Genomic DNA, 57,671 nt, shown 5'->3' with positions numbered 1-57,671 from the left:
GACGAATACCTGCAATACCATATACAGGGTTAGTCATATTGGTGATCCACGCTTTCAGTGCGTAGGGGTATCCCATCAAGGCAGATGCTAACTGCTCTGTTAATTGACCTTTAGCAAACGGGTACCAAGGGGCTTTTGCTGGGTATGGGTTTTCACCCGCTGCCTGACGTGCTTTGAACTCATCTGATTTTTCATACACTTCATTACTGCGCGACAGCACCACACCTTTAGGTTTCACTTTGCCTTTATAGCTGGCAATTTTATAACGCGGCCCATCGTTTTCCCCATTGAATTTACCACCACCAACAGAGACTCCGCCTTTCAAGTTCAAGTTACCGATCAATGCGTTAAGCATGATAACTGACCATGCAGTGTAGAAACCATTACCGCCCATCATACCGCCATGAGAGATGACAGCGGCTTTTCTATCATAAGAAGTTAATGCTTTACCCAGCGATTCAATCGTTTTCACTGGAACATGGCAACGCTGACTGTATTCTTCCAAAGTCATACGATTTGCCGCTTCTTTTAAACACTGGAAGCTAGATTTAACGGTCACTTCACTGCCATCGTGCAAGGTGACTTGGCGTGTCACAAAGAGCTCGGCTGTAGGCGTTTCATCAGCCAGTTTTAATTCACCCGCAGCATCTTGCACTAAATAAGCTTTCTCATTGTCACCTTCTCCTGTGATATAAGAAGAAATTAACAATTTACCTGCTAATGGGTGATTATCATCCGTGATCACTAAATGTGTTGAGTTAGTCCAGCTTTTCTCCCCCACGGCTTCCATGGATTTCTCACTTGGCACACTGAGGTATTTTGCGTTGTAACGGTTATTTTCAATGATCCAGCGGATCATCCCCATCACCAATGCCGCATCCGTACCCGGTTGCACAGGAACCCAATGACCGTGGTCATTCGCTAAAGTGGTTGTTAATGGTAATGCAGGTGATACCACCACATAGTTAAATGAATCACGTAAACGCGCTGTGGCTAACTGGCGGCCTTGGCGCTTAAATGGGTTACCTGATTGTGCAGGTGATGTCCCTAGGAATAGCGCGAAACGGACATTATCCCAATCGGGTTTAACGTGGGCATTTTTGTCCAAATCATCCATTAATGCACCGGAACCCGCACGGTAAGCCAGTCCACAATAAGAACCGTGAGCACCGAAGTTTTTACTGCCAAAAGCATTTTGTGCAAAGCGACGGATAAAGCCATCACGGCCGTCATCACCTGCGTTGGTCACTAATAATTGGTTAGCTTTTGGCCCCAGTTTAGGTTGAGATGGGTCTAAAGGCGTTTCTAAGTCACGGATCGCCCGTAAGCCATCCACATGCCCCTCACCAAATAAATCGCCCCCTTCAACCACTTCTTTAATCAGTTGTTCAAAACTGATGCGCTCCCATTTACCTTCGCCGCGTTTACCCACACGTTTCATCGGCTCAAGGATACGCAATGGGCTCGTTAAACCTTCCATTAACGTCGCACCACGAGCACAAGCAGTCGAACGGTGTTCAAGGCCTGATTCTCCACTCATTTTATTAAATGCCGTTTTCAGTGGCATGCCATAAGGAAAGTGCTCTTCATGGGAAAGTGGATGATAAGGGTTCCCCGCGATACGCAATACTTCATTTTTTGCTGTATCGACGCGAGCACGAATACCACACTGGGTCCAACAACCAAAACACTGGGTCATCGCAACCACTTGTTCTGGGTTTTCTTGCCAGCCTTTCAGTGCCTGCCCTTCAGGGCGTAAAGAGTTACCATTAAGCCTATCAAGAGTGACTTTACCTGACGTACCATTAACCAGACCATCGACTGCACGTTTGGCAACATCACGGTAGCTTGCACCAAATAATGCGATACCACCGACAACCAAACCACCTTTAATCCATTGACGTCTTGAGAATTTAGCCATGTTGCACTCTCCTCGCAAACCAGCGAACACCTTCACGAACAATAATTGTTAACGCAATCCATAAACCGAATGTACCGACGATAGCCAATAATCCATCTGTTCCCAGTGGGAAATGGTATGGGTTCGCGATAATGTTATATTTTGGAACCGCTTGAACTTCCATCAGGAAAATCCAACGTAATGACCAAGCAAAAGCCATTGAAATTAAAGCTAGAACAGTAATGTATGGAACGGAACGAGTCGCTTTTAAATTACTGACGGACATTGCGAAAGTGATTAACCACAGTGCACAAACCCCCATTAGCATCCACCAGCCTGCGCTTGCCGTATCTAACTGTTGGCGTACTGCGATACCTGAAGTGGTGTCACCTGATAACCACAACGCAAAGCACACCGCAAACAATAATAATGTCACAACTTGAAAACGCGCTAAGCGATTTTGATATTGAGGTTCACGGCGAGCGCCTAAACCAACCAGTGCTGGTAATGCTTGCAGAGCACTAAGGAACATCAATACCGGTATCCACCAGCTAAACCAAATTGGACGCGCGTTTAACACTGAGGCTTCACGGCCGGTATATAACAATAAACCGATGGCTGAAAATGCAGCTAACAAGGCAACCCAACGCGTTGCTTTGAATTCTTTTTTCCAAATCAGTTTCACCACTAATGCAACAAAATATAAACCAATAAATGTGGTGAATAATGGTAGTAATACAGAGCCCCACCACATCCAAGACCATATTGTTGGATGAGCGTAAAAATGCCATACCCTTGCGGTTTGGTGTAAATCTGCGGTTAGTGCTAACGGCGCGGTGATCCCCATCGTGATAGCAATAAATACAGCGATCATTTCTAAGCGGCTGTTTTCAGGTTTGTTTCTCCAATGAAGATAGCACGCGTACAGAACCGCACAAGACGCAATCCCAATGAAGAAGAAATATTGTACCGCCCAAGGTAGCCAAAAGAATTCTTGTGGCTGAGCCATTATTTCTGAAATATAAGTCACTTGGCCATTCATCAGAACACCTCCTGCCATAATGCGGGCTGCCCTTTGCCTTGCAGCGGTTGCACGAATGCGTCATCTAAACCTATATAGAAAACTTGTGGTAATGTGCCACTTTCCGGTTTGAGTACTTTTATTTCAGCCTCGTGCTCTGTCAGCATTTTACGAATAGTACTGTTCGGGTCTTTTAAATCCCCAATAATGCGCGCACCACCGACACAGGATTCAACACAAGCAGGTAATAAACCCACTTCTAAGCGATGAGCACAGAATGTGCATTTATCTGCAGTTTGCGTAGAGTGGTTGATAAAGCGAGCATCATATGGGCAGGCTTGCACACAATACGCACACCCAACACAGCGTTCGTTATCAACGACAACAATGCCGTCTTCACGTTGGAAAGTCGCTTGAACTGGACATACAGGTACACAAGGAGGGTTATCACAGTGGTTACATAAACGGGGTAACAGTACGTTGGTAAACCCTTCTTCACCTTTCACTGCGACTTGATATTGATTCACTGTCGTTCTAAATTGACCTTGTGGGGTTTGGTTTTCAACCGAACAGCTTACCGTGCAAGATTGACAACCGATACAACGGCGCAAATCAATCAACATTCCATAGCGTTTTTCTGGATTGCCTTCTCGACGTGTCGGGGAAAAATTGAGCCCTGCTTCTGCAATGGGAATCAACGATGCCCCCGCAGTTACGGCTCCAATTTGTTGTAGAAATTTTCGTTTACTCAGATCCATAATTGGCTCCAGTATTGACATTGCTAATGCGAAAATAAAAGTTATTAATCAATATGTTATTTGTATTACATGCGTTATTGACAATGGGTACAGTCTCGTTAAGATAACCACTGAAATTGTTATTTCTCTTTAAACCCGATGGGTTATCTTGATAAAGCTTGTAGTGCCATTGTAAGAAGAGTGGAGCCACTGCCCTATTGTGGTTTACCACATACCCGTAGCTAAATTGATCTAACGCAACGAATAACTCAAATATGTTAAAAAAATCGTCTAGACCGTTGTATCACATACTGTTAATCATGCTACTGACGTGGTCTTTGCCAGCAATTTCGGCCCAGTGGACTATCGGGGTATTGGCCTTACGTGGCCCCAGTTCAACCCAATCTCATTGGCAGCCTTTGATTGATACACTCAATGAGTCGATTCCTGGGGAGCGTTTTACGTTACAACCTCTCAATTTAGATGAGATGAAAGAGGCGATTTCCAATCGCAAGATTGATTTTTTGTTGACGAATCCTGCCCAGTTTATTCAGTTAGATAACCGCTATCATTTACGTTGGTTGCTCTCCCTTCGCTCAGACGTGGAGCCCAACAGCACAACGCGTAATGTTATTGGCAGCTTGATATTAGTTCGAAAAGACAGTGATATTTCAGAAGTTAAAAACCTAATAGGCAAGAAAGTCGGAGCAATTTCACCAGATGCTTTTGGTGGCTATTTGTTAGGTTACAAAGTGTTGAGGGATATGGGCTACGACGCTGCCAAAGACTTTAAGATGCAATTTTTAGGTTTCCCTGCAGATGCATTATTATACGCACTGCGTGATGATTCATTATCCGCAGCTATAGTTCCTGTCTGTTTATTAGAAAACATGCATAGCGAAGGGTTGATTGATAAAACACAATTTCGCCCATTAATTCAACATCCAAGCTCTCTCTCTTGTTTAACTAGCACAGAACTGTATCCAAATTGGTCTTTTGCCGCCTTAAGTGAAGTGCCGGACAATTTAGTCGACAAAGTCACCAAGACATTATTATCAACAGATAAAGCCGCTATGCGTTGGGGAGCTCCCGCGTCGGTGACTCAAGTCGAAACCTTACTCAGAGACGTTAACCAACATCCGCAACAGCGTCAAATCTGGCAGGATATCGTCAGTTGGACCATTCAAAACCAAATCACTATCAGCCTTGTCGCTTTATTTTTTGTGTTACTTGGAATAAATCATGTTTGGATTGCCTTTTTGGTGAGACGTCGCAGCCGCCAATTAGAAGAAGCGCATAATCGCTTGCGAGAGCAAGAAGCCAATTTACAAAAGGCACAACGGTTAAATATTTTGGGGGAAATGGCATCTGGGTTTGCCCATGAATTGAACCAACCGCTGTCTGCAATCCGCCATTATGCCCAAGGGTGTATTCTACGCCTGACTAAAGAGTCTGAAAGCCACCCATTAATTAGCGCATTAACTAAAATCGACGACCAAGCTCAACGTGGAGCCGATATCATTCGCAATTTGCGTCTCTGGGCGGGTAAACCAAGCCATGACCCCGCAATCACATTGAGCCAGCAATCGGTTAAACAGGCTATTAATCATATTTGGCAATTATTGCGTGCAGACCAGCACTATCCCAATTCGAGGTTAATTTTACCTGAAACCCCTGACGTCTCCCTGATGTTGCCAGACACGTTACTAGAACAATTACTTTCTAATTTAATCAGTAACAGTTTGCAAGCAGGGGCAACCCTACTGCGTTTCGAGTTTCATTTTTCGCAGCAACATTTTTTACTTGTTTTACAGGACAATGCTGGAGGGATGCCTGCGGGTCAATTAGAGCAAGGTATCACGCCATTTGCGACAACTAAAAAAGAAGGTTTAGGGTTAGGTTTAGTGATCTGCCAGCGTTTGATACAAAGCCAAGGCGGAGACATTCGTATCGAAAATAACCTAAGTGATGATGGGTTACATGGCTTAATGGTCACTCTTATTTTCAATTATCACAATAAAATCGTAGATTAAGCATGTTTTGCCACGTAATTGATAACATTCACATTAACTATATGTGACAATGGCTTTATTGCGATAATCAATGCTCATTATATAAAGCACCTTATTTGTCACCCTCTACACGACGAGGTATATGTATGCCAGTAATCCATCTCGTGGATGATGACCCCGATGTGACGGATGCCTGCCAATTCTTACTAGAAACATTGGGCTATAGCGTTACCGTTTGGAATGACAGTGAAACATTTATCCAAAATGCGGCATTACACCAAGAAGGTGTGGTGTTATTGGATATGCGCATGCCTAAATTAGATGGACGACAAGTTCACCAATACCTTAGGGAACAACACAGTACATTGGCTGTGATATTTTTGTCTGGCCATGGCGATATCCCGATGGCGGTGGAACAAGTGAAACTTGGCGCTGTTGATTTTCTACAAAAACCCATTGATAGCCAACAACTTGCTAAGACCTTAGAACAAGCTCAATCACAAACCACCAAAGCCACTGAAGGGCATTTAATTAAGCAGCGCTATGAAACGCTCACCCCTCGTGAAAAAGATATCTGTGGTTATGTGTTGCAAGGCTTAATTAACCGTGAGATTGCTGAGGCAACCTGTGTTTCTGTACGCACCGTTGAGGTTCATCGCTCTCGCGTCATGGAAAAAATGGCGGTTCGTAACTTAGCTGAGTTAATGAGCACCATGCAGGCAATTAACGCTTTAAACGAATAATTTGATATAGTTTAATCATGCCTTTTTATTAATTTGTGACTAATATATTCGGATAACAATGATACTAGCTCCAAAATTTCAAAAACGGTTTCTCCACCCTCGTTACTGGCTAACTTGGCTAGGCATTGGCGTGTTATATCTTCTTGTATTATTGCCTTATCCTCTCATTTATTGGATGGGAACGCGTTTAGGGTTATTTTCTAAACGCTTTTTGAAAAAACGGGTGAAAGTCGCAGAGCGAAATTTGCAATTATGTTTTCCAGACATGAGTGAGCAAGAACGGCAACGCTGTGTTGACAAAAACTTTGAATCTGTCGGCATGGGCTTATTTGAAACGGGCATGGCTTGGTTTTGGCCTGATTGGCGCGTTCGTCGCTGGGTCAAAGTCATTGGGGAAGAAAATGCTGTTGCTGCCCGCCAAACAGGTAGAGGCATTATCGCGCTTGGTGTTCATTTTTTAACCTTGGAAATGGGTGCGCGTGCCTTTGGCATGTTAAATCCGGGCATTGGTGTATATCGCGCCAATGATAATGACCTCCTTGATTGGCTACAAACCCGTGGGCGGTTACGTTCCAACAAATATATGTTGGATCGCAAAGATATGAAAGGCATGGTTCGTGACTTAAAAAATGGGGAAATTTTATGGTATGCCCCCGACCATGATTACGGCCCACGCAATAGTACATTTGCGCCTTTGTTCGCCGTAAAAGATGCAGCGACAACCAATGGCTCGCAAATTATTTTACGTCTGGCTTCCCCTTTAGTGGTACCTTTTACACCAAGACGTTTACCTGCGGGTAAAGGTTATGAATTAATCATTCAACCTGCCATTGATGATTTCCCAATTGAAGATAATGTGGCTACCGCAACCATGATGAACCAAATTATTGAAAAAGAAATCCTCAGATCACCAGAACAATATATGTGGCTACATCGCCGTTTTAAAACGCGTCCTGAAGGGGAGCCTTCGTTATACGGAGATTTAGATAAAATCCATCATTAATAATTAGTGTAAGCAGATAAATTATGGCGTGGTTTTTCAACTGTTTTTTATGATGCTTTTCTTGCTGTTTTTCATACTGTTTTTCCTAAATAGTCGGGTCTACAGCTAGGCGGGAAAATGAAGACATCCCAAAGAGCGTACATTAGGCAAATGAAGCCAACAACGCTGTAGAACTGAATATAACGGGAAAATTATGACGGGAAAAACAGAGTATTGGAAACGTAACCTATACGTCGTGTGGTTCGGCTGTTTTTTAACAGGTGCCGCCTTTAGCCTGATCATGCCTTTTCTCCCCCTCTATATTGAAGAACTAGGCGTTAAAGACCATGCCTCTTTGAACCTATGGACAGGGGCAGTTTTTAGTATCACCTTCTTATTTTCCGCGATTGCTGCGCCATTTTGGGGTCGATTATCCGATCGTAAAGGCCGTAAACTCATGCTGCTGCGTTCAGCACTAGGGATGGCTATCGTGATGGTGCTTATTGGTTTTGCACAAAATATTTGGCAGCTCTTAGCCTTAAGAGCCATATTAGGTTTATTGGGTGGTTTTGTTCCCAATGCTAACGCGCTGATTGCAACTCAAGTTCCCGTGAAAAAAAGTGGTTGGGCTATGGGTGTCCTCGCTACTGGTGCAGTAAGTGGCGCACTTATTGGCCCACTCATTGGCGGTTTTCTTGCTGACCAGTATGGCTTACGTCCCGTCTTTTTTATTACCGCAACGGTGCTGTTTATCTGCTTTTTTGTCACGCTTTTTTATGTCAGAGAACGCTTCACGCCTGTTTCTCGCAAAGATGCATTAACGAGCAAACAAGTTTTTGCCTCTTTACGTAATAAAAACTTAGTTATCAGCCTCTTTTTTACCACCATGATTATTCAAGCTGCTATGGGCTCAATCAACCCTGTCATCACGCTTTATGTACGTGACTTATCTGATTCCCTTGAAAACTTGGCCTTTGTCAGTGGTGTGATAGCTTCCATTCCTGGTGTTGCGGCTTTAATCAGTGCGCCCATGTTAGGTAAACTCAGTGACCGAATAGGCCCTGAAAAAGTTTTACTCGCCGTGCTGGGCGCATCTATTTTTGTATTATTCCCAATGGGGCTGGTAAGTAGTTATTGGGAGCTAGGCTTTCTCCGATTTATGCTTGGGGCTCTGAATGCTGCGCTATTACCCGCAGTACAAACGTTAATTATCTATAATATTTCCCATCAAGTAACGGGACGTATTTTCAGCTATAACCAAGCATTGCGAGATGTTGGGAATGTGACAGGGCCATTGATGGGGTCGTTTGTCGCTGCAACTTACGGTTTCAGAGCCGTATTCTTTTTCACCGCTGCGTTAGTTCTCTTCAACTTAATTTATTCATGGTTAGTCATCAGGCGCCAATCCGATGGCCTGCGAGCCTCCCCTACCGACCAATAAGCCTCTTGCTATTTTTTGTACAAAAACCTGATGATTTATAAGCTTTATTGCCTTACTTTCCTTAAAATCAAATTTTAACACATATAACCACTTGATTTTAAATAACTTAATCGATTCAAAATTCTTTCTTTTATTGTCAACTAAAATCCTGTATCTTCCCCTAGCTTATCGTGAGAAATGAGAGTTATATCGACTTTTCACCTTAAAAACACACCTTTTACAATAAATTCATTCTGTATATAGGTGATTCTATAATAATGTATGTTAAAAATATGTTTCATATATTCATGTTAACATATCAATAACAATTGGCACTCAGGCGCACGGCTTGGTGTTTTATATCATGCACAACCTCTCAAGAGAGTATTTATGGGAGTTCACAGATGAATAATTCTGCGACTAAAACAAAAACTTTTTTTGGGCATCCATACCCATTGAGTTCGCTTTTCCTCACAGAAATGTGGGAACGCTTCTCTTTTTACGGAGTTAGACCGTTACTTATCTTATTTATGAGTGCGGCATTATTACAAGGCGGAATGGAATTACCTATTGAACAAGCTTCGGCTATCGTCGGTATTTTCGCTGGAGGGGTTTATATCACCTCGTTACCGGGTGGTTGGTTAGCCGATAACTGGTTAGGCCAACGCCGCGCGGTTTGGTACGGTTCCTTAATTATTGCGTTTGGCCATTTATCCATCGCAATGTCTGCATTTTTATCAAATACTTTCTTTTTCGTCGGCTTATTGCTCATCGTATTAGGTACAGGGTTATTTAAAACCTGTATTACCGTGATGGTAGGAACCCTGTATAAGAAAGAAGATACACGCCGTGATGGCGGTTTCTCCCTGTTCTATATGGGTATCAATATGGGGTCATTTATTGCCCCGTTAATTATTGGCCCACTTCATGAAAAATATGGGTGGCATTTAGGTTTTGGCCTTGGTGGTTTAGGAATGTTAATTGCCCTGTTAATTTTCCGCTTTTACGCCATTCCTCAAATGCGCCGTTATGATAAAGAAGTTGGCCTTGATTCTACTTGGAACCGTCCAACGGTTGAGCGCAAAAACGTGGGGAAATGGGTTACCTTTGCTATGGTGCTATTAGCCATACTGGTTATCTTGATTGATAATGGTACGATCCCATTTAATGCCTCAATAATTGCGAAAAGTTCTGCTTATGTTATCTCGACCTGTGTGGGCATCTATTTCTTATTTATGTTCTTCCTTGGCGGTTTAAACAGCAGCGAGCGTTCTCGTTTACTGGCATGCTTGATTTTACTGATTGCAGCCGCATTCTTCTGGTCAGCCTTTGAGCAAAAACCCACTTCATTTAATATCTTTGCTCGTGACTATACTGACCGCCAAATGGGGAGTTTTGAAATTCCAACCATTTGGTTCCAATCAATCAATGCCTTGTTCATTATATTGTTAGCCCCAGTATTTAGCTGGTTCTGGCCTTCGTTGGCTAAACGCAATATGAACCCAAGCAGCATGACCAAGTTCGTGATTGGTATCTTATTTGCTGCGGGCGGCTTTGCTATCATGATGGTGGCCGCAAACCAAGTACTCGCAACCCAAAGCGGAGTTTCACCTTTCTGGTTAGTTGGCAGTATCTTATTGCTGACATTAGGAGAACTGTGCTTAAGCCCTATCGGGTTAGCAACCATGACCTTGCTCGCACCACAAAAAATGCGCGGCCAAGTGATGGGGTTATGGTTCTGTGCTAGCGCATTGGGTAACCTTGCAGCTGGTATCATGGGGGGTAACATTCGCAAAGACCAATTAGATTCGATGCCTGAGCTATTCTCCCACGTCTCTATTGCACTGGTGATCTGTGCGGTCGTATTAGCAGCGTTGATTATCCCTGTTAGAAAAATGCTTAAAAATGCAGACAAAAATGAAGCTAATGCTTAATAGCGCTGATTAATTGTCTTCTATCCGGTAGCAGCCCACACGCTACCGGATCCTCCGCATCATTCCCCACTTAATAGTTTGCTTATTATTTCTGATAAAATAGGCGCTATACTGCTCTCTCATCATCCCATAATGACTTTAGGAAATCATACAATGAGCCTTTCCGCCCCTATTTACTATGTTGATGCTTTTACAGATACCCTTTTTCGCGGTAACCCAGCAGCGATTGTATTACTCGATAACTGGTTACCAGATGAACAGCTCATTGCCATTGCCGCAGAGGTTAACTTGTCAGAAACCGCATTTTTAGTCGGCCATCATATTCGCTGGTTCACCCCTAAAGTTGAAGTAACACTCTGTGGCCATGCAACACTTGCCGCTGCTTTTGTGTTAAATCAAGTGCTCGAGCAAGACATTCATCCTTTAACATTTAATTCTCTGTCGGGTGACCTCGTTGTGACGCAAAATGCACAAGGATTTACACTTGATTTTCCAATTCTTGAATCCGAACAAAGCCATCCAAACCATTACCCACACCTCGTCGATATCCTTGGTGTCAAAATCAAAGATCTTTGGATAGCAAAAGACCGTTATCTGTGTTTTCTTGAAAGTGCAGAGCACGTTCAAAACTGTCAGCCAGACATGTTAAAACTTTCGCAGCTTTCTCTACCTGGGTTAGCAATTACAGCAGAAAGTGCTAATAGCGATTGTGACTTTGTTTCTCGTTACTTTGCTCCCGCCAAAGGGGTTGACGAAGACCCTGTAACAGGCACCTCACATTGTGCCATTGCCCCAATATGGGCCAAACAGCTGAATAAATCGCAGTTAATAGGCCAACAGATTTCATCGCGCGGAGGGGTAGTTCAATGTGAGCTAACCTCTGACCGAGTAAAATTAACAGGTAAAGCCGTTTTATTTTTAACAGGCCAAATCCACATTTAAACATTACAAATCAAATAGATAAGAAAAAAGCCATTTATTTCCCTATCTGTTTCTCTATCCGAATTCTACCAGCGCCATTATTTTTCTCGAAATATTGGCGTCCATTCCTTATCTAAAAATAAATTTTTTTAACATTTAAACAAATCTTTTAATTTCAACTCAATTTGGTTTACAATTATAATTATTATTAAAGATATAATTACAATTATAAACATTTCTAATTGAAGCTTTGGTCAATTGTTAAAAACTCATTCGATATAAGGAACTTAATAAGATGGCTATAACTAGAAGAAAATTTTTGATTGGCGGTGGTGTTGTTGCCGTTGCTGCAGGGGCTGGAATTTTAACTCCAATGTTAACGCGTGAAGGTCGATTTGTTCCTGGTAAGCCACGACATGGCTTTGTTGCAGGAACTGAAGGCCCTCTACCACAGCAAGCTGACGTCGTTGTTATTGGTGCTGGAATTCTGGGGATCATGACCGCAATTGAGCTGGTTGGACGTGGTTTAGATGTTGTTATTGTTGAAAAAGGTAACATCGCAGGCGAGCAATCATCCCGCTTCTACGGCCAAGTTATCACTTATAAAATGCCAGATGAAACCTTCTTACTCCACCACTTAGGCAAACAACGTTGGAGAGAGATGAACGCGAAAGTCGGTGCAGATACAAGCTATCGTACTCAAGGCCGCGTTGAAGTGCCATTCGATGAAGAAGATCTTGTCAATGTTAGAGAGTGGATTGATACTCGCAGTAAAAATGTCGGTTCAGATATTCCATTCAAAACACGCATTATCGAAGGTGCTGAACTCAACCAACGTTTAAACGGTGCGCAGTCTAAATGGACCATTGCAGGGTTTGAAGAAGACTCTGGTAGCTTAGATGCTGAAATTGCAACCTTCGTCATGGCTGATTACGCGAAAAAATTAGGAATAAAAATTTATACTAACTGTGCAGCAAGAGGTTTAGAAACTCAAGCAGGCGTAATTTCTGATGTCGTCACCGAGAAAGGGCCTATCAAGACCTCACGTGTTGTTGTGGCAGGTGGCGTCTGGTCAAGGCTGTTTATGCAAAACTTAGGTGTGGATGTCCCAACATTACCAGCTTATCAATCTCAACAACTGATCACCGGTTCACCAACTGCACCGGGGGGTAACGTTGCTTTACCGGGGAATATTTTCTTCCGTGAACAAGCAGATGGTACCTATGCAACATCTCCTCGTGTGATTGTTGCACCGGTTGTTAAAGACTCCTTCGTCTATGGCTATAAATACATTCCACTGCTATCTATGCCTGATTTCCCTGTGCATATTTCATTAAATGAACAATTAATTAATTCATTTACTGAGCCAACAAGCTGGAAACTGGATGAAGTTTCACCATTTGAAAAACACAGAAATATGACGGCATTACCTGATTTACCAGAGCTGAATGCATCATTTGAGAAATTAAAAACAGAATTCCCTGCATTTAAGGATTCTAAACTGATTGACCAATGGAGTGGTGCTATGGCCATCGCACCAGATGAGCACCCAATCATTTCTCAAGTCAATGAATATCCTGGTCTAGTTATCAATACTGCCACAGGCTGGGGGATGACCGAAAGCCCAGTTTCTTCCGAGCTCACAGCTGACTTGCTATTAGGCAAAGAACCCTCACTGAATGTGAAACCATTTAGTCTGTACAGATTTAGTTAATACATGTTTGTAAAATTTGCTCACAAAAACCCTTCTATATGAAGGGTTTTTTTATTGCCTATTGTGGCTCTATTGCTTAGTATTCGAAACTTAAATCAAATGGAGTGATTATGAATAAATTACTATTAGCAATAACGATTTCACTATTAAGCGCCACTGCTTTCGCTGAAAAAACGTATACCGTAGAGCAATTAGAGGACATGATTGCTGACAACAATAAACCACAAATTGCCGTGCCGGTTTTAAATGGCTCAATAGCAAAAGACGACTTTCCAACGTGTAAATCAGGGTTAATCGAGTGGCTTGAGGGCGTTGAAAAATACCCTGTTACCATTGAAAAAGATATTGATGGCGAAGATTTTTCTGCAACTATTTGGGCTGAATCTAATGCGTTTTTAGTTTCTTGCGTTAAAAATGGCAGCAATGCAAAAGCAGTTCGCATGAGCGCCGAATATTTAGATAATTAACCCCCATCTTTTTTCAGCAATTTAAAGGCTCATTGTCTAGTTTTGAGTCTTTAATATTTCCCCCTATTTTTCCTAAATACGAAAATATGAAAAAACTTTTCAACTGGAACGATTCACTTCACATTTATTGCTGAATTAAATTGAGAGGAGTATTACACTTGGTCTTTAACATTTCTAATACACCCAGTAACAATTGTAAGGCAGACCATGAGCTCCATCGCTGACGATGTCATCGCACAAAAAATTGAGCAATCCATTTCTCGCGTCTCTAAAGTCGTATTTCCAACAACGACTAACCACCACAGTACTTTGTTTGGTGGTACCGCCCTAGCTTGGATGGATGAAGTTTCTTTTATTACCGCAACACGGTTTAGCCGTAAACGCCTCGTTACGGTATCAACTGAGAAAATTAACTTTACCCACCCAATCCCTTCAGGGACCATTGTTGAGTTAGTAGGTAAAGTTATTCGAGTCGGAAGAACCAGTTTAACGGTCAACGTATCGATTTTTCTAGAAGATATGTATTCAGATGGTCGTGAAGAAGTAATACATGGCCAGTTTAATTTTGTTGCAATTGATGACAACGGAAAACCTACGCCATTATTTGAGTCATAAGCTTTCTTAAGCCGTTAAAGTAAAAATTTTTCGCATATTGCTGAAGGTGTGAATTCTGTAAATTTCGATTCACACCTTTCTTATAGCACATACTATTTAATTTATTTTTTCACTTTTTATGTGTTTTATATCGAGATTTTATTAGCATAAGATATTTTTCTAAAATAATCACCCAAAGCTTACTTATATTACCACCTGATTTATATGATTTTTCAACCACTTTCTTTATTAAGATCTTGTTACAATAAACACATAAAATGACTAAGAAACATTAAATTTCATACTTCAATATATTGTAATTTTTATTACATATTGATATTTTTCAATTAAAATCGTAGAGTATAGAAGTAATCAATTATCCTAAAAATGCGTAAAAAGATGAGCATGTAGCTTATTTTACATTACGTATTTTGATGTAAATTCTCTTTGTATAATATACTTTGTTGACAGTAAATCTCATCGAGACATTTTATTAAAAAATAGAAATAAACAACGCTAATATAAGACATCAATCATGCTTAGAATTCTCTCATTTATTATTTTATGTGCTTTTTCAATTAACCTAAGTGTTGCTGCAGTTCCCAAAGAAACCATCAAACGTATCGAACAGGAGGCACAAAAAGGGGATATAAAAGCGCAAGTCATGTTGGGAATTGGCTATTACCTTGGGAATGAGCTTAAACAGGACTATGGTAAAGCAAAAAAATGGCTAACAATGGCATCAAATAAAGGTAATTCTGATGCTCAGTTATTTTTAGGTGATATGTATTTAAACGGTAATGGTGTTGAAGCCAACCTCGAAACTGCCATGGATCTGTTTGAGAAATCAGCCAATAAAGGCAATGTTGAAGCTCAGAATTATATGGGCCAATTTTACTATCAAGGTATTGGTGTAAAACAAAACTATATTACGGCTTTTGAATGGTTCAAAAAATCTGCTGATAAAAAATTCCCACCAGCGCAATATCAAGTAGGTAAAATGCTAGAAAGTGGTGAAGGAATTGAAATAAACGAAAAATCTGCAGCTGAATATCTAGCTCAAGCCTGTAAAGCTGGTTTAAAAGAAGCCTGCGTAAAAAAATAAATCTGACTTAGTATTTCCCGCCATTTGCCTGATGTCGCTCATTATAATGACATCGGGCACTTCTATTTTTTGATAAAAAATCTTATTACGGCTACTTGCTCACACCCTTTCACCAATAAATTCATTACTATTAATAATCAAATTCACAATGTATGATATTGGTCTAAGCTTATAATATAAAAGAAAAAGGGAGATATTATGTACAATACAATTTTAGTACCGATCGATGTAACCGAAGATGCTCTCACTAATTTATTAGTTCCTCATGTTAACTCACTACAAAAATTGAACGATGCAACAGTACACTTTCTTGCCGTAACCGCACCAATTTCAAATTATTTGCGCTACGGTGGCACAATCTTACCAGGGGACTTCCCTGATGATGAAAAACAAGCTGAAATCATTCTTAGCGAGTTAAAAGAAAAAATTAAATTATTTGATATCCCTGCAGATAAAGTAAAGGCAAAAGCAACCGTCGGTTCTGTTAAAGACGAAATTTTGGCAACAGCAGAAGATATTAACGCCGATATAATTTTATTAGGTTCGCGCCGCCCGAGTATGTCAACCTATTTGCTCGGTTCTAATGCCGCATCAGTAGTTCGCTATGCGAAAACTAGCGTATTAGTCGTTCGATAATAAAGGCTAAAGTGCTATTTTCTGCCAAATAAACGCATTTTACAAATAAAAGGTTTAGCCTTAATGATTGTTACAAAAAACAGCAAAGACACACACTTTATGAGGCTATTTATGCACTCATTTAGGGTAAATTAAAGACTCATAAACATTTTCGTGACTTTCACGCCCTGCTTTTTTAGCAGGGTTTTTTTATGCTATAAAACTGATGAATGTTTTAATCTAAAACGCTTAAAAGGAATACCGTCAAAATCAACGATGGCTTCCTCAATAAAACCATAACGCAAAATTGCTGATACTTTCTTACGTGTTAACGGTAAGTGTATCGTGACTGACTCAACCTTCAATGATGTAAATGCCTTATTAATTATATTATTAACAATATATTTTCCCTTTCCCCAAAACTTAGGATGTAAAACTAAAGCTAAATCCGCATCGCCCGCTTCATTTTGTAGCCCTCCCCAACCAGCAAACTGGCCATCAACTATAATGGCCCATACGCCATAGCCATATTGCTCCCAATGCTGCTCTTTTCCTATGACCCACTGACGGCAGGCCTGTTCATCGAATTGATTACTCCCTAAAGGCATATGTTCGAGTACGGCTGGATGAGTATTTAATGCGATAAGATCTGCAATACTAATTTGATTTAGCTGTAAAAACTGAATAGGCATCGTGACTGTTTTGTCCACATAAGAGATTCATAAACCGAAAATATAATTTAGCTATCATCCCAAAAAATAATGCCCCACTCAAGTTAGCGGGGCACTTAGGCTTTGTTATTACTGCTCTAGGGCTGTCGCCATGACTTTTTGGAAATCCTCCCAAGAACAATAGCCGCTTTTATCAATTGGACACCCTTTTAGCTCTAATGTGATATGTTTAGGAGGGGTCTGTAATGATAAATAGGTGTTATCCCTCAGCTGATCTGCTGTTTGATAAACATATTCTACTTTCATAAAATCTTTATTAGCTTGCTTATCCGTCCAGCGTTGGAATACTAATTTCCCCCCAATCGGGGTATGCTCATACTGCTCTGGTAATTGATATGGCTTAAAATCCATTGCTGACATCAATGACGCAATATTCGAATCATGACCGACTAAGAATATAAATTTTGCAGTTTCTCCTTTATCGGCCGAAACAAAACCTTTATCGATATAATTTAATATTGGATGTGCGACATTTTTGGCAATAATTTTTGGTGTAAATAACGTTTCTTGGTAAGCATTTTTTAACGTATTCAGTTTTTTCCATTTTTCAGGGGTATTCACAAGCCCCCAAGCGACTTCATTTGCAGGAAAACCTTCATAGTATTGAAGGTCTATTGCATCCACCGCTGAATTTGCAATTTTTAATGGACCACTGACGCCCGGTTCTTTTTCTGCTTCAATAATAAAACTGTTTTTTTGACTATTTAAATTACATAACTTATCTGTTTTACATTTTTGAGAATCTTTAATGTTCAATACACTATCTAATTCTTCATAACCCGCAGTTAGTGATAAACCTTTAAAATATTTCTCCATCTCAGCGAGTGCCTGTTGCTTAAATTCAGGAGAGGCATTCGTAATAATTGGGTTAAAAACAGGGTCCATCTTACCAATTTCAGGCTGATGATGAATATTTACCTTGCATCCAGGAAAGGCTCCTGCTGCAAAAAATTGGGCAGTTGCTATCGTCCTTTGTAGACTATTTGTATAAAGGTATATATCTTCGTTACTCGTTGGACACAGTTCATCTGCAAGTAATTTATTTTGGTCTATCCATTCCCTAAAATAATGCCCCATATAGACTTCAAGTGCGCCACCTTTCGTTGTGAGATATCCACTTTGTGCATCCCAAGCAGGCCATTTTTTATCAGTTACTTCAGTAAGAATACCGGTATTTACAATAGGTGTACGTAAATTATGGCGACTAAGGACTAAAACTTGATCCAAAACCATATCTGCTTTGGTCTCTGTATTCGCCAATGCAGGTGCAATAGGTGTTAATAATGCCGCGGATAAACAGAGAGTTAGTAATTTATATTTCATTAAGATACCCCTACGATTAAATCAACAAAGAAAAATACGTTTATCGCTATATAAAAAATTTGGCGAGAAAATTACGCCGTAACTTATCTAATAATGACGAAGTTGACTTTTTTTTCTGCGATAAATATCTCAAAAACAACCTTAAAGTAAATTTAAAACCAGCGGTTGACATAAGAAAAGCAAAAGTTAATATTTTCCAGTCAATATACGGAGACAATATAATGATAGTCCAAAGCGCTACACGTGCACACGATGATGATATTATTCGTGTTTGGGAGTCTTCAGTGAGGGCAACTCACCATTTTTTAACTGAAGAAAAAATTGCTGAACTAAAAATTGCTATCAAAGATATTTATTTACCACATTTAGCTGTTTTTGTGACATTCGATAGCGCAGGCAATATGACCGGTTTTCTAGGGTGCGATAAACACCGTCTTGAAATGTTATTTATTTCTCAAGAAAATAGAGGCCAAGGCACAGGGAAGAAACTTCTTCAATATGCTATTGATACCTTAGGTATTACTGAGTTGGACGTTAACGAACAAAACCCTCAAGCTATCGGGTTTTATCAGCATATGGGTTTTAAACAATATGCACGTTCTGAATTAGATGGTGAAGGCAATCCATTCCCTATTCTGCACATGCGCCTTAATAAAGAGTCGGCATGAAAATCACTGGATTAGAAACTGCACGTTTGCGGTTACGTGGCTGGCAAGAAGAAGATAAGCAACCACTTTACCAAATGAATAGCCACCCCGATGTCATGCGCTATTTTCCTTCAGTACTAAATGAGCAGCAAAATGCACAATTTATGGAAACCATCATAGATAAATTTGCTCAACAAGGAGGATGGGGACTATGGGCTGTGGAATTGAAATCCAACAAACAATTTATTGGGTTTATTGGTTTAAATATTCCTGCTGCTAATCTGCCCTTTTCCCCTTGTGTTGAAATTGGCTGGCGTTTACTTCCCGAGTATTGGCGTCACGGCTATGCGACTGAAGGGGCTCACGCCGCGATCAAATTTGCATTTGAACAACTAAAACTAGAAGAGCTCGTTGCGTTCACCGCTGTGGTCAATTTACCATCAGAATCCGTAATGCAAAGACTTGGAATGATAAAACACCCAAATAATTTTTATCACCCTGCACTTCCTGATGGCCATTGGTTACAAGAACATGTGCTGTATCGCATCAAGGCAAGTGACTATTTAAAATCGTCTCATCAATAAAAACTAAACTCGCAAAAACCCCCACAAAAAAGCCATCACAATGTGATGGCTTTAAGTTATTTAGCGTCTGCTGCGTAAATTATTTTTTACTTTCAGCTTCCGCTTTAGCTTCTTTCGCTTCGACATCACGGTACCAACGAGGGTGATGTTTTCTCGCCCAACGGCGGCTAACTTTCCCTTCGATCATTCCGTTGATTGAACCTTTAACCCAAAATGCCATGTACATATGAATTAAAATGGCATGGATCAAGACAATCGCAGCAACAGCATGGATCAACAGCCCCCAACGCACCATCCACATTGGGAATAAATGTGCGAAATAAGGGCGCCAAATAATAATACCGGTGACCAAGAGCACAAAAATCAGGCTCATGATACTCCAGAACATCATTTTTTGGCCGGCGTTATATTTACCGACATCAGCCACTTCATGTTCATTGCCCTTCAATACTTCGACAATATTTTTGATCCAAGGTAAGTCTTGCTTATCTGGAATATTGTGCTTCACAAAGCGAACAAACATAAACATCAGCACGACGAAAATGAGTACGCCAAAGAAAGGGTGTAAAATCCGCCCCATTTGTGGTGTACCAAAGGTTTCCGTCAACCATTTCAGTGTTGGGAAAAATAACGCTATCCCCGACAAAGCAACCAAGAAGAAGCTGATGACAACCGTCCAGTGACACGCGCGGTCAATAAACTTAGTCCGCACAATCATTTTGCTTTTCTTACTCATGGTCATCTTTCTCCTCTTCATCACTCACTTCTTTGTTCGGACCAATTCCCACATAGTGGAAAATCAACCCTGCAAAGGTCGCGATAAATCCAACGACAGAAAGTGGTTTCAAGATGCCCTGCCACAGATTGATTGGCGTATCAATTTGTGGGTCTTTAGGCAGGCCATGATACAGTTCAGGTTTATCAGCATGGTGAAGTACATAAACAACATGCGTACCACCAACGCCTTCAGGATCATAAATTCCCGCTTGCGCATAACCCCGATTTTGCAATTTCGTTACGCGCTCTGCACCGTATTCCAACATTTCTTTTTTCGTACCGAAACGGATAGCACCCGTTGGACAGGTTTTCACACATGCTGGCTCTTGGCCTACACTCACCCTATCAACACACAAGGTACACTTGTACACTCGATTGTCTTTCGGATTTAATCGAGGAATGTTGAATGGGCAACCTGCAATACAATAACCACAACCAATACAGTGCTCTGATTGGAAATCCACAATACCATTTGCGTACTGAATGATTGCTCCTGCTGATGGGCAAGATTTCAAGCATCCAGGGTCGGTACAGTGCATACAGCCATCTTTACGGATCAACCATTCTAACTTACCCATTTCAGTGGTTTCGCTAAAACGCATCACCGTCCACGATTTTGCACTTAAATCCGTTGGGTTATCATAAACCCCAACACAGTGGCCAACTTCGTCACGGATATCATTCCACTCAGAACATGCCACCTGACAAGCTTTACAGCCGATACAAGATGACACATCAATGAGCTTACAGACTTCAAGTTTATCATCACGCGCTTGTGGCGGAGGCGTAATGCTATTGGTCGCGGAACGTTTAATAATGTCTTGAGATTGCATGGACATGTTCCCTCCCTTACGCCTTCTCAATGTTAACTAAGAATGCCTTATACTCAGGTGTCTGAGAGTTAGCATCGCCGACAGACGGCGTTAACGTATTGGTGATAAACCCTTTTTGAGTCGCGCCTTCAAAGCCCCAGTGAATCGGTAGTCCAACAGTTTCAATTGGTTTTCCATCCACCATCAGCGTTTGTAATCGAGGAGTGACAACCGCAACTGCCTTGATAAAACCACGTTTACTACTGACTTTGACCTTATCGCCTAACGCAATTCCTTTAGCTTTAGCTAGTGTCTCGCTGATTTCAACAAATTGCTCTGGCTGAGCAATCGCGTTCAAGCGAGCATGCTTGGTCCATGTGTGGAAATGCTCTGTTAGACGGTATGTGGTACCTACATAAGGGAAATCTTTGTGGTCGCCAAGACGTTTTTTGTCTTCATCAAAAATTCGCGCTGCTGGGTTAGAAACCACATTCGGGTGCAACGGGTTAGTGCCAAGTGGTGTTTCAAATGGCTCATAATGCTCAGGGAATGGCCCTTCTGCCATCTTATCGATAGCAAATAAACGACCTAAACCTTCTGGTTGCATGATGAATGGCCCTGTTCCCACTTCAGGTGCAGAAGCATTGAAGTCAGGGATATCATTACCGACCCATTTTTTACCATTCCACTCGATAAGCACTCGGTCTTTATTCCACGGTTTACCTTGGGTATCACAAGAAGCACGGTTATAAATCACACGGCGGTTCAAAGGCCATGCCCATGCCCAACCTAATGTGTTACCGATACCGGATGGGTCGCTGTTATCACGATTAGCCATCTGATTGCCTTTCTCGGTCCAGCTACCAGTGTAAATCCAGCAAGAAGATGCCGTTGAACCATCCGCACGTAATAAGGCAAATGAGCTGAGCAGCTCGCCTTTTTTCGCTTGTAAGTTACCGTCTGCATCATAGAGATCAACCAGTGCAACACCGTTGTTTTCTTTCGCCACTTCTTCTGATTCAGGATGGAATTGTTGTTTATAATTCCATTTCATTTGCATCAGAGGATCTTGGCCTTGGCCACCTTCTTTCTCATACAATTCCCGGATCTTATACAGAATACCGGTTAAGATTTGGCCATCGTTACGCGCTTCGCCTGGGGCATCTGCGGCTTGCCAGTGCCATTGTAACCAACGACCTGAGTTGGCTATCGAACCATCTTCTTCTGCAAAACAAGTTGATGGTAAACGGAACACTTCGGTTTGAATCGAAGCCGTATCAACGTCATTCATCTCACCATGATTTTGCCAGAAATTCGCTGTTTCAGTGACTAATGGGTCAACGACAATCAGGTATTTCAATTTACTGAGGCAGCTAACCACTTTATTCTTATCAGGGAATGAAGCCACTGGGTTAAACCCTTGACAGATATAGCCCGTCACTTGGTCTTTGCTCATCATGTCAAAATACTTCATCACATCATAAGCTTGGTCCCATTTAGGCAACCAATCATAACCCCATTGGTTTTCTGCTTGTGCTGAATCCCCATAGAAAGACTTCATCAAACTCACGAAGAATTTAGGATAATTACTCCAGAAATTCACCTGATTTGGCAAGGTCGCTTTCGGTGTATTCGCAGTCAGGTAGCTATCAATGTTCTGATGTTTTTCAGAAGGTAATGTCAGGTAACCCGGTAAACTGGTTGATAGTAACCCTAAATCGGTTAAGCCTTGAATGTTCGAGTGCCCGCGTAACGCGTTCACTCCGCCGCCAGCAACCCCCATGTTACCTAGCAGTAACTGGATCATCGCCATAGTGCGAATATTTTGTGCGCCAACAGTATGTTGTGTCCAACCTAATGCATACAGGAAAGTCCCAGCTTTATCTGCTGCACTTGTTGTTGCTAAAATTTCACAAACTTTCAAGAAATCAGCTTTTGGCGTTCCACAAATTTGCTCAACGATATCAGGCGTATAGCGTGATACGTGTTTGTGAAGTAAATTCCACACACAACGCGGATCTTGTAATGTGTCATCGCGTAATGCGTGACCATTTTCATCAAACTTATAGTTCCAGCTGGTTTTGTCATAGCTACGCTTATCAGCATCATAACCACTAAATAAGCCATCGTTAAAGTCAAAATCGTCTCTAACAATCAATGACGCATTGGTATAGTTCTTAACATACTCAGCATTGATTTTTTGGTTTTCAATCAGGTACAGCAAAACGCCCGATAAAAAGGTAATATCGGTTCCTGAACGAATTGGCACATAATGGTCAGCAACTGATGCAGTACGCGTAAAACGCGGGTCTATGACAATCAGTGTGGCATCATTATTATTTTTCGCTTCAATTGCCCAGCGGAACCCAACAGGGTGTGCTTCCGCAGCATTACCGCCCATTACGACGACAACATCGGCATTTTTGATATCAACCCAGTGGTTGGTCATCGCACCGCGACCAAATGTTGGAGCAAGACTTGCTACCGTTGGTCCGTGTCAGACACGCGCTTGGTTATCAACTGCTAGCATTCCTAGCGATCTAGCGAATTTTTGCGTCAACATTCCCGTTTCGTTACTGGCAGCTGATGCACAAAGCATCCCTGTTGATAACCAACGGTTTACTGTTGTTCCTTCCGCATTTTTTTCAATGAAATTTGCATCGCGGTCATCTTTCATTAAGCGTGCAATGCGTGTGAAAGCATCATCCCAACTAATGCGTTCCCATTTATCAGAGCCTGGTGCTCTATATTCAGGATAACGTAAACGATTTTCGCTTTGGATATAATCGAGTAGGCCAGCCCCTTTAGGGCATAAAGCACCACGGTTTACCGGGTGGTCTGAGTCACCTTCGACATGGAATATCGCGGACTTAGCATTCATGGCGCCATCGCCCATGCTATATATTAGTAATCCACAACCGACAGAACAGTAAGTACAGGTATTACGCGTCTCTTTAGAACGAAGTAATTTATATTCACGTACATTAGCTATTGCCATTCCAGGCATAAAACCTAACGCAGCTACAGTTGTACCTGCCATCCCGCCAGCGCAGATTTTAAAAAACTTTCTGCGACTAACGTTCATTGCTACCTCTTTATATTTTTTGTATAAATCGGTGAGAGAATAGCAGCCTAATATGATTAGATATTGCCTAAAATCAATGAAAGTGAAAATAAAAGTTTAATTAATATTAACTGAGTAGTTAAACATCAATTAAAATTACTACCAATAGAGTATTTATTGTTAAATTGATTTGGATCAAATGTTACATTTTAAAAATTTAAGTTAAACATCATTTCAATTAACATTTCGTAAAAGAAAATAATGTTATTTCTTAGAAAAGAATAACCCTTGTATTTAATTTAAAATTTAACTATGGATTTAGTAATCATTTACTGAAATCCACATAAAGAAATAATTCTGTTGTCGGCTTAAATTCCACGTCACTTTAAAATAAATAATTAATTTTTTAAGGTGACGTGATAACACTGAATTCTATTTCCAACCACTAATAATGATACCGGCTCCGATCAGTACGACTAAAGCACCAACCCAGTCAGTCACGGTAAGAGAAACACCGTCAACCACTTTTAGCCAAGCTAATGCCGTGACAATATAAATTCCACCATAAGTCGCATAAATTCGTCCGCTTGCCTCTGGGTGTAATGTGAGTAACCAGACAAATAGCATTAAACTTAAGGCTGCCGGGATCAATAGCCAAGCCCCACCTTGCTTTTTCATCCAAAGATAAGGAAAGTAACAGCCTGCAATTTCAGCCAACGCAGTGATAAAGAACAAACCAATAATTTTTATCGACATAGCAACCCATTCAAAATAATACCCATAAATTCACTATTATATTAGCAACTTTTATCAACACGGTTATGTGGTTTTCACTAACATCAATGAAATACGCCTTGCAATTGGTAAAACAAAAAATACGGTTGGGAAAGCTATCATCCAAGAAAGCATCCACGAGCTCAACCAAGGTGAAAACACGTCACTTGTGAAGCCCAAGGCTCTTATGGTACTAATCAGCGAAACAATTCCACTCATGACAAGGGATAAAAAGAAAGGAACAAGAAAAATCATCGCCCGAGCAGGTAACTTTGGGATACCTAAAATATAATTACGGTCTTGATGTGACATAAAAGACTCCAAGGTTAACAGACACACAAAGCACATAACCTATGTGTGGCCAAAAGTTATATGCGTTGGCTAACGTAAACGCTTACGAGTCCTATGACCAATTCCTTCTTATTCTATAATTTGTAAGATTTTTGTCAAAATTTAACAAAATAGAAGCATTAAAAGTTCTTTTAAGAAAAGCGATAGATCAGACTCCAATATGATTAGGTTAAAAGCCTAATAAAACTCCATCTTTTAAAACTTTTAGTTTAAATTTTAATGCCTATCTTTGTTATTATAATAAACACCTTTTCTATCACCTTATTGGCTAACAAAATCATTATGAGAGCAACATCTGAAGAAGCCCGTGTATTTATTGAAGTGGTAGAACAAAAAAGTTTTAGTAAAGCGGCTGATAAACTTAATTTAGCAAATTTCGCGGTAAGCCGAATAGTCAAAAAACTGGAAGAATAACTGGATGTCAATTTAATTAACCGCACCACAAGGTAAATTGACCTAACTGCTGAGGAAAATGAGGTTAAAAAATTTCTTTAGGCAGATGCGATTATTACCAAATGTCTGGCTGGTGGATGATGATGCCTTGGATGGTAAAAAAATATATGGATGACGTTTATACCCTCCGTCACGGTCATTTATATGCAAATGATGGCCGTACCCGCCAAAATCCAAGCAAGCAATATGGTACCGGGGGCCTACTTCATGGAAAAAGTATATGCTTTCAGTGGATTGGAATGCCCCTATCGATGCATTTGATGAATTTGATAATTTTTTTGACGGTCGAGGTGTAGATGGAGTCTATTTTGCCTTTCATAAATCACAACAATTTCTCGGATTGAAAAAATTCCCAACCTTTATGATTAACGACGTGATCAAAGAACCTAATATTGAAAAATATATCAATGATTATAAAATACATCTCACTGAAATTTTTAATTAATCCATATTCAAAAAGGAATACATTTGTATTCCTTTTTATTATTTAGTAATCATTAATTAACATTATGCAATTTTACTTATTAATTTCACATCTAATGAATCGACTTTACCTTCTATCTTCTTAATAAAATCTTGCAAATGCTTTGTAACATTATGTTTATCTAATGACTCCTGATCCTTCCAAATTTCAAAGAAAATAAAAATATTTGGATTAGCATTATCTTGATGTAATTCATATTGAAGACAACCTTCATCCCTATTACTTGGCTCAACGATTGATTTAGTTGCTGCTTTCACAAATTCGACTTCATTATCTTTTGCAATTACTGTCGCAACAATTCTTATTTCTGGCATAAGCTCATCCTGTTATAAATAGATAATTTCAACTCATCTATTTATAACATAATTCTAAGTTAGAACTTAATCTTTATTATTCTATAAATTAGAAAATATTTTTCTAATTTCAATTATATCACCACATTGCAAAAATAGTGTAAAATAAAAATATAATATGATTAGTTTTCAATTACATTATATTTTACCCTAATAATGAGCATAGGATAAGTCTCAGTCAATCGTAATGTGGCAAATTTTAATTTATGCTCATTATTATCTGATACTAATCGGAGAAGGAAGATAAAATCCTCCTTCTCTTTCATTCTACCCTATTGATTTAATACCTTTTTAATCAATAGGGCTTTTTTTTCTTCCTCAATAAAGCTTGCCTGTAATGCATTTATATTACACTCAGTAAAATCAGCAATACCCCAACCAAATATATCATGCAATAATTGGTATTCTTTATTTAATGTTACATTCGCCACTGTTCGCGCATCAGTATTTATATTTAATTTAACGCCCTGCTTCTTCAACTCATTAATAGGATGGTTTTCAATACTGTCAAAGACATTGCACACTAAATTGCAACTTGGACAAACTTCAAGTAATACATTTAACGCTTTGAGCTTTTTAATCGTATTTGAATTTTCAATACTTCTTACCCCATGTCCAATACGTGACACTTTTAATATATCCAATGTTTCAATCACACTTTCATAGCCTAAAGCCTCACCAGCATGTGCGATAACATTCCCTCCATGTTCCCTGACATACTTAAATGCCATTTCATGATTACCTAGTGAAAAACGGGCCTCATCTGCCGCTAAATCTAGTGCTACAACACCACGATATTGATACTCCACAACTAACTTTGCCGTTTCAAGACTTTGAGAGGCAGTAAAATGCCTCAAGGTACACAAAATTAAGCCCGCTTCTATTTCATACTTTTTAACTGCTGAATTAATCGCATCTAATGTTATATCAACAACTTCTCGGCTTGAAAGACCTTGCTGAGTATGTAATAAAGGAGCAAACCGAATTTCGGCATAAATCACATTATCCATTTTTAATTGCTCAAACAAATCATCAACAGCCAATACTATTGCAGATTTTGTCTGTAATATATTAAGTTGCGGTTCAATACAACGTAGAAAATCGCCAAGATCCTCACACCTCGTTGGCGCAATAAAACCTTGTTTGAATTCATTAAACGTGAGTGTCGGAATAGCTTGTTTAACATAAGAAAAACTTAAACACGTATCTAAATGCACATGTAGTTCCACTTTTGGCATAGCATTAATTGCTGTTTTTATACTTTTAGTAAATCCGCTTAAAGGTTTTAAAGACGCTTTCATGTTAGTATCCTGCGAGTTATTTTTGAATAAGCTTGCAGAGTTATTGCCATTTTTAAAAGGACATATGTCCTTTATTACACACGCCAATTTATGTCATACTGTTCTCCGAAAGTACCTATACTGAGAGAATGAATTGTGAAAAAAATTACCTCTTCTGAAAAAATTGAAGAATATTTTACTCTCTATCAGCTTGATAAAATTCTATCTGAGGAAACAATAAAGTCAGCAAAACTGCTTAGAATAGATACATCTGAATACTTAATATCACAAAATGACAAAATTAATTTTATTTACTTTCTTGTTGTGGGGAAACTACAGGTTGAACGTTATGAAATAAACGGTAAGCATGTTATTTTTTCATTTGAAAATGCCTTTTCAGTTATTGGTGATTTAGAGTTATTTCAGAATAATAACAGCAAAAACAACCGTATCTATAGCACAATACAGGCAATTACAGAGTGTTATTTGCTGGCATTTCCGTTACAGGTTATTCAGAAAAAAGAGCTTAACTCCCCTATTTTTTTACAGTTTATCTGTCAACATCTTAGCAAAAAGCTTTTTAATGCATCACAGCTACACTCTTCCTCTTCATTCTCTGCTGAATATAAATTGAGGCGCTATTTAATTTTTGCCGAAAGCCAGTATGGTTCTGAATTTAAATTGGAAAATCGCGATTCATTAGCTGCTATGCTTGGTATATCTGTCAGGCAATTAAACCGTACACTAGTGAAATTAATTGAAAGAAAGCTTATTGAACTTAAAGGTAAACACATTAAAATTATTGACCTAGAAAGCGCGTCATGATTACAAACGAATTACAAAAGGCTGCCATGACAGCCCTTCAATATTTTGCACTACTTCTTAGTTGCCAAAATAACACTAGAAGCTTTGATAATCGCAGTCACTTTACTTTTAACATTTAACCCCAACTCTACGGTACTATTATTTGTCACCACCGCAGATAACAAAGTTCCTGCAGTGGTTTTTAAATTTACCACAGAATTAACGCTTCCTTTTTCAATGGATTCAATTACACCATTAAATTGATTACGAGCAGAGAAATTATACTCTTCAGCGTTAGATACTAATACAACCCAAGGCGCTTTTATTACTGCTGTCGCCAGTTTACCTTTTTCTAAACCGAGTTGTTTAGTACTATTTTTGGTAATCACTGCCGCAATGCTTTCACCATGACCTAAATCGAGTATAACTTCATCATTTACCGCTCCCATTACAATTGAATCGACAACACCTGACAATTGGTTTCTTGCAGAAATAGCCATTGAATATCTCCTATACTTAATAAAAGTCGACTTCAGTAGTACTGTTTTTTAGTAGTTTAATCTCATTGCCATTCGAATTAAGACTTAAAATAAAGTCACATTTATAGGCAATATTCTTAGCGTTATAATCACACTTAGAATTGACGAGTAATATTGTTTGCCCCAACGCGCGTATGTCCATCATGTGATCAAACGGCTTACTCATATCCTTCCCATAAGTTACTATAGTCTCTGATATGATTGCATTATCTTTAAAATATTTTATCGTTGTTGGAAGTTTAAATTCATTATAATCATTTTTGCTATATTGTTTTTTCGTGTCAGCAAGCAGTGAACCAGCAATAATGCCATCTTGGTTATATTGGTAGATTAATTCACCATTCGAATCTTTTTTAGATATTATTTGACAGTTATCACCTATCACCATTTCGACTGGCCCACTAACATCTCGACCAATCAATTTATTTTTAACTCGCTTTACAAAAAGATAGTTATGAGCACCATTTAAATACTCATCTTTCTTTTGATCAAAAGTAAAACTTTCCACACAACCATCATGACCAATTTTTAACATTGATTCATAATTAATTGACTTATCCTCATTATAAACAACTGATTTTATTTGCTTAACAGTACCTCTAACAGGATTGAAATCATAAAGCTGAGCCAGATTAAACACCACTGGGTTATATTGCTGTTCTTGAAACGCTAATGATGCAAAAGAAACAGGGAATAAACTTAAATAAATGATTCCCAATAGGTATTTTTTACTCATTTTTATCGTCTACCTCTAACGGCTACGGCTTGTTTTGACTTAAAAATAGCCTTTTGTATACATATTATCAGTTTTTCGATAAAAGTCAGGTTATGAGCTCATAAACTTAGTACTAAAAACGAGCCTTAGATTAAATTTAAAACCATTCTCGGTTTGCTTAAAATAATAACAAGGAAGTTACTTAAATTGATTATGGCATAATTGGAGCCGGTGTAGGGTTGCGTTCATCATTAAAAACACGGCCAAAACGTGGGTTTCCTTGGTTCCATTCCTCAACAGCAGCATGAATATCCGCTTTAGTTCGACCAATAAAATTCCACCACATTAGTACAGATTCATTTAAAGGCTCACCACCGAGCAATAAAATATGGCTATCTGAAACTAGCTCTACAGAAATTTCAGTGATACTTTTGCCTAAATAAATTAATTCATTACTATTCACTTGCTGCCCTTCAATAACGGCACTTCCATTTATGACAAAAATACCGTATTCAAATTCAGAGCATAACGTTAAAACTTGTCGAGCGGTTTTCTTCGCAATAATATCGAGCCCAACCAAAGGGGAAAATGTCAGTGTTGGTGCTTTATAAGTACCATATTCCCCAACTAATAAGTTGAAATGCACTTCTCCTTCAGCCCATCGAGGTAGCGTAGGATAATGGTCAAAACGTGGAGAAATATCTTTAACTGCTTCCGGTAAAGCAATCCACAGTTGTACAGCATGTAATTGGCGACTTTCTCCGTAGGTATCTTCGGAATGGCTGATCCCATAACCTGCCGTCATTAAATTGACCTGTCCTGGCCGAATAACCTGTTCATAACCAAGACTATCTCGATGTAATACTTCACCTTCAATCATCCAAGTGAATGTTTGTAAAGCGGTATGAGGGTGAGGTGATACCTTCATTCCCTCTGAATCTCCTTTAAAAACCGTAGGTCCAGCATGGTCAAGAAAGCACCAAGCACCTATTAGTCTACGTTCTCTTGTCGGTAAAACTCGTGCAACAGGAAGCCCACCAACATCTTTTGAGCGTGCTGTAATTAACTGTAAATTAAGTATTTTATCATTATTTTGAATACTCATGCTGACCTCATCAGTAATTAGCAAATATTATTGGCGGATATCATTGTATTCAGGTGTTCTATCGAATATTGCTTTTGCAAAAGGGCATAACGGAATAATTTTTCGACCCTCCTCTCTCATTCGCTCAACAACCTTAGCAACTAGTAACTTTGCAATGCCTTGTCCTTTTAAGCTTTCATCAACTACTGTATGGTCAATAATCACCAGATCATCGCCAGTATAAACAAAGGTTATCTCAGCAATGCGAGTTTGCTTGTCATCAGATAAAATAAAAAAGCTATGGTGATCAGATTGGATATTCATCATAAATAACGCCCTCTAAATTAAATCAATTTAACTTAGAGTATGTGACGTATGCTAAAAAGACAATATTCTACAATTGTCGATGTGATCCAAATATTTTGAAGTTAGAATGTGGATAAAAGGAGAAAAAATGTTGCGACAGCGCTTAACTAGAGATTAAATTTAGTTTAACGCTGTTTTTCAATTGGTTAATTAATGTTCAGCACATTAATTTTCAGAAAAATTACTTATCACTGTATAGGTTAATGAGTTTTCTGAACTATCGATAACTTTTAATTTTACATTTCGATAAGAAATAATATCGCTATTCTTGAGGTTATACTGAATAGTATCGCCAAACCCTTGATTCTCAATATTCGAACCTATTTTCTGATAACTAACATCAACAACATGGCCATTTATCCCATTGAAAATTAAGGCTTCTTCAAATGAGTTACCATCAGTATTATTTAGTTTTACTTGTTCGATTTGTGCTTTATCACTACAAACAGCAACATTAACATCTGTTACGATACAAATCTCATTAGGAGTAGAGTCTTTTTTAATTAAAAGTGAATTCCAAGGCTGCCCTAAAACCTCAACAACGACCGAACCAGAGTCAACTATTTGGTCTGGCATATAAAAATCGCCTTTATCACTTGACCCCACTTTTTTGAATACACCTGGAATAATTTTGTAAGCCAAATCTATCTGCACAGGGTTTAATATTTTAATTCCGTCTATTTCGCTAATGTTGCCTTCTCTTACTAAGGGTTGCCCTACTGTAATATGGTTCACCTGACCTATTCGGGGTTCACTAATTTTCTGTGATTCAGGAACATAGTTATACTCAGTCACTGCACATCCAGATAAAGAAACAATACAAAAAACTGGAACTAATAATTTATTCATCTTGATAAAATCCATGGCATTAAGATATTAAATATTATCTTTATAAAACAATTTCAACAAGTTACTAATTATGTTCCTGCCAGCTAATAGATAGGAAACCTTCGGCTTATCATTCACTTTGAAATTTTTCCATTTTAATGAAGCCGACAACTACAATAATAGAACTGATACATTGCCCACAAATGATTATGATAATCATTTGTGATAATAAATTTACCTTAAGGTGTTAAAAAAAAAGAGTTATTGAATTTATAGTCCAGGCTCTTCCATTGGCTGAATAGGGTTTGTTACAAATAATAAAATATTTATTTTTATAACTTGTTGAAATTTGTCTTTTACCTCATAGAGTTTCCCAATCATCCTAATTTATGTGATTTACAATTTCATTTCTTACTCAATCAAGAGGTAATTATGACTTCATCATGTCAACATTAATACTTCCGTTCATTTTCAAACTTTTCATATAAAAACATAAGATGATCCCCCTATAAATTTCATATTAATTTTGTAAAAAAATAAATCTCATTTCTCTTTAATAAAATTAAATAGATAATCAAATTAAATTATGTAAGAAAAATATATGAATATGTTACATGCTGTAAAAAATTGATTTACATCACAGACTTTTCATACTTAATTTTCTTAAACAAGATTTATCTAGCGTGCAAAAATACTTATACTTATCATTATTCTGATAAAAAAATCGCCATATAAACTATGAATACGCATTATGAGATTATGAGTAAAATTTTCAACTAAAATACCCCATGAAAATAGAATACATTTCAAACTAAATATCACGAAATTATATTCAAATAACAATTTACATGTTGATCCTAAGTTAAATTTGTATATTATTAACAAACTAAAAAATACAACATAAAAATTTGATAGTTTAAACACCTTTCTGGGAAAAAAATTCTTAACATAGAATCTGTTCTGTGTAGGGAACTGTATGCTCTAAATTTATTATTAATTTTTAATTTAGGCATTTGAATTTATGGAATGAAGTTATCGTATACTCATACAAGGAGATTCACTTAAATGAGTAAGAAAAATCTCGGTAGTGTTGCCCCTAAAGAAAGAATTAATATCAAATATACACCTAATACAGGTGGAGCTCAGGCTGAAGTTGAACTTCCTTTAAATATGCTGATTGTGGGTGATATGACAGGTAAAACTGAAGATACCCCAATAGAAGAACGAAAAGCAATTTCAATTAATCAAAACAATTTCAATTCAGTTATGGAAAGTGCAGGTATTAATTTAAATATCAACGTCCGTAATACACTTGAAAACACCAATGATTCTGAGCTTAATGTCAATCTAGATGTAAAATCTCTGCAAGATTTTTCACCAGATAATATTGCTCGCCAAGTTCCTGAGTTAAACAAACTTCTTGAATTACGAGAAGCTTTAGTTGCATTAAAAGGTCCTCTAGGCAATGTCCCTGCTTTTAGAAAGCGTCTTCAAGAATTACTTGAAAATAAAGAAACACGCGAACAACTTCTAAAAGAACTCGATATTGCCGCTAATCAAAAATAATGTTTATAGAGGATTATTTCATGTCACTAAATACAGAAGCTCTAGGCCAACAAGCCCCAGCATCTAACGGCTCTCTTTTAGATGAAATCATGGCTCAGTCACGTATGTCACCTGAGACTGAAGCGTATGATATTGCAAAGCAAGGCGTTGCAGCTTTCATTAGTAATCTTTTCGCAAATGAATCAGAAGACCAACAAATCAATAGATTATTAATTGATAAAATGCTGGTTGAGCTTGATAACAAACTAAGCGCCCAAGTTGATGAAATTATTCACGCGCCTAAATTTCAAGAAATTGAAGCATCATGGCGCTCCCTGAAATTACTCGTTGACCGTACTGATTTTAGAGAAAATATCAAAATCAATATTCTTCATGCAACAAAAGAAGAGTTATTAGAAGATTTTGAATTTTCTCCTGAAATTGTTCAGTCTGGTTTTTATCAGCACGTTTATTCTTCAGGTTATGGACAATTTGGCGGCGAGCCAGTTGCAGCAATTGTTGGGAACTATGCATTTAACAACACAGCGCCTGATATGAAGTTAATGCAATATGTCAGCACTGTCGGAGCGATGGCACATGCGCCATTCTTATCATCTGTTTCCCCTAATTTCTTCGGCATTAATAGTTATGCTGAATTACCTGCGATTAAAGATCTTAAATCTGTCTTCGAAGGCCCTGCACATACGAAGTGGCGCTCTCTGAGAGAAGCAGAGGATTCGCGTTACTTAGGATTAACGGCACCACGTTTCTTATTACGCTTACCATACTCCCCAACAGAAAACCCAGTGAAAATGTTTAACTATTCCGAAAATGTTAAACAAGACCATGAGCACTATTTATGGGGTAATACCGCATTCTTACTCGCAAGCTGTATCAATGATAGTTTTGCACAATACCGTTGGTGCCCAAATATTATTGGCCCACAAAGTGGCGGTACCGTCAATGACCTCCCTGTACACATGTTCGAAGCGATGGGTGAATTACAAACTAAAATACCAACCGAAGTTTTAGTTACTGATCGTAGAGAATTTGAACTGGCAGAAGAAGGCTTTATTACCCTAACAATGCGTAAAGGTAGTGATAACGCGGCATTCTTCTCTGCAAACTCAGTTCAAAAAGCCAAAACCTTCCCAAATACCCCAGAGGGTAAAATGGCAGAAACTAACTATAAGTTAGGAACACAACTGCCATACATGTTTATTATCAACCGATTAGCTCATTACATTAAAGTGCTACAACGTGAGCAAATTGGCTCTTGGAAAGAGCGCCAAGACCTTGAGCGTGAACTGAATATCTGGCTTAAACAATATGTTGCGGACCAAGAAAACCCGCCAGCAGATGTTCGTAGTAAACGCCCTCTTCGTTCAGCTGAAATTAAAGTGCTTGATGTTGAAGGTGATCCAGGTTGGTATCAAGTCGCAATTCAAGTTCGTCCACACTTCAAATATATGGGCGCAAACTTTGAATTATCACTTGTTGGTCGCCTTGATAAAGAGTAACAGTGATGTCATTCAATCATGGCTGGTCCCCTAACAGCGGAGCCAGCTTATTCGATCGAATTAAGAGGAAAAATGCGAGTTTTTCCTCTCGTTCACGCACAAATACACTCATTGAATCAATTAAACAAAATTTAAATTATGTCCTGAATAGTCGGCCGAATGGTTGCCAAGGCTCACCATGTCTAGGGATACCTGATTTAAATGATGCGACTCAATCTGCGGTTGATTTTAAAGCCGAATTAGAGAATAGCATTGCAAGTTGCATCCTCACTTATGAACCTAGGATCACAAGTGTTGATGTGCAATTCATTGAAAATGATGCAGATAGTTTATCTTTACAATTCAGTATTAATGCTTGTATTGACTTAGATAATCAACAGCAACTCATTGAGTTTAATATGTATTTGGATAGTAATCGTAGATATCAGTTAAAGTAACACTCTTATGTCATCAAAAAACTATTTTACGAATGAATCAGAATACTTAAAGGATTTGGCAGAACAAGTTGCGCAAGAAAAACCGCAGCTTGTTAATCTGTTATCCAATAAAATTCAAGATCCTGATAGTGCCCGTATTATCGACGGATTATCATATTTATCGGGTAATTTACGGCAGCAAATCGATAGGCAATTCCCTGAATTAACCAATAGCTTAGCAAATATGCTATGGCCAAATTACGCACGTCCTGTGCCTAGTATGACAATTGTTGAATACCAGCCTAATTATTCTGAATGCCACCACGCGATAAAAATTTCAGCAGGCCAACTCTTTAATGCAACACCTATTTATGTACAAAATGAAAATACCAACCAAGAAACTTTATTTCAATGTCGATTTAGCCAAAGTCGTGATCTCTGGTTAATACCAGCGAAAATTACGCAAACTTTACAAAGAACAACCGCCATTGAAATAACATTTGAATTGGATGGAATACAACCTCTCGCAAACATTGGTTTAAATAAATTATGTTTTTATTTAAATGGTTCTCCATTTACAACAAATCAGCTTTATTTTTTATTAAGTCAGCATATACAGAATGCCTCACTAGTCACAGATGAGCATGTATTGCCACTTAACCAGTTTGCAGTGAAACCTGTCGGTTTTCAAAAACAGGATGCATTACTCCCTTACCCAAAAAATAGTTATGATGGCTACCGCATCTTACAAGAGTTTTTCTGTTTTCCTGAAGCCTTTCTATTTTTGGATATTCAAGGAATGGATGACATTCCCTTAGCTATCCAAACCAAGCAATTCAAACTTGTTATTAATTTTGATAAAGAAATCCCCGATGGGGTTATTCTTCATAACGATAGTATTAAACTGAATTGCACTCCAATAGTGAATTTATTCCGTGCTGACAGTGAAGCAATCAATCTCACAGGAAAAGATGAGGAATATGTATTAAGCCCTAATTACCAATACGCCCACTGTTTTGATATTTTTTCCGTTAATGAAGTTTATGGATTACGCTATCCATCTGAAGCTAAAGCTTACCCGGTCACCTATACCGCATTTGAAAGTTTTTATCATCAAAACCATCACGAGCAAAATGATGGATATTATCGTTTAAAAATAACTCAAAAAGAGCGTACCTATGGTTACGCCCATCGGCTTTCTTTTGTTCGTCAACACGAACACCAATTACAACAATGCGAAGAAACGGTTTCGATTTCGCTCAATTGTACTAATCGCTATATCGCATCCCAGTTATCTACACGCTCAATTGATTTAGACCGTTCATTTATGCCTTATGGGCCTTTATCAGCTAAAAATTTATTCAAACCAACAGTTCCCTTATACCCACTGCTCGATAAAACGTTGTATTGGTCAGAACTAACTAATTTATCCCTAAATTATCAATCTTTACTGAACCTAGATTCATTAAAAAAAATATTACAACTTTATGATTTACCTTCAGTTTATGACAAGCAGACCGCAAGGCAATCCCAAAAGCGTTTAGATGCATTAGTTGATTTACATTCAGAGCATATCGAACGTATCTACAAAGGGCTGCCAGTTCGTGGTTTAAAAACAACCTTGGTAGTACGTCAGAACGCTTTTCTTTCTGAGGGAAGCTTGTTCTTGTTTTGCACTGTTATTGCTCAATTTTTTACCTTGTATACCAGCATTAATATGTTCCATGAGTTAGAGGTTCTTAACCTTGATAATAAGGAAATTTATCAGTGGCCAGCACAAATCAACCAGCACATACTGAAATAATCGATCGCTGGCTGGAACAAGCTGGCCCATCGGTTACAGAGTATAATTTTTATCAACTTGTTGAATTATTAAATAAAATGATTCATCAAAACATGGATATCACTCGTGATAGTAGCGATATTATTCGCTTTAAATCACACTCTAATGTTGCGTTCCCAACGAGAGATGTCGTGTCTTTTGAAAAAAATGCCACTCATCAATATGAGCTAGAAGTTGCTTTTCTCGGGCTACAAGGAAGCCAGTCACCACTTCCTGGTTATTACCTTGATGAATTTGCTTGGGAAGATGCACAGCAAATACCAGGGATTTCTGATTTTTTAAATATCTTTAATCATCGATTGCTCTCATTGCTCTATCGTATCTGGCGAAAATATCGCTACTACATCTGTTTTGAGAATGAAGGCCAAGATTCCTTCTCCCAATATATGTTTTCTCTTGTTGGTTTAGGAAATGGAGTTAATCGCGGACGGATTAAAATCAATCACAGCAAAATGCTCGCTTATGCAGGGCTTTTAGCGAGTCCGAGCCGTTCAGCAGATGTCATTAGCAGTCTAATATCCCATTGTTTTGACTTAGAAAATGTATCGGTTATTGGTTGGGAAACGCGCCGTGTTCCTATCCCAGAATCACAACAAAATAAGTTAGGTATTATTTCTCATCAACCCGGACAAAAATCTCGCCCTCGAATGTTATTAGGTGAAAATTTTAGTCTTGGATCTCACATACATGATTGCAACGGAAAATGCACTATAGAAATTAGTGAGTTAACTATAGAGCGTTATATGCGTTTTTTACCTAACGGTAGTGATTTCGCTCCTCTCGTCGCCTTCGTTTCTTACATTTTTCATGAGCAATTAGCTTGGGATTTACGTCTTAGTATTGCCGAAGATCAAGCTGAAGGTTTCTGTTTAGGTAAAAAAAATCATAACCAATTAGGTTGGCAAAGCTTTTTAGGGAAACCGGCTAAAAAGCCAAGTGTCACCATTACGGTATTGGAATAAAAGACATGGATAAACATCAGCCAACAATTTCATTTAGCATAACGAATAGTGAACAACTAGAAAGTGGTTACCTACCGAGTGCAACATTGACCCAACATGGCGGCCTAATTGGTAGTGGCAATCAATGTGACTGGAAAATTCAAGACGGTGATGGTGCTATCTCTGCCAGCCAGTTTACTGTTTTCTGGAAAGATCAGCATTTTTGCTTAAAAGTAAACTCAGGCTCTGTTTACATTAATCACGCGATTATACCGTTACATCTTGATGCGGTGAAGCTTGCCCAAGGAGATCAAATTAGAGTGGGCAAACTGGTTATTACAACCAATATTAGTTTAACTGGGCAGCCTGTACAAAATATGATGGCAGCGACACCGCAATCTATTGTTGCAAAAGATCATAATCCTTTAGATTCATTATTTGATATTGATACGGTAAATAATGAAAACAAAGAGTCCCCATTTGTTCCAACTGTTCAAGGTGCTCTCACTACAGATCCCTTACAAGCGCTAGAAAATGAAAATCTCAGTTTAATTTCTAAGAGTCAGTCCGTCGTCTCAGAACCTTCTTTATTGAGTGACCCACTCTCTTATTCACCTGCCCTTGCGATATCAGATAATCAAGAGAATACCATGGTACAAGAATTTATTGATTTACCCAAAATTACACCTTTCGAAGATGAACACATGACCGATATTGATCATGTTGCCATTAACCCTCTCATGAATGGTTTAGGTATCCATCTTAATTTAGCTAGCTCTCAACAAGCTAATGACTTTCTCATAGAGCTCGGTAAAACAATGAAAGCTGCTGTTGAAGGTTTACTCGCTTTGCAGCAACAGCAGGAGAGTTTACAGGATAAGCAACTTCGCCCTATTGAAGATAACCCGCTACGTCTAAACAGTAGTTATGAAGATACGATGAAATTGATGTTTACAGATGAACGTAGCCCTGTTCACCTTTCAGCACCTTCCGCCGTCACTGAAAGTCTGCACAATATGCAGTTACATTACCATGCAAATCAAGAAGCGATATCGACAGCTTTAGCAACAATGCTTGCGGCTTTTTCTCCAGAACATTTATTAAACCGTTTTTCCCAATACCGACGTGCTTCAGATAACACGCCAATGACTGATGGCTGGGCATGGGAAATGTACAGTAACTATTACAAAGAGCTTTCTTCATCGCGGCAGCAGGGTTTTGAAAAATTATTCTATGAAGTTTATTCCCATGCTTATGACCGAGCATTAAGAAAAGGCATAGAGGAAGCTTAAAATGCAGCTTAGAACTTTCTCAGTGTTACTGTTATTTGCCTCATTTTTCATTTTGAGTGGGTGCAGTAAAACGTTACAGACAGCGTCAAAAGTGGGGCAAATTCTATTGGACCCGTCGATTCCCGTTGGCTATCCAAAAGATCAGCCATCCACGGTTGCTTTAACCATCCTCGCTGAACCCTATATTAACCCTAATCAGGAAGGTGAAGCTGCACCGATAAATATCCAAATTGTTTATCTTAATGAAGATTCTTTATTTGGCTCTTTAGATCATGACCAGATAGAAGCTAAAGATGGGGACTTAGAGAAAGTTCTGAAGAAAAATTATATAGACCACCAAGATTACACTATCTTGCCGGGCCAATATAAGCCCTTCCCGACGATGACACTACAGGCATCTAATCGTTATATCGGCATTATTGCCTATTATTCAGACCCTGATAATGCGGAATGGAAAAAAATAGTTAAAGCCCGAGGAAAAGGACGACACTACTTTATTTTAGCTCACATTAGAGAAAACGAAATCGAATTTAGACAAGAAGAGGATGATTAATATGTCGACTAAAAATAGAGTAATTTGGCGTGAAGGGCTATTTATCAAACCTCAACATTTTCAGCAACAGCAACGTCATCAAGATTACGTTACTGAAAGTATTTTAAAGAGCTTTATCTCTCATTTTTGGGGATTCAGTACGTTATCGTTAAGTAACGATTTATATTCGTTAGGTCGTATTGGTATTCAAGAAGCTTCTGGCGTTATGCCAGACGGCACAATTTTCTCTATTCCAAACCAAGATTTATCACCACAACCAATTGATATAAAAAATATTACTGATAGTGATAGTAATGTCATCTACCTTGCCTTTCCTTTAGCTAATGGGAACGTTGGTGAAATCTCAAATGAGCATAATGGGAGCCGTTTACTTTCACGTTATAGTGAAAGTACAGAAAATGTTCGTGATTTACATACTGAAAATGGTGATTTAAGTACTATCCACGTTGCACGATTAAACCCTATCCTCAAGCAAGGTAAAAGTGGCTTAGACGCTTACGTGGCATTGCCCATATGCCGTATTCGAGAACGTAATGCCAACGGAAGCTTAACGCTTGATAACGATTATATTCCAAGCCTCCTGAATATTCGGGCATCGCTATTACTCAATGAATTTCTTACTGAGATTGAAGGCACTTTGTATGAACGAGGTAAACAAATAGCCTCCCGAATTGGTGCTCCTGGCCAGCAAGGTGTTGCGGATGTCGCTGAATTTATGATGCTACAAGTACTCAACCGTACCTATCCACTCTATTCACATTATGCGCAAGAGCCAGTCATTCACCCTGAAAAGCTTTTTCGGGATTTATTGGAACTTTGTGGCGAGCTGCAAACATTCACGAATTCGTCTCGCTTACCCGATACCATTGCAAAATATAAGCACTTTGATTTAACAGATAGTTTTCTCCCATTAATAAAAAGTATCCGTGAAGCATTAAGTGTTGTCTTGACGCCGCGTGCAATTCCTATTCCGTTACAAATCCAAGAACACGGTATTCGAGTGGCGACTATTCATGACAAACAACTGCTCCAAAAAGCGGAATTTATTATTGCAGTTAAGTCACAGATGCCACAGGAACAACTACGCCGGCAGTTCCCACAGCAAACTAAAGTGACCACGGTAAATAATATTCGTAGCTTGGTCAGTGTTCAAATACCGGGAGTCCCTTTATCCCCTCTTTCAACTGCTCCACGGCAATTACCTTATCATTCTGGGTATAACTACTTCCATTTTGATCAACAAGGTAATGAATGGAAGGGGATCCAGCAGGATGGCAATATCGCCTTCCACGTTTCTGGCAATTTCCCTGATTTAGATATTCAGTTATGGGCAATAAGAGATGGAGCACTCTATGACTGATAATATTTTGCTTAATCACGATGTTGATAGCGGTATTTCACAGAAGAATTACCAAATCCCACTTAGGGGTAACAACATTAACCCAATGATCGATGCTGCAACGCCACTTTTAGGTATGGTTTTACGAATGAAAGCGATGTCTGAAACACCACTTTCAGAGAAACTTTACCAGCAAGTGGTCATGGACATCACGTCTATTGAACAGCAACTGCAAATACAAGGTTACGAGCCTGGGGCCATTGTTTCGTTTCGTTATGTCTTGTGCACTTTCATTGATGAAACAGCGCTTGGATTGGGCTGGGATCAAGAAAATGGCTGGGTAAAACAGTCATTACTTGTCCACTTTCATAATGAGTCATGGGGTGGCGAAAAGGTCTTTATCTTAATTGAAAGATTATTAGGTGAGCCCAAACGTTACCTAGACCTCATTGAGTTTATCTACCTTTGTCTCTGTCTTGGATACCGAGGTCGTTACAAAGTATCTGCGGGGCAAAATGATGAATTTAACCATTTGCTTAGACGCTTACAAAAACAAATACAACAACTTAAAGGCGATGCAAAACCGATTATCCTGTTTGAAAAAGGGGATAACAAGCAGAGCCGCTACCGTTTAGGTAAGCGGTTAGGCGTACGTTACATCATCATTGGTGCGGCAATATTAGCATTTATTATTTATCAGATTTACTCATCCCAACTGAATTACCAAACACTCAGAATTGTGGAACAACTTAATACTTTACTCGGCTAGGACGCATTATGATCCAAATTGATCTCTCAACACTTGTTAACCGATTACACCCGATTGCTAAGCATGCGTTAGAAAGCGCAGCAGCCTACTGTGTAAGCCATCAACAACCTGAAATTACGATTGCTCAGTTTCTTCAGAAACTCATTGAAACGCCATTAACTGACATTCGCCTAATCAGCCAGAAGAGCACTTTGGATATTAATAAGCTGTCAGAATTATTAGATATTCAAATTCCACCTCATCAAGCTATTACACAGAGCTACCCGAGCTTCTCTCCTTTATTGGTAGAGTGGATGAAAGACAGCTGGTTACTTGCATCGACAGAATTCAACCACAGTGAACTTCGCTCAGGTGTTCTCTTTCTCACATTATTACAAATGCCGTTGCGTTACCTCCCAAAACCGGTTGCAGACATGCTTTCACAAGTTAATCGAGAGCAATTAAAACTCAGTTTTGATAAGTGGACAGAAGGGTCTGCTGAATCGCCTTTTGACGAACAAGCACCTCAAAATAACGGCAAAATCGCGTCGGACTCATTGTTAGCAAAATTTACGCAAAACATGACCGAACAAGCTCGAAATAATGAGCTCGACCCTGTTTTATGTCGCGATCATGAAATCGACCTTATGATTGATATCCTTTGCCGCCGTCGGAAAAATAACCCTGTCGTCGTTGGGGAACCAGGCGTTGGGAAAAGCGCGCTTATTGAAGGCCTCGCATTGCGTATTATCGCCGGTGAAATCCCTGAAAAATTAAGAGGATGTGAACTTCTAACCTTAGATTTAGGTGCATTGCAAGCCGGTGCAGCGGTTAAAGGTGAATTTGAGAAACGCTTTAAAGGCATCATGCAAGAAGTTTCTCAATCTCCTCACCCCATAATTCTATTCATTGATGAAGCGCACACATTGATTGGTGCAGGTAATCAACAGGGTGGCCTAGATGTTTCCAATTTATTGAAACCTGCATTAGCGCGCGGTGAATTGAGAACAATCGCCGCAACCACCTGGAGCGAGTATAAAAAATACTTCGAAAAAGATGCTGCGCTAGCCCGCCGTTTTCAGTTAGTTCAAGTTAAAGAGCCCATATCTGCGGACGCAATTATCATTATGCGTGGTTTACGCGCTATTTATGAAAAAGCACACAATGTTTTTATCGATGATGAAGCACTTCGAGCCAGTGCTGAACTCAGTGAACGTTATATTTCAGGACGTCAATTACCTGATAAAGCCATTGACGTATTAGACACCGCATGTGCAAGGGCAGCGATCAATTTATCTTCGCCGCCAAAAATGCTCTCTTCATTAAAAACAGATCTCCAGCAAATAGAGATGGAGACAGCGATATTAAAAAGAGAACATCATCTTGGCTTGGATAATCACTCAGAACGCCTTGAGGAATTAGCATCAAAAGCAAATGAGATTGAGCAAAAAGCTTCCGATATACAACAAGCATGGGAACAACAACAAGCGCTTGTTTCGCAAATTATTACTTTGCGCTCAACGTTATTAGACGATGAGAATACTGAGCCCCAATCTGAAGAAACTTGCCAATTTGATGAGCTGAAACAGGAATTGCAAACATTAGACCAGCAACTTGCTCAACTACATGAAACACATTTGCTTGTTTCGCCACACGTCGATAAAAAACAAATTGCAGCCGTTATCGCAGAATGGACAGGCGTACCATTAAACCGATTATCGCAAGATGCTTTATCTATTGTTACAGACCTTCCCTGCTATTTAGAAGAAAGCATTAAAGGGCAATCATTAGCAATACAGTGCTTACATAAACATTTGTTAACGGCACGCGCTGATTTACGCCGCCCAGGTCGCCCTCTTGGTGCATTTTTATTGGCAGGGCCAAGTGGTGTCGGTAAAACAGAAACTGTGATCCAAATTGCACAATTAATGTTTGGTGGAACTCAATACCTAACGACTATTAATATGTCTGAGTTTCAAGAAAAGCATACGGTATCTCGTCTCATCGGTTCGCCACCAGGTTATGTCGGCTATGGTGAGGGGGGGATATTAACAGAAGCTATTCGTCAGAAGCCTTATTCTGTTGTACTACTTGATGAAGTCGAAAAAGCCCATCCAGACGTTCTAAATTTGTTCTATCAAGCATTTGATAAAGGCGAGATAGCCGATGGTGAAGGACGAGTCATTGATTGTAAAAATATCGCATTCTTCCTAACGTCTAATTTAGGTGACCATGTGATTACCGCGTATGCGGACAAGCCTGATGAGCTGCAAGATGCACTTTATCCTGAGCTCACCACATTTTTTAAACCCGCCCTACTGGCCCGCATGGAAATTGTTCCTTATTTACCTCTTTCGGCTGATATTTTACGGCAAATTGTTGATAGTAAGCTGACGCGTCTTATGATCTTATTGAAACAACGTTTTAATGCAAAAATCCAGTTAGAAGATAGCGTCCCTAATGAAATTTTACGTCGAGCTTCTCGCGCTGAAAATGGTGCTCGTATCTTAGAATCAATTATTGACGGTGCCTTATTACCGCCTCTTTCTTTGTTGCTCCTTCAATTCAGTGCCCGTAATGAAACCATCTCCCATATTCGTTTAACAACGGAAAATGATGAATTTATTGCGGAGGTTAACAAAGAAAAATGAAAGCAAGACTAAAAAATGCACTTGCTCTTCTTGAGTGCCGTGACGTAGAAGCGCTAGCCGTTCAATTTTTGACATATAGTTTTTCGCGTAGCGTATTCAGCGGGCTAATTATTTCATTGGTCAATAAAACCGAAAATAGATTAGAAAGCTGGAACATTGACCACTCACTCCAAGTTCAAAGCCATTTTTTAGACACTGATATTACTGATGCCGATCACCCTTTAATTCAACTTGTATTAAAGGGTGAACCCACATTTTGGAAGAATTTACAGCAAGGTAGCTACATTAATAACGCGTCATTACGTGATTTTATTTCGCAGCTTCCTGTTAATACTGGGCTATATAGCTTACCACTGCATGATCTGAACCATAAACCATGCGGTGCCATTATTCTTTTAGGGCAGGCCAAAGAGTTAGAAAATTTCGAACAAGGCATTTTCCCTATTTATTGCGAGCTCTTTCATCAGCAATTAAAACGCATTCTTGAATTGGCAAATACGCAACAAAAAATTTCGCACTTGCAATATCTCAATCAGTTGCAGAAAGAAAAGGAAGTAAGCCTCAATGAGGCCTTAAACATATTAACGGCATCAATCACAAGTATGGAACCAATAACAAATAACCCAAAAGATATTAATGATTTAGAGGCTGCTGTAGAGAGCTATGAAAAAGAAATTTTATTAAACAAGCGGCGTGAGCTAAAGGGAGATATCAACGCAATGGCAGAACACCTCAACATATCTAAGCGTGCGCTGATATATAAATTGAAGAAGTACGGAGTATAAAATGAAAATACTGAAACTCTTTTTTTGCTCTTTGATGCTAGTTTTCTTCGCTTTGTCTGGAAAAGCTGAAAGCAATATTAGCCAGAAGATCGCTGAAGAACTCACCCAGTGTCGTCTAGAATCTTCTCAGCTTATTCGCTTAGATTGCTATGACAAAATAGCGCTGTCCTCGACGCCTGCAGCAAATACTTCACCTAATATTGCTCAAATGGGGAAAACTTGGCGCCAAGCTTATGAACACGAAATGAAACGTGTCGAAAATAGTGCGGGTTTCTTAGTCTCAGTACCTGAAAATGGTGATTACCCCGTCATTATGACTATCCCTGCCATTGGTTTTCAACCTCCGCGCCCTGTTCTCATGTTGAGCTGCATCGACAACATTACCCGTATGCAAATTATTTTACCCAATAAACAAGATGCAGGCAGTGTCATGGTCTCGACTGATAGAACGCAATTCACTGCAGAATGGTTTTTACGCGAAAATGGCTATGTATTGGAATCAAGCCGTGGTTTACCTGGCATAGATGAAATCAAGCGTTTATTAAATGGCGAAAAATTGACTTTAAAATTAACTAATAACGAAAAACTAACGTTCAATATTTCAGGGATGTCCCAAGAAATTAAACCATTAAGAGCCGCTTGCCACTGGTAAAAATAATGACAAACAATACCCCTTATTCTTGGAAAGAACAGTTACTTGCCCATCTTGATGAACAGCTGGTGTGTAGTGCTGTGAACGATAGTGACCCCGACTGGGAGTATATCGATAGTGAAATGATAAAATTCGGCTCTCTCAGTCACAGCCAATTAGATGTTAAAGAAATTCAACGTCGGTGTTTGCGGTTGCTTGAAACACAGACAAAGGATTTCCGCTTAATCGTTCACTTATTACGTACCTTACAGCATGCAGGTGAACCTAAAGAATTAGTTTTAGCAGCGCAGATCCTTTCTGATTTTACGCGCCAATATTGGCATGTCTGCTATCCAACGAATATTAAGCTCAAGTTACGCTTAGCGAACCAAATTATAAAACGCTTCGAATCAGTAAACGATATTTTTTGCCGTTCTGCTAATAGCAAAATGCGTGATGATATCCTGGGATCTTTTGCCTATTTAGCGCAATTTTGGCATGAACAGAGCCCTGAACTTTCTGAACAAATTGATGCATTGAGTCGAGGTTATCAGCGAATTGAAGAAAGCGAACAGCCCATAGTGTTAGCTTCAGCACCAAAAGAAGCCGCAATGCCTATTACTGAAACTGTACAACCACCAGCAAATAGCTTTGTCATGCCAGCAATCAATATAAATCAGCATGACGAAAGACAATGGAAGCAAACGCTACTCCAAGTTTCAGAAGTTATTTGTTTACAAATGCCTGAAAGTTCAGTTGGTTATCGCTTACGACGTTATGCTATCTGGCATTCCATTACAATGTTGCCCCAAGCCGATCGTCAAGGTAAAACCCCCTTAGCGCCGGTTTCGATGGATCGCATAATGGATTACAAAGCCCAACTTTCTCAACCATCAAACTCCCTATTAAATAATGTAGAGCAAAGCTTATCACTATCGCCTTATTGGCTAGAAGGCCACATGCTCGCAGCACAAGCAGCAGCTAAACTGGGTTATTCAGAAGTCGCGGATGGTATCGCAGAAGAGTTACGTCTTTTTTTAGCTCGCCTTCCAAACCTCGTCAATTTGCATTTTTCTGATATGAGCCCTTTCGTCCCCGACAGCGTAAAAGAATGGTTAGAAGATTGTCGCCAAACAGAGAGTGGCCAATTATCTCATTCAAATACCACATTATTACAGCAAGACGTTTTACTGTGCTATGAACAACAAGGGCTTGAAGCCGCATTGAAGCTCATTGAATCAAGCCTTGTAACTGCAATAGAGCCTAGAGATAAATTTTATGGGCAATTATTGTCAGCGCAACTATTCGAGCTCTCAGGAATGGGCTATATGGCGGCCCACTTATATCAGCAACTTTATACTGCTACTTTACACTTTTCACTCGAGGATTGGGAACCCAGCCTCGTAAGACAACTCGTTCAAAAAACAGACAAAATACCAGAAACAACAATGACTATGGATAGGGATCTACAATAATGAAATTACCGTTTTTCTCCATTTCAAACATAACCAATTCGGTAAAAAAACTGTTTTTTGCTGATAGGCCCAAAATTGCCTCCTTTTTCCTATTTTTATTAGCGTTACTCCCTGCGCTCGTCATTGTGTGGATTTGGTGGTGGGGGCCGACATTCACTTATCAAGACTCAATGCCATTTAGTACACTCACCTCACGCTGGCTTGCTACGCTAATTATTATTTTGCTTGTCGTCAGTTGGATAGGTTTAGTTACATGGCGTCGAGTAAAAAAACTTGAAGCGTTAAAACTCGATGTTGAGTTAGCCGTTGTTGACCCCGTTAGGCAGGATATTGATTTCCAAAATCGTTATTTAGACTATTGGAAATCTCAATTTACTCGTCACCTAAATGGCCATTCTAAGGCTGTTTATTTGCGTCCTTGGTATTTTGTTTTAGGTGCAAACCAAAGCGGAAAACATAGCTTATTGAAAAATACGCTGAATCCATTGGATATCGCGCCAAGTGACAATATCGTTAATGAACAAAAGCTGCCTTTAAATATTGAGTGCTTGTTGACGGATAGTGCCGTTCTTTTTGTTCCTAACGGCAAGCTATTGACTCAACCAAATGAACATAATGAGAAACCTCAACTCTATCATCGGTTGTGGGAAGAGTTACTTAATTGGATAAAGACTAATCGCTCAAGACAACCCATGAACGGGATTATTTTAACGGTAGATACCTTATCCCTACTCACCAATACGAAAGAGCAAAACAGCCAATTGATTGCTGACCTGCAAATGCGTATTGAAGAAATTAGAATGACTTTTAATAGTCAACTACCATTATATATCGTATTAACGAAGCTCGATTTACTACGTGGTTTCGATTCAATGTACCAGTCATTGGATGCGCAACAACGTAACCAAGTACTGGGTGTTTCTTTCGACCTTAAATCTCAAAAAGATTGGAAGACGGGTTTAACGCACTTCTGGTTACAGTGGGTTAACCAAATGAATAGCGCACTACCTGAAATGATGCTACAACGAGCAGAAGGTAATCAACGTAGTGATTTATTCAGCTTTGTACGTCAAATAGAAGGGTTACAGAGCCACGTTATAACATTAATTAATGCACTGTTGATTAATAACGAACAACATAACATTTGTTTAAGGGGTGTTTATCTCACCTCTGCATTACAGATTGGCCAAATAGACGATGTCTTTAGCCAAACGGCATCCGTGCAATACCATTTACCGACAGCCCCACTAACAACTTGGCCAATCAATGATAGCCACCCTTACTTTACACATAATTTATTTGACCAAGTCCTTTTCAGTGAGCCCAATTTAGCAGCTGAAAATCAATATTGGGTCAAAAAACACCGTTCTCGTCTCTTAGTCACAACACTGGCCAGTTTTGCCGGTTTAATTGCGCTTTGGAGTGGTTGGAATCACTATTATGATAAAAACTACCGCGCCGGTGAGAGTGTGCTTAATGAGGTTAAAGCCTTTAGAACGATAGATAATAACGTCCAAAAAGATACTGATGGTAGCTTACAACTTCCCGTCCTCAACCCATTGCGTGAAGCGACACTTGCCTATGGGAACCACCGCGATAAAAATGCGCTGTTTTCTGATATGGGGCTGTATCAAGGCCAAAAAGTCGGCCCACAAGTTGAGCAAGTTTATCTGCAATTACTGACCGAACGTTTCTTACCCGCAATTATGTCAGGGCTTTTAATTGAACTTAATAATGCAGATAAGGGCAGTGAAGATAAACTCGAAATTTTACGCATTATGCGCATGTTAGAAGATAAAACAGGGCGCAATAATGGCATGGTTGAAGACTTTATGGCGAATTATTGGAGCCATCTCTTCACTGGGCAACGTGAAAAACAAATGCTATTAAAAGCACACTTACGTTATGCGCTTGAACACACGGATTGGAAAGCGGAACGAGACAACGGTCTGATGACTGCGATTAAGGCCTTCACGCCTTTTGCGACCCCCATTAAAAATGCCCAGAAAGAACTCAGTGTGTTATCGCTTTATCAACGTGTGTACCAGGCATTACGGCTAAAAGCCAACCAAGAACTTTCAGCGCCTTTAAATTTGCAATATCAGATAGGCCCAAGTTTTAATACTGTTTTTACCGCTATTGATGAGGATAAATTAGAAATCCCACAGTTTTTAACACGTTCAGGATTATTAAACTATTTTATTCGCCAAAATGACAAATTAGTTGAACTCACGTTGCTTGATGCTTGGGTGCTCAATCTCACATCAAATACCCAATATAGTGAGAATGACCGTAAAGAAATTCAACGTCAAATCAGTGAGCAATATATCAGTGATTATATCGCTCAATGGCGTAACGGAATGAGTAATTTAGAAATTCGTGAATTTGACTCAATCCAAGATGAAATCATCGCTCTTGAACAAATCATCAGCGGAGAGCAGCCTTTACGTCGTGCCTTACAAGTTTTGCGTGATAATACGGTCATTCCATCCATTGATGAAAACTTACCTATTGAGAAACAAAAAGCCTTGATGGCAGAACCTTCTTACCGTTTATTAACACGTTTAGATAGAGAATTCACACCCCAAACAGAAATACTGGTCAGTAATCAAGGAGAAAACTTACAGAATCTCAATCAAAAATTGAATGATTTGCATCGATATTTGTTGGGAATACAAAACTCTCCAGTACCGGGCAAAGCGGCACTTAAAGCAGTTTCCATGCGACTCAATGATAATAATAAAGATGCCATATTTGAACTATCACAAATGGCTAAAACATTGCCTGAACCGCTCAATCGTTGGGTAGATGAACTTGCAGAACAAGCCTGGAATGTTGTCCAGAAAGAAGCTATTCGACATATGGAAGTTGAATGGAATGAAAATGTTGTAAAACAATATAATACCTATATTGCTGGTCGCTATCCGTTTAATCCAAACTCAAAACAAGATGTTCCATTAAGTGAGTTCGAACGCTTCTTTAAACCTAATGGCACACTCGATAGCTTCTATCAACAGAACTTACGTTTATTTGTTGAAAATAACTTAGTCGATAATAGGGATAGTCAATCACTGATCCGCTCTGATGTTTTAGCGCAAATAGAAACTGCAAATCGCATAAGAGAAACCTTCTTTAATGCACAAGGTAATTTAGAAGCACAATTTGCAGTTGAACCCCTTTCATTAAGTGGCAATAAACGCCGTAGTATCTTAAATCTTGACGGTCAGCTTATTGATTATGCCCATAGCCGCAGCCATGTCACGCATCTCGTTTGGCCAAACTCGATGCGTTCAAATATTGAAAGTAAACTGACTCTAGTTCCGCTTTCCGGCGATAAATCGCCTCGTTCAATTAGTTTCTCAGGACCGTGGGCACAAATGCGCTTAGTCGACAGTGCGAAGTTAATGAATATCAAATCCAATTCATTCGATATTCGTTTCACGATTGATAGCGGTGATATGACTTATCGAGTACTCGTTGATGAGTCTAATAATCCTTTCTTCGGAGGATTATTCACAAAGTTCCGTTTACCTGAAACCCTTTACTAATGTGATTGCCTCCACTTTATGTGGGGGCATAGGATATTCAACGAGATGAAATCAGAACATTTAGTCATTAAAATCGGGAGCTCCCCTTTAGATACTCCTGAATTTATTGCTCTTAAAACAGAATTTAACAAGTTAAGTCATCCTGCACGTCCGGAGGTCAGTTGGACGCTTATTGAATCACTTTGTTTGTCTCTTTTTAAAAATCATGGTATTGACCTACAAAGCGGTGCTTATTACACAATTGCACGACTACAACGCCATGGACTCAGTGGCTTTACTGAAGGCTGTGAATTATTAGCGAGTGTTATTGTTACTCATTGGGATGCGTTATGGCCTGAAAAACCGAATCAACGAACAGAAGCACTCAACTGGTTTAATACAAAAGCTAGCGCCCTGCTCCGCCAGCAAACCTATGAAACAAAAGACCTCCGTTTGGTTTACCGCTCAGAACGCGCGCTACAATTAATCATTGATAAACTGGCTAAAACAACGTGGGAAAAACTGCCTAAAATTGAAAACTTGTTATGGTTCTTTCAAAATTTAGCCAAACAACTTGAAAAACAGGAAGAATATGCAAAACAGAATACATCCGAATCTGTCACGCTCCCGCCTTTAGTGTATATCCAACAACCTGCTAAACAGGTAGAGCAACCATCACCAACATTTATTTTTGAACCCCCAGAGCCCGCATCAACATTAACAGTAACAACTAAAAAAATGAGCGCTACCCGTGGTTTTATATGGGGTTGTGTGCTCAGTAGTGCACTCTTTTTAGTCAGTGGATTTAGCGCCTATGTTTATTTTAAACATGAGATGGAGGCTATAACGTCCATTCCTGAAGGTGCTGTTGCCAAATGGTTATTTAAACCCGAAATAAATACCTATGAATATCATTTAGCTTTGCTCGAAAAGCGTTCCCCTCTCGCTAACTTGAAACTGATCGAGAACATGCAAGAAAAAGCAAAATCTTATTGGCCTGCGGATGCTGATCAGGCTTACTTCAGCCGAAATTGGCAAAACCAATATGAGGCGCGTTTAGAAAATATGCCTATTAATGATAGTTGGTCTGAAACAGCAATGTTGTTGCAGCAACTTTCAAATAAAATTATTCAACAAGAAAAAAACCGAGGTAGTTTTACATTATCCTATTTAAAAACTGCCATCTATGACATTCAAAAGCAGCACAATAAAGTGGAGCCTATTGAAGAAAAGCTCCGTCAATTATCGCTACAAATTAAAAATGGGCAGCCGGTTCCCCCTGCCACACTCATCAATATTGATAATAAAATTAATGGATTATTAGCTCGTTACTATGAATTACAAAAACAAGCAGAGCAAAAAGGTTTAAAACCCAGCTCATATTCATCTTTTGGATTAAGTCATGAGTGAAATAAAATATATTAAAGAAAAGCAATACTTACAAAAGCTATACAGTGAATATGCAGATAAAAAGCCACATTTAGCTGATGTATTAGATCCTCAAGATCCGCAGACAAGCTACCTATTAGAAGGGTTTGCTTTTTTATCTGCGCGTTTACAGGATAAAATTGACGATGCATTTCCTGAAATTACATTGCCCCTACTGCAACGACTAGACTCCCAAGCTATAAAAGGGCTTCCAGCAACGACTATTGTACAAATTGACCAAAGTGAATTGCTTTCTTTTCCAGTAGAGATAAATAAAGACCATCTTGTCTTAGGTAATAATGGGGCTCGCTTTAGTTTTTGTCATGAATTCGTCGTAGCACCCTATATCCTTCTCGCTAGAAAAGTGATTCAGCACCCAAATCGTTCTTGTATTTCACTTGAATTACAGTATCGAGGTGAAACTAAATTTCATTCAACAAGTTCACTTGATGTTTTTTTAGGAGCCAATAAAAAAACATCAGAAACCTTACTACTCGCATTTAGCCAGTATTTTGAAAAAATTGAAGTCGTCCATAATCATATTCGCTATGAGGGAGATCCACTTAACTACGCTTTCGAGCCCAAAATCGGAAAACCCTATAAAATATTCCCACAAGAAAATGCATCACTCAGCGCTCCACAGCAATTATTGGAAGGCCTTTATTTACCTCATGTTCATCATTTTGTTGAGCTCAATATTCCCCAAGTTGTCACTGAGTTAGATTGGGAGCAAGAAAGGCGTTTTACAGTTAACATCTATTTCAATCAACAGCTTCCTTTGACACAAGAGGAATGTGAAAATAGCTTTTATTTAAACTGTGCTCCGGCAATGGATACCGAAGCACAACACACCTTGCTAATTGATTTTAAAGAAAATAAATCAAGTTATTTGCTTCCTATCCCTAGCCATCACTACTTGGCTGACCTCTTTGAAATTCAACTTTCACTTGAGCCACATGAACAAGAGAGAGGCATATATTGTCATTTTTATCCTACGACAGAATTAACGGCATCTTCACGCCTTATGCCTCAATACCATAAAACCCTTTTTTACTCCTTAACGATGGAGAAAAATATCACGGGGCATACTCTTTATTATTTAAACTTTTTTGATAATAAAGGCGCCCCTATGGTAACACCGCCCAGCTTACATTTTTCATGTGTTTATATAGGCTTTGAACGTAACCAAAAAAACGAAATTGGCTTATTAAACCAACACAGTGAAAAAATGCCTGACGGAATTAAAACAGGAAATATCACATTATTGTCACCTTGCTATCCTCCCATCGTTAATAACCACCATTTTTGGCAATTATTATCCCATTACAGTGCTAATGCCTCAATGCTAATGTCATTAGAAAGCGTAAAACACTTAATTGCTGATTATATTCTCTATCGAGATACTGATAGGCAAGTGACACGAAGATGTGAGCGATTATTATCTGGGCTCATTGAGCTGAAAACACATTTATATGACCATATCTTAAAAGGTAAACCCTACCGGTGCTTATCTTTATCTCTACTACTTGATAACGCTCAATATGAAAGCGAAGGTGAAGCCTTTGTATTTACCACTCACCTCTATCACTTTTTCCCATTTTGCCTATCCGCGAATATGTTATTAGAGATGTCGGTGACACTGAATAACGAGAAAAAAACAAGGTGGCATTTATCCCCATCCCCCCTAAAAGGACATAAGTCGATGATTTAACTATCTCTTAATGAGTAACTAATTAAAGTATCCCAAAGACTACCTCAATATAGTAAAGGGGAGCATAAAAAGTGTGGCGCAAAAACGCTTCAATTGCATCCCCACCCCATGAATCTATGAGGTAGCGTTGCCTGCTTTTAAAGTTTCAAGGTTGCAGTGACTTGCTGTTGTAACGGGCGAATAATCCTATCTCTGTTTAATGGCTAGAATTCATAAAGCCCATCTCACTACAGCGAAGGTATTCTTGCCCAAACTCATTGTTCAGCTCGCAATCACAAGAACTCAGTCTATTATTTAATTTATATTATTTCAGTGAATATATTATTGTAAATAGAAATGTTATTTTAAATAAATTTGACTGCGGGTGTAATTATCTTCCTTAATTCTAATAAATAATCAATAGCATTTACTTTGTTAGACGCATTAAAATTTAATGTTTCTACTTTTTGGATAATGGGATCAAAGCAATAAATTTCATTTTCATTTAATGCCCCATGTTTTTCAACTAAAAAAAGAAAAAAGACCATATTGATAACGACTCCAGCCTTCATTTACCCAACAATTAAGTAAATTATCGGGTAAAATTGTTTTCCACTTTGCAATATACTCAAGTGAAACATAACGAGAGGCTGTTGCTTCACCAAGACTTTCAATTATTGATGAAAAATAAGAATCTCTCATTATATTTTCTCTTTGAATCTAAAAATTAATTTCATTAATTTCTGGTTCAGCCAATTGGGCTAAAATAGACAAATGAATACGCGCATCAACTTTTTGTATGTATTTAATATCAGGTTCCCCACCTAAAATAATCGCAGGTTCAAAACCAAATATTTCATTATCACCAAGAGGCCCAAGTTTTTTTACCGCTTTTTCAAATAGGCCACTTTTATTATGGCTATCTATGTCGGTGAATCCAAATAATGTTCTTATACTAATACTTTTCTCTGAGTGTTTTTCTTTTAGCTCTTTTTTTTGAACGAAAATTGTATTGTACATTGAACTAATAACTACACACTGCCCTGTTTTTTCACCACATAAATAGATATTCCCAAATCCATTAATGGCAATTGCATGAAAACTATCAATTTCCTCTAAATAGGTGTTTTCCAGCCACTCATCGACAATATCCTCATAGTCATCAGGATCTACAATTGTAAATAATCCATTATAATAACTACTCCATCCTTCATTGTGCCAATAAGTTAAGAGTAATTCAGGTAACTTGCCTCGCCACTTTTCAATTTTCTCTTCAGAAACATAACGTGATGTTGAGGCTTCGCCAAACTCATCTATGAATGCATCAAAAAATTCATCGCGCATTTTATTTTCCTTTTCCTCGGCAGACTTCTATTAACTATAAGGCCTAACAATCTTATGCCATGCCGTCCCATCATAAAGGTCTACACTATAATCACCCGCTACCACTAAAATACCGTCACGCACATCCATATGACCAGACAGAAGAACGGTTTCATCACCATCCATCGGGCGTACCATTTCATTGCCGTCCCAACATTGCAAACGGTAGTCATCACAAGCCCAGACTTTATCTTCAAACCTGCGCAGCTGATTCAGTAAAATCGTCGAGCCACCGTGGTACAATTTTTCCCATTGAAATTCACGACCACGCCATAAGCTGCTGCCTTCACCACCGATATATACATAACCATCCAGCGCGCACAGCACGGCGCTTAATTGTTCATTGGAGGGAAAGCCACAGGGGATCCATTGTTCTCCGTTATAGTGCCTGCAAGAAGTTTTCACTACCACGCCCCGCCCGTTGATGGGCGAGTAACCCGGTGGCGGTGTAATGGCTAGATTTAATCGATGGACAAGGCTCACTCTCAGAAAAACCAGCCCACCGCCCGCAATTCACCTTAAAGGGCAGTGGCTAAAAGACGCAGTTTTTGAGACAGGCTTCACGTTCACAGTGAAAATCTTAAACGGCTGTTTGGTATTGCTCCCCAACAGCGAGGACACCCGAGCGATAAAACAACAAAACCAACAACAGCAAGCTCAACTGAGTGAGATAAAAAACTCAATGCGCGGAGTGATGGCGGAGTATGTTAGCGACTAAAAGATAAACTAGGCGGCTCTTAAAAATAAGCCAGAAGTATATTTCTGGCTTATTAGATCAACGTTAAGTAATTATCTTCTTTGTGATTGTATATTCGTACAAAAATCACGAAAAGATGGTGCTATATCAATGATGTTATTTAAACAATCAATATCTGTAGACTTAGTATATTTGATTTTTCCCGTTTCAAGATTAATCCAATAATCACTATCCCCTGCATCTCCAGCAAAAGGAATATGTAATTGAGAAAAATCAAGAAAAGCCTTAGAGACATTACATCTATATTTCAATACATCGGACACTGAAAGCAAATAAGGAGAATCGACATCATTTATTGGTATAAAATTAAATGATTCAATTTCCATCAGGTTGTAATCATTATCTTCTATTTTATAAAAATTATCACGATAGATAAAAGCACCGCCATAAAAATAACCACCGTTGAAGTGCTCATAAAATTCAATAAAGAAATTCTTTCCACTAAAGTCTTGAGGAATAAATGTATTTATTTCCTCTGATGTTAACCCGTGTAGTGATTTTTCAAATTTTAAATGAGGATCTGTAAAAAATTTACTCAACGTTTTATCCCTCCAGGTTTGCAATTCAATATGGCACTATTTCGTTTAGTTGCTTCATCGATAGCATCTTGAGTTCCATATTTATGTCCAGTTTTTTCCTCAAATTGATGAGCACCTCCAACATGAGGGTGGCTATGATATTCAGGATTTACCAATTGCATTGTCATCTCATTCGTTGCTGGATTATAGCTTACATGGTGACTAATCCATTTACGTGAAGGATACTCATCTATACCAGCCGCTTTATATAATGCTAACTTATCATCCGCATAGCTACCTGTAGCTTTTATTGTAAATAGCCCTTCAGGATTTTGAGCTGAAACGGTTTTAGGGTGTAGTACATCACCACCGTCAGGTAGGAAAATAATAGGCTCTTTCGCCAATCCAAACGGATCAACCCACCCAGTCGGACAATGCACATACCCATACGGATTAAATCCACCCAGTAGCCCTATCGGGTCGGGACTAATATAC

The 57,671-nt window shown here is 39.0% G+C and carries 52 protein-coding genes and 3 pseudogenes (1 of these 55 running past the window's edge); 33 read left to right on the top strand and 22 right to left on the bottom strand.

The features are described 5' to 3' along the window. The 3 genes in view from ttrA to ttrB are tightly spaced (each overlapping or abutting the next) and all read right to left on the bottom strand, a layout consistent with a single transcriptional unit that may run on beyond the window. On the bottom strand, positions 1-1,921 hold the 5' portion of the coding sequence (ttrA, locus tag PSE83_RS00275) for a tetrathionate reductase subunit TtrA (protein WP_172767305.1). 1,154 nt of this gene lie to the left of the window's left edge; 1,921 of the gene's 3,075 nt are visible here — the first part of the coding sequence; it begins with the start codon at positions 1,919-1,921; its stop codon lies beyond the left edge, outside the window. After that, positions 1,914-2,960, bottom strand: coding sequence for a tetrathionate reductase subunit TtrC (ttrC, locus tag PSE83_RS00270; RefSeq protein ID WP_004255853.1), 1,047 nt, complete (start codon positions 2,958-2,960; stop codon positions 1,914-1,916). Before ttrC ends, ttrA begins: the two co-directional genes overlap by 8 nt. After that, a complete protein-coding gene (gene ttrB / locus PSE83_RS00265) occupies positions 2,942-3,679 on the bottom strand; it encodes a tetrathionate reductase subunit TtrB (RefSeq protein WP_036957869.1) in 738 nt (245 codons plus the stop codon). Before ttrB ends, ttrC begins: the two co-directional genes overlap by 19 nt. A 254-nt stretch (positions 3,680-3,933) precedes the next feature. Between ttrB and ttrS the strand changes: the two genes are divergently transcribed. From ttrS to PSE83_RS00210, 11 genes are all read left to right on the top strand, one after another. Next, complete coding sequence (ttrS, locus tag PSE83_RS00260; RefSeq protein ID WP_036957871.1) at positions 3,934-5,691, top strand: tetrathionate respiration histidine kinase TtrS; 1,758 nt, start codon at positions 3,934-3,936, stop codon at positions 5,689-5,691. Positions 5,692-5,816: 125 nt separating this feature from the next. Continuing rightward, complete coding sequence (ttrR, locus tag PSE83_RS00255; RefSeq protein ID WP_004255863.1) at positions 5,817-6,413, top strand: tetrathionate respiration response regulator TtrR; 597 nt, start codon at positions 5,817-5,819, stop codon at positions 6,411-6,413. Between the two features lie 58 nt (positions 6,414-6,471). Next, a complete protein-coding gene (locus PSE83_RS00250; RefSeq protein ID WP_272514816.1) occupies positions 6,472-7,416 on the top strand; it encodes a Kdo(2)-lipid IV(A) acyltransferase in 945 nt (314 codons plus the stop codon). Between the two features lie 193 nt (positions 7,417-7,609). After that, on the top strand, positions 7,610-8,836 hold the full coding sequence (mdtG, locus tag PSE83_RS00245) for a multidrug efflux MFS transporter MdtG (RefSeq protein ID WP_004255869.1): 1,227 nt from the start codon (positions 7,610-7,612) through the stop codon (positions 8,834-8,836). A 383-nt stretch (positions 8,837-9,219) separates the two neighbouring features. After that, on the top strand, positions 9,220-10,749 hold the full coding sequence (locus PSE83_RS00240; RefSeq protein ID WP_004255871.1) for a peptide MFS transporter: 1,530 nt from the start codon (positions 9,220-9,222) through the stop codon (positions 10,747-10,749). Between the two features lie 153 nt (positions 10,750-10,902). Beyond that, positions 10,903-11,691 (top strand): PhzF family phenazine biosynthesis protein, encoded by a 789-nt coding sequence (locus tag PSE83_RS00235; protein WP_036957873.1) that lies wholly within the window; start codon positions 10,903-10,905, stop codon positions 11,689-11,691. Positions 11,692-11,965: 274 nt separating this feature from the next. Next, positions 11,966-13,384 (top strand): NAD(P)/FAD-dependent oxidoreductase, encoded by a 1,419-nt coding sequence (locus PSE83_RS00230; protein ID WP_004255876.1) that lies wholly within the window; start codon positions 11,966-11,968, stop codon positions 13,382-13,384. A gap of 110 nt (positions 13,385-13,494) precedes the next feature. Next, positions 13,495-13,851, top strand: coding sequence for a hypothetical protein (locus PSE83_RS00225; RefSeq protein WP_004255879.1), 357 nt, complete (start codon positions 13,495-13,497; stop codon positions 13,849-13,851). Positions 13,852-14,058: 207 nt separating this feature from the next. After that, positions 14,059-14,466, top strand: a complete 408-nt coding sequence (locus tag PSE83_RS00220; RefSeq protein ID WP_004255881.1) for an acyl-CoA thioesterase — start codon at positions 14,059-14,061, stop codon at positions 14,464-14,466. A 514-nt stretch (positions 14,467-14,980) separates the two neighbouring features. Then, entirely contained in the window at positions 14,981-15,550 is a 570-nt protein-coding gene (locus tag PSE83_RS00215; protein WP_004255883.1) for a tetratricopeptide repeat protein, read from the top strand. A gap of 198 nt (positions 15,551-15,748) precedes the next feature. After that, the gene (locus PSE83_RS00210; RefSeq protein WP_004255887.1) at positions 15,749-16,186 is read left to right on the top strand and encodes a universal stress protein; all 438 of its coding nucleotides are present in this window, start codon (positions 15,749-15,751) and stop codon (positions 16,184-16,186) included. A 194-nt stretch (positions 16,187-16,380) separates the two neighbouring features. Here PSE83_RS00210 and PSE83_RS00205 read toward each other — a convergent pair whose 3' ends face one another. Next, positions 16,381-16,875 (bottom strand): GNAT family N-acetyltransferase, encoded by a 495-nt coding sequence (locus PSE83_RS00205; protein WP_226617109.1) that lies wholly within the window; start codon positions 16,873-16,875, stop codon positions 16,381-16,383. A gap of 90 nt (positions 16,876-16,965) precedes the next feature. Continuing rightward, complete coding sequence (gene agp, locus PSE83_RS00200; protein ID WP_110591497.1) at positions 16,966-18,219, bottom strand: bifunctional glucose-1-phosphatase/inositol phosphatase; 1,254 nt, start codon at positions 18,217-18,219, stop codon at positions 16,966-16,968. A 221-nt stretch (positions 18,220-18,440) separates the two neighbouring features. Here agp and PSE83_RS00195 point away from each other — a divergent pair, with 221 nt between their 5' ends. Together PSE83_RS00195 and PSE83_RS00190 are read left to right on the top strand one after the other, a co-directional pair. Further along, positions 18,441-18,887 carry a GNAT family N-acetyltransferase gene (locus PSE83_RS00195; RefSeq protein WP_036957876.1) on the top strand — a complete coding sequence of 149 codons (447 nt, stop codon included), beginning with the start codon at positions 18,441-18,443 and terminating at the stop codon, positions 18,885-18,887. Continuing rightward, complete coding sequence (locus tag PSE83_RS00190) at positions 18,884-19,450, top strand: GNAT family N-acetyltransferase (protein ID WP_004255898.1); 567 nt, start codon at positions 18,884-18,886, stop codon at positions 19,448-19,450. The genes PSE83_RS00195 and PSE83_RS00190 overlap by 4 nt, the downstream gene beginning before the upstream one ends. Positions 19,451-19,529: 79 nt before the next feature. Here PSE83_RS00190 and fdnI read toward each other — a convergent pair whose 3' ends face one another. The 5 genes from fdnI to PSE83_RS00165 form a co-directional block, all read right to left on the bottom strand. After that, a complete protein-coding gene (gene fdnI, locus PSE83_RS00185) occupies positions 19,530-20,186 on the bottom strand; it encodes a formate dehydrogenase-N subunit gamma (protein WP_004255903.1) in 657 nt (218 codons plus the stop codon). Continuing rightward, positions 20,179-21,066 carry a formate dehydrogenase subunit beta gene (fdxH, locus tag PSE83_RS00180; RefSeq protein WP_004909723.1) on the bottom strand — a complete coding sequence of 296 codons (888 nt, stop codon included), beginning with the start codon at positions 21,064-21,066 and terminating at the stop codon, positions 20,179-20,181. Before fdxH ends, fdnI begins: the two co-directional genes overlap by 8 nt. A 10-nt stretch (positions 21,067-21,076) precedes the next feature. Beyond that, the gene (gene fdnG / locus PSE83_RS00175) at positions 21,077-24,124 is read right to left on the bottom strand and encodes a formate dehydrogenase-N subunit alpha (RefSeq protein WP_096864195.1); all 3,048 of its coding nucleotides are present in this window, start codon (positions 24,122-24,124) and stop codon (positions 21,077-21,079) included. A 411-nt stretch (positions 24,125-24,535) separates the two neighbouring features. Beyond that, positions 24,536-24,859 carry a YnfA family protein gene (locus PSE83_RS00170; RefSeq protein ID WP_004255956.1) on the bottom strand — a complete coding sequence of 108 codons (324 nt, stop codon included), beginning with the start codon at positions 24,857-24,859 and terminating at the stop codon, positions 24,536-24,538. Between the two features lie 63 nt (positions 24,860-24,922). Continuing rightward, the gene (locus tag PSE83_RS00165) at positions 24,923-25,189 is read right to left on the bottom strand and encodes a DUF2798 domain-containing protein (RefSeq protein ID WP_004255963.1); all 267 of its coding nucleotides are present in this window, start codon (positions 25,187-25,189) and stop codon (positions 24,923-24,925) included. Positions 25,190-25,510: 321 nt separating this feature from the next. On the opposite strand from PSE83_RS00165, the pseudogene PSE83_RS00160 reads away from it, so the two are divergent. Together PSE83_RS00160 and PSE83_RS00155 are read left to right on the top strand one after the other, a co-directional pair. Then, positions 25,511-25,639, top strand: a pseudogene (locus PSE83_RS00160) (helix-turn-helix domain-containing protein); the annotation flags it as partial. Positions 25,640-25,737: 98 nt separating this feature from the next. Beyond that, a pseudogene (locus tag PSE83_RS00155) lies at positions 25,738-26,126 on the top strand (NAD(P)H-dependent oxidoreductase); the annotation flags it as partial. A gap of 62 nt (positions 26,127-26,188) precedes the next feature. On the opposite strand, the gene PSE83_RS00150 reads toward PSE83_RS00155, so the two are convergent. Both PSE83_RS00150 and add read right to left on the bottom strand, forming a co-directional pair. Further along, positions 26,189-26,479 (bottom strand): putative quinol monooxygenase, encoded by a 291-nt coding sequence (locus PSE83_RS00150; protein ID WP_004255970.1) that lies wholly within the window; start codon positions 26,477-26,479, stop codon positions 26,189-26,191. Between the two features lie 311 nt (positions 26,480-26,790). Then, positions 26,791-27,819 carry an adenosine deaminase gene (add, locus tag PSE83_RS00145; RefSeq protein ID WP_272660578.1) on the bottom strand — a complete coding sequence of 343 codons (1,029 nt, stop codon included), beginning with the start codon at positions 27,817-27,819 and terminating at the stop codon, positions 26,791-26,793. A gap of 135 nt (positions 27,820-27,954) precedes the next feature. Between add and PSE83_RS00140 the strand changes: the two genes are divergently transcribed. Beyond that, entirely contained in the window at positions 27,955-28,623 is a 669-nt protein-coding gene (locus PSE83_RS00140) for a Crp/Fnr family transcriptional regulator (RefSeq protein ID WP_004255974.1), read from the top strand. Positions 28,624-28,673: 50 nt separating this feature from the next. On the opposite strand, the gene PSE83_RS00135 is transcribed toward PSE83_RS00140, so the two are convergent. From PSE83_RS00135 to PSE83_RS00115, 5 genes are all read right to left on the bottom strand, one after another. Then, the gene (locus PSE83_RS00135) at positions 28,674-29,102 is read right to left on the bottom strand and encodes a TOBE domain-containing protein (protein ID WP_004255976.1); all 429 of its coding nucleotides are present in this window, start codon (positions 29,100-29,102) and stop codon (positions 28,674-28,676) included. Between the two features lie 16 nt (positions 29,103-29,118). Further along, entirely contained in the window at positions 29,119-29,877 is a 759-nt protein-coding gene (locus tag PSE83_RS00130) for a YnfC family lipoprotein (protein WP_004255978.1), read from the bottom strand. A gap of 190 nt (positions 29,878-30,067) precedes the next feature. Further along, positions 30,068-30,961 (bottom strand): pirin family protein, encoded by an 894-nt coding sequence (locus tag PSE83_RS00125; RefSeq protein ID WP_004255980.1) that lies wholly within the window; start codon positions 30,959-30,961, stop codon positions 30,068-30,070. A gap of 27 nt (positions 30,962-30,988) precedes the next feature. Further along, entirely contained in the window at positions 30,989-31,267 is a 279-nt protein-coding gene (locus tag PSE83_RS00120; protein WP_004255982.1) for a GNAT family N-acetyltransferase, read from the bottom strand. Positions 31,268-31,471: 204 nt separating this feature from the next. After that, positions 31,472-32,155, bottom strand: coding sequence for a hypothetical protein (locus PSE83_RS00115; protein ID WP_187367839.1), 684 nt, complete (start codon positions 32,153-32,155; stop codon positions 31,472-31,474). A 1,044-nt stretch (positions 32,156-33,199) separates the two neighbouring features. On the opposite strand from PSE83_RS00115, the gene tssB reads away from it, so the two are divergent. Genes tssB through PSE83_RS00035 form a run of 16 tightly spaced genes read left to right on the top strand, consistent with a single transcriptional unit; the run spans position 33,200 to position 54,539 of the window. After that, complete coding sequence (gene tssB / locus PSE83_RS00110; protein WP_004255987.1) at positions 33,200-33,700, top strand: type VI secretion system contractile sheath small subunit; 501 nt, start codon at positions 33,200-33,202, stop codon at positions 33,698-33,700. 20 nt (positions 33,701-33,720) lie between these two features. Then, positions 33,721-35,199 (top strand): type VI secretion system contractile sheath large subunit, encoded by a 1,479-nt coding sequence (gene tssC, locus PSE83_RS00105; RefSeq protein WP_036957880.1) that lies wholly within the window; start codon positions 33,721-33,723, stop codon positions 35,197-35,199. 5 nt (positions 35,200-35,204) lie between these two features. Beyond that, positions 35,205-35,636, top strand: a complete 432-nt coding sequence (gene tssE / locus PSE83_RS00100; protein ID WP_004255990.1) for a type VI secretion system baseplate subunit TssE — start codon at positions 35,205-35,207, stop codon at positions 35,634-35,636. A gap of 7 nt (positions 35,637-35,643) precedes the next feature. Continuing rightward, positions 35,644-37,419 (top strand): type VI secretion system baseplate subunit TssF, encoded by a 1,776-nt coding sequence (gene tssF, locus PSE83_RS00095; RefSeq protein WP_004255992.1) that lies wholly within the window; start codon positions 35,644-35,646, stop codon positions 37,417-37,419. Continuing rightward, positions 37,383-38,420 (top strand): type VI secretion system baseplate subunit TssG, encoded by a 1,038-nt coding sequence (tssG, locus tag PSE83_RS00090; RefSeq protein WP_036957881.1) that lies wholly within the window; start codon positions 37,383-37,385, stop codon positions 38,418-38,420. The genes tssF and tssG overlap by 37 nt, the downstream gene beginning before the upstream one ends. Before the next feature lie 5 nt (positions 38,421-38,425). Beyond that, complete coding sequence (tagH, locus tag PSE83_RS00085; RefSeq protein ID WP_004255997.1) at positions 38,426-39,691, top strand: type VI secretion system-associated FHA domain protein TagH; 1,266 nt, start codon at positions 38,426-38,428, stop codon at positions 39,689-39,691. Between the two features lies 1 nt (position 39,692). Further along, entirely contained in the window at positions 39,693-40,244 is a 552-nt protein-coding gene (gene tssJ / locus PSE83_RS00080; protein ID WP_004255999.1) for a type VI secretion system lipoprotein TssJ, read from the top strand. Between the two features lies 1 nt (position 40,245). Next, positions 40,246-41,604 carry a type VI secretion system baseplate subunit TssK gene (gene tssK, locus PSE83_RS00075; protein ID WP_004908045.1) on the top strand — a complete coding sequence of 453 codons (1,359 nt, stop codon included), beginning with the start codon at positions 40,246-40,248 and terminating at the stop codon, positions 41,602-41,604. Continuing rightward, positions 41,597-42,352 carry a type IVB secretion system protein IcmH/DotU gene (icmH, locus tag PSE83_RS00070; protein ID WP_004256004.1) on the top strand — a complete coding sequence of 252 codons (756 nt, stop codon included), beginning with the start codon at positions 41,597-41,599 and terminating at the stop codon, positions 42,350-42,352. The genes tssK and icmH overlap by 8 nt, the downstream gene beginning before the upstream one ends. 8 nt (positions 42,353-42,360) lie before the next feature. Further along, positions 42,361-44,982, top strand: coding sequence for a type VI secretion system ATPase TssH (gene tssH / locus PSE83_RS00065; RefSeq protein WP_004256006.1), 2,622 nt, complete (start codon positions 42,361-42,363; stop codon positions 44,980-44,982). Then, the gene (locus tag PSE83_RS00060) at positions 44,979-45,767 is read left to right on the top strand and encodes a helix-turn-helix domain-containing protein (RefSeq protein WP_004256008.1); all 789 of its coding nucleotides are present in this window, start codon (positions 44,979-44,981) and stop codon (positions 45,765-45,767) included. The genes tssH and PSE83_RS00060 overlap by 4 nt, the downstream gene beginning before the upstream one ends. Position 45,768: 1 nt before the next feature. Continuing rightward, positions 45,769-46,419, top strand: a complete 651-nt coding sequence (vasI, locus tag PSE83_RS00055; RefSeq protein ID WP_004256010.1) for a type VI secretion system-associated protein VasI — start codon at positions 45,769-45,771, stop codon at positions 46,417-46,419. 5 nt (positions 46,420-46,424) lie between these two features. Next, the gene (gene tssA, locus PSE83_RS00050) at positions 46,425-47,873 is read left to right on the top strand and encodes a type VI secretion system protein TssA (protein WP_112308195.1); all 1,449 of its coding nucleotides are present in this window, start codon (positions 46,425-46,427) and stop codon (positions 47,871-47,873) included. After that, positions 47,873-51,421 (top strand): type VI secretion system membrane subunit TssM, encoded by a 3,549-nt coding sequence (gene tssM / locus PSE83_RS00045; protein ID WP_164565371.1) that lies wholly within the window; start codon positions 47,873-47,875, stop codon positions 51,419-51,421. Before tssA ends, tssM begins: the two co-directional genes overlap by 1 nt. A 45-nt stretch (positions 51,422-51,466) precedes the next feature. Beyond that, positions 51,467-52,810 (top strand): VasL domain-containing protein, encoded by a 1,344-nt coding sequence (locus PSE83_RS00040; RefSeq protein WP_036957892.1) that lies wholly within the window; start codon positions 51,467-51,469, stop codon positions 52,808-52,810. Next, entirely contained in the window at positions 52,803-54,539 is a 1,737-nt protein-coding gene (locus tag PSE83_RS00035; RefSeq protein ID WP_272660577.1) for a type VI secretion system baseplate subunit TssF, read from the top strand. The genes PSE83_RS00040 and PSE83_RS00035 overlap by 8 nt, the downstream gene beginning before the upstream one ends. Before the next feature lie 501 nt (positions 54,540-55,040). On the opposite strand, the gene PSE83_RS00030 is transcribed toward PSE83_RS00035, so the two are convergent. Genes PSE83_RS00030 through PSE83_RS00020 form a run of 3 tightly spaced genes read right to left on the bottom strand, consistent with a single transcriptional unit; the run spans position 55,041 to position 56,306 of the window. After that, on the bottom strand, positions 55,041-55,220 hold the full coding sequence (locus tag PSE83_RS00030; RefSeq protein WP_096864206.1) for a GAD-like domain-containing protein: 180 nt from the start codon (positions 55,218-55,220) through the stop codon (positions 55,041-55,043). An 18-nt stretch (positions 55,221-55,238) separates the two neighbouring features. Next, positions 55,239-55,862, bottom strand: a complete 624-nt coding sequence (locus PSE83_RS00025; protein ID WP_272660576.1) for a GAD-like domain-containing protein — start codon at positions 55,860-55,862, stop codon at positions 55,239-55,241. 30 nt (positions 55,863-55,892) lie between these two features. Beyond that, entirely contained in the window at positions 55,893-56,306 is a 414-nt protein-coding gene (locus tag PSE83_RS00020; RefSeq protein WP_232729355.1) for a hypothetical protein, read from the bottom strand. Between the two features lie 46 nt (positions 56,307-56,352). On the opposite strand from PSE83_RS00020, the gene PSE83_RS00015 reads away from it, so the two are divergent. Beyond that, positions 56,353-56,619, top strand: a complete 267-nt coding sequence (locus tag PSE83_RS00015; RefSeq protein ID WP_272660575.1) for a SymE family type I addiction module toxin — start codon at positions 56,353-56,355, stop codon at positions 56,617-56,619. Between the two features lie 71 nt (positions 56,620-56,690). Here the strand turns inward: PSE83_RS00015 and PSE83_RS00010 are convergent, their stop codons facing one another. Continuing rightward, the gene (locus PSE83_RS00010) at positions 56,691-57,197 is read right to left on the bottom strand and encodes a hypothetical protein (protein ID WP_004256042.1); all 507 of its coding nucleotides are present in this window, start codon (positions 57,195-57,197) and stop codon (positions 56,691-56,693) included. Beyond that, positions 57,194-57,671, bottom strand: a pseudogene (locus tag PSE83_RS00005) (hypothetical protein); the annotation flags it as partial. The pseudogene PSE83_RS00005 and the gene PSE83_RS00010, both read right to left, overlap by 4 nt.

The sequence above is a fragment of the Providencia sp. PROV150 genome (genome assembly GCF_028481025.1).
Classification (GTDB): Bacteria; Pseudomonadota; Gammaproteobacteria; order Enterobacterales; family Enterobacteriaceae; genus Providencia; species Providencia hangzhouensis.
Note: the sequence above shows the minus strand (reverse complement) of the source record. Positions and strands in the feature narration are given on the sequence as shown.

Coding starts and splice junctions, on each gene's coding strand:
- tssE (WP_004255990.1), top strand. CDS start 35,205: ATGTCATTCAATCATGGCTGGTCCCCTAACAGCGGAGCCAGCTTATTC.
- ttrC (WP_004255853.1), bottom strand. CDS start 2,960: ATGGCAGGAGGTGTTCTGATGAATGGCCAAGTGACTTATATTTCAGAA.
- PSE83_RS00120 (WP_004255982.1), bottom strand. CDS start 31,267: ATGATGAATATCCAATCTGATCACCATAGCTTTTTTATTTTATCTGAT.
- mdtG (WP_004255869.1), top strand. CDS start 7,610: ATGACGGGAAAAACAGAGTATTGGAAACGTAACCTATACGTCGTGTGG.
- fdxH (WP_004909723.1), bottom strand. CDS start 21,066: ATGTCCATGCAATCTCAAGACATTATTAAACGTTCCGCGACCAATAGC.
- tssB (WP_004255987.1), top strand. CDS start 33,200: ATGAGTAAGAAAAATCTCGGTAGTGTTGCCCCTAAAGAAAGAATTAAT.
- ttrR (WP_004255863.1), top strand. CDS start 5,817: ATGCCAGTAATCCATCTCGTGGATGATGACCCCGATGTGACGGATGCC.
- ttrS (WP_036957871.1), top strand. CDS start 3,934: ATGTTAAAAAAATCGTCTAGACCGTTGTATCACATACTGTTAATCATG.
- PSE83_RS00195 (WP_036957876.1), top strand. CDS start 18,441: ATGATAGTCCAAAGCGCTACACGTGCACACGATGATGATATTATTCGT.
- tssK (WP_004908045.1), top strand. CDS start 40,246: ATGTCGACTAAAAATAGAGTAATTTGGCGTGAAGGGCTATTTATCAAA.
- PSE83_RS00015 (WP_272660575.1), top strand. CDS start 56,353: ATGGCTAGATTTAATCGATGGACAAGGCTCACTCTCAGAAAAACCAGC.
- PSE83_RS00215 (WP_004255883.1), top strand. CDS start 14,981: ATGCTTAGAATTCTCTCATTTATTATTTTATGTGCTTTTTCAATTAAC.
- PSE83_RS00115 (WP_187367839.1), bottom strand. CDS start 32,155: ATGAATAAATTATTAGTTCCAGTTTTTTGTATTGTTTCTTTATCTGGA.
- tagH (WP_004255997.1), top strand. CDS start 38,426: ATGGATAAACATCAGCCAACAATTTCATTTAGCATAACGAATAGTGAA.
- PSE83_RS00240 (WP_004255871.1), top strand. CDS start 9,220: ATGAATAATTCTGCGACTAAAACAAAAACTTTTTTTGGGCATCCATAC.
- PSE83_RS00235 (WP_036957873.1), top strand. CDS start 10,903: ATGAGCCTTTCCGCCCCTATTTACTATGTTGATGCTTTTACAGATACC.
- PSE83_RS00030 (WP_096864206.1), bottom strand. CDS start 55,220: ATGAGAGATTCTTATTTTTCATCAATAATTGAAAGTCTTGGTGAAGCA.
- tssF (WP_004255992.1), top strand. CDS start 35,644: ATGTCATCAAAAAACTATTTTACGAATGAATCAGAATACTTAAAGGAT.
- agp (WP_110591497.1), bottom strand. CDS start 18,219: ATGAAATATAAATTACTAACTCTCTGTTTATCCGCGGCATTATTAACA.
- PSE83_RS00025 (WP_272660576.1), bottom strand. CDS start 55,862: ATGCGCGATGAATTTTTTGATGCATTCATAGATGAGTTTGGCGAAGCC.
- tssC (WP_036957880.1), top strand. CDS start 33,721: ATGTCACTAAATACAGAAGCTCTAGGCCAACAAGCCCCAGCATCTAAC.
- PSE83_RS00130 (WP_004255978.1), bottom strand. CDS start 29,877: ATGAGTAAAAAATACCTATTGGGAATCATTTATTTAAGTTTATTCCCT.
- PSE83_RS00250 (WP_272514816.1), top strand. CDS start 6,472: ATGATACTAGCTCCAAAATTTCAAAAACGGTTTCTCCACCCTCGTTAC.
- PSE83_RS00060 (WP_004256008.1), top strand. CDS start 44,979: ATGAAAGCAAGACTAAAAAATGCACTTGCTCTTCTTGAGTGCCGTGAC.
- PSE83_RS00230 (WP_004255876.1), top strand. CDS start 11,966: ATGGCTATAACTAGAAGAAAATTTTTGATTGGCGGTGGTGTTGTTGCC.
- icmH (WP_004256004.1), top strand. CDS start 41,597: ATGACTGATAATATTTTGCTTAATCACGATGTTGATAGCGGTATTTCA.
- add (WP_272660578.1), bottom strand. CDS start 27,819: ATGAAAGCGTCTTTAAAACCTTTAAGCGGATTTACTAAAAGTATAAAA.
- PSE83_RS00225 (WP_004255879.1), top strand. CDS start 13,495: ATGAATAAATTACTATTAGCAATAACGATTTCACTATTAAGCGCCACT.
- PSE83_RS00210 (WP_004255887.1), top strand. CDS start 15,749: ATGTACAATACAATTTTAGTACCGATCGATGTAACCGAAGATGCTCTC.
- PSE83_RS00040 (WP_036957892.1), top strand. CDS start 51,467: ATGAAATCAGAACATTTAGTCATTAAAATCGGGAGCTCCCCTTTAGAT.
- PSE83_RS00125 (WP_004255980.1), bottom strand. CDS start 30,961: ATGAGTATTCAAAATAATGATAAAATACTTAATTTACAGTTAATTACA.
- vasI (WP_004256010.1), top strand. CDS start 45,769: ATGAAAATACTGAAACTCTTTTTTTGCTCTTTGATGCTAGTTTTCTTC.
- PSE83_RS00170 (WP_004255956.1), bottom strand. CDS start 24,859: ATGTCGATAAAAATTATTGGTTTGTTCTTTATCACTGCGTTGGCTGAA.
- PSE83_RS00220 (WP_004255881.1), top strand. CDS start 14,059: ATGAGCTCCATCGCTGACGATGTCATCGCACAAAAAATTGAGCAATCC.
- tssA (WP_112308195.1), top strand. CDS start 46,425: ATGACAAACAATACCCCTTATTCTTGGAAAGAACAGTTACTTGCCCAT.
- PSE83_RS00190 (WP_004255898.1), top strand. CDS start 18,884: ATGAAAATCACTGGATTAGAAACTGCACGTTTGCGGTTACGTGGCTGG.
- PSE83_RS00135 (WP_004255976.1), bottom strand. CDS start 29,102: ATGGCTATTTCTGCAAGAAACCAATTGTCAGGTGTTGTCGATTCAATT.
- PSE83_RS00150 (WP_004255970.1), bottom strand. CDS start 26,479: ATGCCAGAAATAAGAATTGTTGCGACAGTAATTGCAAAAGATAATGAA.
- tssM (WP_164565371.1), top strand. CDS start 47,873: ATGAAATTACCGTTTTTCTCCATTTCAAACATAACCAATTCGGTAAAA.
- tssH (WP_004256006.1), top strand. CDS start 42,361: ATGATCCAAATTGATCTCTCAACACTTGTTAACCGATTACACCCGATT.
- tssJ (WP_004255999.1), top strand. CDS start 39,693: ATGCAGCTTAGAACTTTCTCAGTGTTACTGTTATTTGCCTCATTTTTC.
- fdnI (WP_004255903.1), bottom strand. CDS start 20,186: ATGAGTAAGAAAAGCAAAATGATTGTGCGGACTAAGTTTATTGACCGC.
- ttrB (WP_036957869.1), bottom strand. CDS start 3,679: ATGGATCTGAGTAAACGAAAATTTCTACAACAAATTGGAGCCGTAACT.
- PSE83_RS00035 (WP_272660577.1), top strand. CDS start 52,803: ATGAGTGAAATAAAATATATTAAAGAAAAGCAATACTTACAAAAGCTA.
- PSE83_RS00165 (WP_004255963.1), bottom strand. CDS start 25,189: ATGTCACATCAAGACCGTAATTATATTTTAGGTATCCCAAAGTTACCT.